The organism is Nonomuraea phyllanthi, from assembly GCF_006334985.2.
GTDB lineage: Bacteria > Actinomycetota > Actinomycetes > Streptosporangiales > Streptosporangiaceae > Nonomuraea > Nonomuraea phyllanthi.
This window is the reverse complement of sequence record NZ_VDLX02000010.1, coordinates 228,599-285,146: the sequence shown is the minus strand read 5'-3', so window position 1 is coordinate 285,146 and position 56,548 is coordinate 228,599. Positions and strand designations below refer to the sequence as shown.

General features: G+C 72.2%; 56 protein-coding genes (2 of these 56 cut by a window edge). 19 read left to right on the top strand and 37 right to left on the bottom strand.

Going from position 1 to position 56,548, the window contains the following annotated elements; translation table 11 throughout:
- Window positions 1-406, top strand: the 3' portion of a protein-coding gene (locus FH608_RS27070; protein WP_139633404.1) for an FUSC family protein. The gene continues 692 nt to the left of window position 1, outside the view; 406 of the gene's 1,098 nt are visible here — the last part of the coding sequence; its start codon lies beyond the left edge, outside the window; the stop codon is at window positions 404-406.
- Between the two features lie 6 nt (window positions 407-412).
- Here FH608_RS27070 and FH608_RS27065 read toward each other — a convergent pair whose 3' ends face one another.
- The 3 genes from FH608_RS27065 to FH608_RS27055 form a co-directional block, all read right to left on the bottom strand.
- On the bottom strand, window positions 413-793 hold the full coding sequence (locus FH608_RS27065; RefSeq protein WP_139633403.1) for a type II toxin-antitoxin system death-on-curing family toxin: 381 nt from the start codon (window positions 791-793) through the stop codon (window positions 413-415).
- Window positions 790-993 carry a type II toxin -antitoxin system TacA 1-like antitoxin gene (locus FH608_RS27060; protein ID WP_139633402.1) on the bottom strand — a complete coding sequence of 68 codons (204 nt, stop codon included), beginning with the start codon at window positions 991-993 and terminating at the stop codon, window positions 790-792. Before FH608_RS27060 ends, FH608_RS27065 begins: the two co-directional genes overlap by 4 nt.
- A gap of 89 nt (window positions 994-1,082) precedes the next feature.
- Entirely contained in the window at window positions 1,083-2,117 is a 1,035-nt protein-coding gene (locus tag FH608_RS27055; RefSeq protein ID WP_139633401.1) for an aldo/keto reductase, read from the bottom strand.
- A 102-nt stretch (window positions 2,118-2,219) separates the two neighbouring features.
- Here FH608_RS27055 and FH608_RS27050 point away from each other — a divergent pair, with 102 nt between their 5' ends.
- A complete protein-coding gene (locus FH608_RS27050; protein WP_139633518.1) occupies window positions 2,220-2,753 on the top strand; it encodes a TetR/AcrR family transcriptional regulator in 534 nt (177 codons plus the stop codon).
- A 48-nt stretch (window positions 2,754-2,801) separates the two neighbouring features.
- Here the strand turns inward: FH608_RS27050 and FH608_RS27045 are convergent, their stop codons facing one another.
- Complete coding sequence (locus FH608_RS27045) at window positions 2,802-3,968, bottom strand: pyridoxal phosphate-dependent aminotransferase (protein ID WP_139633400.1); 1,167 nt, start codon at window positions 3,966-3,968, stop codon at window positions 2,802-2,804.
- A gap of 25 nt (window positions 3,969-3,993) precedes the next feature.
- Here FH608_RS27045 and FH608_RS27040 point away from each other — a divergent pair, with 25 nt between their 5' ends.
- Genes FH608_RS27040 through FH608_RS27020 form a run of 5 tightly spaced genes read left to right on the top strand, consistent with a single transcriptional unit; the run spans window position 3,994 to window position 8,272 of the window.
- The gene (locus FH608_RS27040; RefSeq protein ID WP_139633399.1) at window positions 3,994-5,697 is read left to right on the top strand and encodes an alpha/beta fold hydrolase; all 1,704 of its coding nucleotides are present in this window, start codon (window positions 3,994-3,996) and stop codon (window positions 5,695-5,697) included.
- Window positions 5,694-6,641, top strand: coding sequence for a DUF418 domain-containing protein (locus FH608_RS27035; RefSeq protein ID WP_193318634.1), 948 nt, complete (start codon window positions 5,694-5,696; stop codon window positions 6,639-6,641). Before FH608_RS27040 ends, FH608_RS27035 begins: the two co-directional genes overlap by 4 nt.
- Window positions 6,601-7,377, top strand: coding sequence for a carbon-nitrogen hydrolase family protein (locus FH608_RS27030; RefSeq protein ID WP_139633397.1), 777 nt, complete (start codon window positions 6,601-6,603; stop codon window positions 7,375-7,377). The genes FH608_RS27035 and FH608_RS27030 overlap by 41 nt, the downstream gene beginning before the upstream one ends.
- Before the next feature lie 26 nt (window positions 7,378-7,403).
- Window positions 7,404-7,850 carry a hypothetical protein gene (locus FH608_RS27025; RefSeq protein WP_226899942.1) on the top strand — a complete coding sequence of 149 codons (447 nt, stop codon included), beginning with the start codon at window positions 7,404-7,406 and terminating at the stop codon, window positions 7,848-7,850.
- Window positions 7,851-7,870: 20 nt separating this feature from the next.
- Window positions 7,871-8,272 (top strand): hypothetical protein, encoded by a 402-nt coding sequence (locus tag FH608_RS27020; RefSeq protein ID WP_139633396.1) that lies wholly within the window; start codon window positions 7,871-7,873, stop codon window positions 8,270-8,272.
- Between the two features lie 49 nt (window positions 8,273-8,321).
- Here FH608_RS27020 and FH608_RS27015 read toward each other — a convergent pair whose 3' ends face one another.
- Together FH608_RS27015 and FH608_RS27010 are read right to left on the bottom strand one after the other, a co-directional pair.
- The gene (locus FH608_RS27015; RefSeq protein ID WP_139633395.1) at window positions 8,322-9,836 is read right to left on the bottom strand and encodes a carboxyl transferase domain-containing protein; all 1,515 of its coding nucleotides are present in this window, start codon (window positions 9,834-9,836) and stop codon (window positions 8,322-8,324) included.
- A gap of 94 nt (window positions 9,837-9,930) precedes the next feature.
- Complete coding sequence (locus FH608_RS27010; protein ID WP_139633394.1) at window positions 9,931-11,088, bottom strand: CaiB/BaiF CoA transferase family protein; 1,158 nt, start codon at window positions 11,086-11,088, stop codon at window positions 9,931-9,933.
- 76 nt (window positions 11,089-11,164) lie between these two features.
- On the opposite strand from FH608_RS27010, the gene FH608_RS27005 reads away from it, so the two are divergent.
- The gene (locus FH608_RS27005; RefSeq protein ID WP_139633393.1) at window positions 11,165-11,698 is read left to right on the top strand and encodes a uridine kinase family protein; all 534 of its coding nucleotides are present in this window, start codon (window positions 11,165-11,167) and stop codon (window positions 11,696-11,698) included.
- A 10-nt stretch (window positions 11,699-11,708) separates the two neighbouring features.
- Here the strand turns inward: FH608_RS27005 and FH608_RS27000 are convergent, their stop codons facing one another.
- Window positions 11,709-12,344, bottom strand: a complete 636-nt coding sequence (locus FH608_RS27000; RefSeq protein WP_193318632.1) for a histidine phosphatase family protein — start codon at window positions 12,342-12,344, stop codon at window positions 11,709-11,711.
- A gap of 95 nt (window positions 12,345-12,439) precedes the next feature.
- On the opposite strand from FH608_RS27000, the gene FH608_RS26995 reads away from it, so the two are divergent.
- Window positions 12,440-14,404, top strand: coding sequence for a ligand-binding sensor domain-containing protein (locus FH608_RS26995; protein ID WP_139633391.1), 1,965 nt, complete (start codon window positions 12,440-12,442; stop codon window positions 14,402-14,404).
- On the opposite strand, the gene FH608_RS26990 is transcribed toward FH608_RS26995, so the two are convergent.
- From FH608_RS26990 to FH608_RS26970, 5 genes are read right to left on the bottom strand one after another with little or no spacing between them, the layout of a single operon-like run.
- Window positions 14,389-16,407, bottom strand: a complete 2,019-nt coding sequence (locus FH608_RS26990) for an outer membrane protein assembly factor BamB family protein (protein WP_139633390.1) — start codon at window positions 16,405-16,407, stop codon at window positions 14,389-14,391. The two genes, FH608_RS26995 and FH608_RS26990, sit on opposite strands and share 16 nt — an antisense overlap.
- Before the next feature lie 57 nt (window positions 16,408-16,464).
- Complete coding sequence (locus FH608_RS26985; protein ID WP_139633389.1) at window positions 16,465-17,625, bottom strand: DegT/DnrJ/EryC1/StrS family aminotransferase; 1,161 nt, start codon at window positions 17,623-17,625, stop codon at window positions 16,465-16,467.
- Between the two features lie 56 nt (window positions 17,626-17,681).
- On the bottom strand, window positions 17,682-18,410 hold the full coding sequence (locus FH608_RS26980) for an amidohydrolase family protein (RefSeq protein ID WP_139633388.1): 729 nt from the start codon (window positions 18,408-18,410) through the stop codon (window positions 17,682-17,684).
- Window positions 18,407-19,078 carry an amidohydrolase family protein gene (locus FH608_RS26975; protein ID WP_139633387.1) on the bottom strand — a complete coding sequence of 224 codons (672 nt, stop codon included), beginning with the start codon at window positions 19,076-19,078 and terminating at the stop codon, window positions 18,407-18,409. The genes FH608_RS26980 and FH608_RS26975 overlap by 4 nt, the downstream gene beginning before the upstream one ends.
- A gap of 19 nt (window positions 19,079-19,097) precedes the next feature.
- Window positions 19,098-21,065: an outer membrane protein assembly factor BamB family protein gene (locus FH608_RS26970; RefSeq protein WP_139633386.1), complete on the bottom strand. Its 1,968-nt coding sequence runs from the start codon at window positions 21,063-21,065 to the stop codon at window positions 19,098-19,100.
- Window positions 21,066-21,150: 85 nt separating this feature from the next.
- On the opposite strand from FH608_RS26970, the gene FH608_RS26965 reads away from it, so the two are divergent.
- From FH608_RS26965 to FH608_RS26955, 3 genes are read left to right on the top strand one after another with little or no spacing between them, the layout of a single operon-like run.
- Window positions 21,151-21,921, top strand: a complete 771-nt coding sequence (locus tag FH608_RS26965; protein WP_226899940.1) for an amidohydrolase family protein — start codon at window positions 21,151-21,153, stop codon at window positions 21,919-21,921.
- Complete coding sequence (locus FH608_RS26960) at window positions 21,918-22,649, top strand: amidohydrolase family protein (protein WP_193318631.1); 732 nt, start codon at window positions 21,918-21,920, stop codon at window positions 22,647-22,649. Before FH608_RS26965 ends, FH608_RS26960 begins: the two co-directional genes overlap by 4 nt.
- Window positions 22,650-22,692: 43 nt before the next feature.
- A complete protein-coding gene (locus FH608_RS26955) occupies window positions 22,693-24,693 on the top strand; it encodes a PQQ-binding-like beta-propeller repeat protein (protein WP_139633385.1) in 2,001 nt (666 codons plus the stop codon).
- Between the two features lie 356 nt (window positions 24,694-25,049).
- On the opposite strand, the gene FH608_RS26945 is transcribed toward FH608_RS26955, so the two are convergent.
- From FH608_RS26945 to FH608_RS26925, 5 genes are all read right to left on the bottom strand, one after another.
- Window positions 25,050-25,925, bottom strand: a complete 876-nt coding sequence (locus tag FH608_RS26945) for a dihydrodipicolinate synthase family protein (RefSeq protein ID WP_226899939.1) — start codon at window positions 25,923-25,925, stop codon at window positions 25,050-25,052.
- A gap of 10 nt (window positions 25,926-25,935) precedes the next feature.
- Complete coding sequence (locus FH608_RS26940) at window positions 25,936-26,802, bottom strand: carbohydrate ABC transporter permease (protein WP_139633384.1); 867 nt, start codon at window positions 26,800-26,802, stop codon at window positions 25,936-25,938.
- Window positions 26,799-27,665, bottom strand: coding sequence for a carbohydrate ABC transporter permease (locus FH608_RS26935; RefSeq protein ID WP_139633383.1), 867 nt, complete (start codon window positions 27,663-27,665; stop codon window positions 26,799-26,801). The genes FH608_RS26940 and FH608_RS26935 overlap by 4 nt, the downstream gene beginning before the upstream one ends.
- Before the next feature lie 33 nt (window positions 27,666-27,698).
- Window positions 27,699-28,940, bottom strand: a complete 1,242-nt coding sequence (locus tag FH608_RS26930; RefSeq protein WP_139633382.1) for an ABC transporter substrate-binding protein — start codon at window positions 28,938-28,940, stop codon at window positions 27,699-27,701.
- 87 nt (window positions 28,941-29,027) lie between these two features.
- A complete protein-coding gene (locus FH608_RS26925; RefSeq protein ID WP_139633381.1) occupies window positions 29,028-30,179 on the bottom strand; it encodes a DegT/DnrJ/EryC1/StrS family aminotransferase in 1,152 nt (383 codons plus the stop codon).
- 61 nt (window positions 30,180-30,240) lie between these two features.
- Here FH608_RS26925 and FH608_RS26920 point away from each other — a divergent pair, with 61 nt between their 5' ends.
- A complete protein-coding gene (locus FH608_RS26920) occupies window positions 30,241-31,446 on the top strand; it encodes a response regulator (protein ID WP_226899938.1) in 1,206 nt (401 codons plus the stop codon).
- Window positions 31,447-31,723: 277 nt separating this feature from the next.
- Here the strand turns inward: FH608_RS26920 and FH608_RS26915 are convergent, their stop codons facing one another.
- From FH608_RS26915 to FH608_RS26895, 5 genes are all read right to left on the bottom strand, one after another.
- On the bottom strand, window positions 31,724-32,779 hold the full coding sequence (locus tag FH608_RS26915) for a dihydrodipicolinate synthase family protein (RefSeq protein ID WP_226899937.1): 1,056 nt from the start codon (window positions 32,777-32,779) through the stop codon (window positions 31,724-31,726).
- A gap of 35 nt (window positions 32,780-32,814) precedes the next feature.
- Entirely contained in the window at window positions 32,815-33,822 is a 1,008-nt protein-coding gene (locus tag FH608_RS26910) for an NAD-dependent epimerase/dehydratase family protein (protein ID WP_139633380.1), read from the bottom strand.
- Window positions 33,823-33,905: 83 nt separating this feature from the next.
- Window positions 33,906-34,790: a Gfo/Idh/MocA family protein gene (locus tag FH608_RS26905; RefSeq protein ID WP_139633379.1), complete on the bottom strand. Its 885-nt coding sequence runs from the start codon at window positions 34,788-34,790 to the stop codon at window positions 33,906-33,908.
- A 12-nt stretch (window positions 34,791-34,802) separates the two neighbouring features.
- Window positions 34,803-36,611: a hydantoinase B/oxoprolinase family protein gene (locus tag FH608_RS26900; protein ID WP_139633378.1), complete on the bottom strand. Its 1,809-nt coding sequence runs from the start codon at window positions 36,609-36,611 to the stop codon at window positions 34,803-34,805.
- Window positions 36,604-38,604: a hydantoinase/oxoprolinase family protein gene (locus tag FH608_RS26895; protein WP_139633377.1), complete on the bottom strand. Its 2,001-nt coding sequence runs from the start codon at window positions 38,602-38,604 to the stop codon at window positions 36,604-36,606. The genes FH608_RS26900 and FH608_RS26895 overlap by 8 nt, the downstream gene beginning before the upstream one ends.
- Before the next feature lie 101 nt (window positions 38,605-38,705).
- Between FH608_RS26895 and FH608_RS26890 the strand changes: the two genes are divergently transcribed.
- Window positions 38,706-39,383: a thymidine kinase gene (locus FH608_RS26890; RefSeq protein ID WP_226899936.1), complete on the top strand. Its 678-nt coding sequence runs from the start codon at window positions 38,706-38,708 to the stop codon at window positions 39,381-39,383.
- Here FH608_RS26890 and FH608_RS26885 read toward each other — a convergent pair.
- From FH608_RS26885 to FH608_RS26870, 4 genes are all read right to left on the bottom strand, one after another.
- The gene (locus FH608_RS26885; RefSeq protein WP_226899935.1) at window positions 39,366-39,770 is read right to left on the bottom strand and encodes a MarR family winged helix-turn-helix transcriptional regulator; all 405 of its coding nucleotides are present in this window, start codon (window positions 39,768-39,770) and stop codon (window positions 39,366-39,368) included. The genes FH608_RS26890 and FH608_RS26885 overlap by 18 nt on opposite strands.
- A 95-nt stretch (window positions 39,771-39,865) precedes the next feature.
- Complete coding sequence (locus tag FH608_RS26880) at window positions 39,866-40,543, bottom strand: DsbA family oxidoreductase (protein ID WP_139633376.1); 678 nt, start codon at window positions 40,541-40,543, stop codon at window positions 39,866-39,868.
- A 30-nt stretch (window positions 40,544-40,573) separates the two neighbouring features.
- Complete coding sequence (locus FH608_RS26875; RefSeq protein WP_139633375.1) at window positions 40,574-41,470, bottom strand: hypothetical protein; 897 nt, start codon at window positions 41,468-41,470, stop codon at window positions 40,574-40,576.
- Between the two features lie 244 nt (window positions 41,471-41,714).
- Window positions 41,715-42,479, bottom strand: coding sequence for an SRPBCC family protein (locus FH608_RS26870; protein WP_139633374.1), 765 nt, complete (start codon window positions 42,477-42,479; stop codon window positions 41,715-41,717).
- A gap of 148 nt (window positions 42,480-42,627) precedes the next feature.
- Here FH608_RS26870 and FH608_RS26865 point away from each other — a divergent pair, with 148 nt between their 5' ends.
- Both FH608_RS26865 and cydB read left to right on the top strand, forming a co-directional pair.
- On the top strand, window positions 42,628-43,971 hold the full coding sequence (locus FH608_RS26865; protein WP_139633373.1) for a cytochrome ubiquinol oxidase subunit I: 1,344 nt from the start codon (window positions 42,628-42,630) through the stop codon (window positions 43,969-43,971).
- A 24-nt stretch (window positions 43,972-43,995) separates the two neighbouring features.
- Entirely contained in the window at window positions 43,996-44,874 is an 879-nt protein-coding gene (gene cydB, locus FH608_RS26860; RefSeq protein ID WP_139633372.1) for a cytochrome d ubiquinol oxidase subunit II, read from the top strand.
- Here the strand turns inward: cydB and FH608_RS26855 are convergent.
- Complete coding sequence (locus FH608_RS26855) at window positions 44,868-45,902, bottom strand: LacI family DNA-binding transcriptional regulator (RefSeq protein ID WP_226899934.1); 1,035 nt, start codon at window positions 45,900-45,902, stop codon at window positions 44,868-44,870. The genes cydB and FH608_RS26855 overlap by 7 nt on opposite strands.
- A 135-nt stretch (window positions 45,903-46,037) precedes the next feature.
- Here FH608_RS26855 and FH608_RS26850 point away from each other — a divergent pair, with 135 nt between their 5' ends.
- Genes FH608_RS26850 through FH608_RS26840 form a run of 3 tightly spaced genes read left to right on the top strand, consistent with a single transcriptional unit; the run spans window position 46,038 to window position 48,682 of the window.
- A complete protein-coding gene (locus FH608_RS26850) occupies window positions 46,038-46,871 on the top strand; it encodes an ABC transporter permease (protein WP_226899933.1) in 834 nt (277 codons plus the stop codon).
- A 9-nt stretch (window positions 46,872-46,880) separates the two neighbouring features.
- Complete coding sequence (locus tag FH608_RS26845) at window positions 46,881-47,897, top strand: ABC transporter substrate-binding protein (protein ID WP_139633370.1); 1,017 nt, start codon at window positions 46,881-46,883, stop codon at window positions 47,895-47,897.
- A 2-nt stretch (window positions 47,898-47,899) separates the two neighbouring features.
- Entirely contained in the window at window positions 47,900-48,682 is a 783-nt protein-coding gene (locus tag FH608_RS26840; protein WP_226899932.1) for an ABC transporter ATP-binding protein, read from the top strand.
- A 17-nt stretch (window positions 48,683-48,699) separates the two neighbouring features.
- On the opposite strand, the gene FH608_RS26835 is transcribed toward FH608_RS26840, so the two are convergent.
- From FH608_RS26835 to FH608_RS26790, 10 genes are all read right to left on the bottom strand, one after another.
- Complete coding sequence (locus FH608_RS26835) at window positions 48,700-49,134, bottom strand: hypothetical protein (RefSeq protein WP_139633368.1); 435 nt, start codon at window positions 49,132-49,134, stop codon at window positions 48,700-48,702.
- Between the two features lie 32 nt (window positions 49,135-49,166).
- The gene (locus FH608_RS26830; protein WP_139633367.1) at window positions 49,167-49,586 is read right to left on the bottom strand and encodes a hypothetical protein; all 420 of its coding nucleotides are present in this window, start codon (window positions 49,584-49,586) and stop codon (window positions 49,167-49,169) included.
- Window positions 49,587-49,653: 67 nt separating this feature from the next.
- A complete protein-coding gene (locus FH608_RS26825) occupies window positions 49,654-50,661 on the bottom strand; it encodes a leucine-rich repeat domain-containing protein (protein ID WP_139633366.1) in 1,008 nt (335 codons plus the stop codon).
- A gap of 7 nt (window positions 50,662-50,668) precedes the next feature.
- A complete protein-coding gene (gene cutA, locus FH608_RS26820) occupies window positions 50,669-53,026 on the bottom strand; it encodes an aerobic carbon-monoxide dehydrogenase large subunit (protein WP_139633365.1) in 2,358 nt (785 codons plus the stop codon).
- Window positions 53,023-53,499 carry a (2Fe-2S)-binding protein gene (locus FH608_RS26815; RefSeq protein WP_139633364.1) on the bottom strand — a complete coding sequence of 159 codons (477 nt, stop codon included), beginning with the start codon at window positions 53,497-53,499 and terminating at the stop codon, window positions 53,023-53,025. Before FH608_RS26815 ends, cutA begins: the two co-directional genes overlap by 4 nt.
- Window positions 53,489-54,319 carry an FAD binding domain-containing protein gene (locus FH608_RS26810; RefSeq protein ID WP_139633363.1) on the bottom strand — a complete coding sequence of 277 codons (831 nt, stop codon included), beginning with the start codon at window positions 54,317-54,319 and terminating at the stop codon, window positions 53,489-53,491. The genes FH608_RS26815 and FH608_RS26810 overlap by 11 nt, the downstream gene beginning before the upstream one ends.
- Window positions 54,316-55,737, bottom strand: coding sequence for a uracil-xanthine permease family protein (locus FH608_RS26805; RefSeq protein WP_139633362.1), 1,422 nt, complete (start codon window positions 55,735-55,737; stop codon window positions 54,316-54,318). The genes FH608_RS26810 and FH608_RS26805 overlap by 4 nt, the downstream gene beginning before the upstream one ends.
- Window positions 55,738-55,817: 80 nt before the next feature.
- Complete coding sequence (locus tag FH608_RS26800) at window positions 55,818-56,141, bottom strand: PIN domain-containing protein (protein WP_139633361.1); 324 nt, start codon at window positions 56,139-56,141, stop codon at window positions 55,818-55,820.
- A 191-nt stretch (window positions 56,142-56,332) separates the two neighbouring features.
- Window positions 56,333-56,536 (bottom strand): RNA-binding S4 domain-containing protein, encoded by a 204-nt coding sequence (locus FH608_RS26795; protein ID WP_139633360.1) that lies wholly within the window; start codon window positions 56,534-56,536, stop codon window positions 56,333-56,335.
- An 11-nt stretch (window positions 56,537-56,547) separates the two neighbouring features.
- Window position 56,548, bottom strand: a 1-nt sliver of a protein-coding gene (locus FH608_RS26790; RefSeq protein ID WP_139633359.1) for a PucR family transcriptional regulator. Its footprint extends 1,601 nt past the window's final position; just 1 of its 1,602 coding nucleotides falls inside the window; its start codon lies beyond the right edge, outside the window — the gene reads right to left on this strand; the stop codon is cut by the window's right edge — 1 of its three bases falls inside, at window position 56,548.

Here is a 56,548-nt window from a genome sequence, read left to right as displayed (position 1 = left end):
CTGGCACCGCAAGGCGAACCTGGCGCGCTACGAGACGGCGGCCGTTCCGGTCGACCTGGCGCTGCGGAACGCGCGGGTGCTGGCCAGGCGCACGCTCGCCGCGCTCGGCGAGGCCAGCCCGCCGCCGCCCGCCCTGGCCGAGGCGCTGCGCGAGGTCTCGGAGGCGGCGCTGCTGCTGCAACTGGAGCTCGGGGCCGGCCGCGAGCCGACGCTGGCCCGTCAGGCGCTGCTCGCCGTCGCGGCCCGGGAACGCCCCGACGGGCTCGGCTTCTCGGCACACGTGATCATCGCGCAGCTGCGTTCCGTCGTCGTCGACCTGCTGCAGGCCACCGGGATGGAGCACGAGGCCGCCACGGGCACGCTGACGCCACTCGACGAGCCGCGCGATGAGAGCGCCCGAAGCTGAGCACTTTCAGGACGGTGTCGCGAAGCCGCGCAGGACGTCGGCGATCTCGTGGACGTCGGTGAGCTTGCCGGCCGCGACGGCGACGACGAGGTCATAGGCGGAGTCGTCGTCGGTGTCGAGCTCGATCCCGTTGAACCGCAGGGAGACGTCCGTCACCAGCCAGCACAGGCGTTTGTTGCCGTCGATGAGCGGATGATTGACCGCCAGCGACTGCAGGAGAGCGGCGGCTTTCGTGATCAGGTCGGGATAGGCTTCCTGGCCGAACATGGCGGAGCCCGGCCGGTGGACGGCTGAGTCCAGCAGCCCCAGGTCCCGGACCGCCAGGACGTCGCCGAGCTCTGCCTCCGCGAGCTGGAGGACGTGCTCCAGCGTGAGGTAGCGGGTCATTCGCCGAGCCGATCAAGAACGTTTCGCCAGCGCTCCCTCGACTTGGCGCCGAGCCGGAGCACCTCTTCCTCCGCGGCGTGCCGCGCGAGGTATTCATCGACGGCGGCAAGGACGATCTGCTGCATGCTGCGCCCCTCGAACTCGGCGCGCTGCCGTAGGGCCTCGGTCTGGTCGTCGGTCAAGCGAAGGGTCATGGCCATGCCCCCATCGTAAGTCCAAGATGGTATCACCGCGATACCAAACCCTGAATTCACCTTCTGTCGCTCCGCATCGGCATGGGAACGCATGATCAGCGGTGGGCCAGGTTTCCCCGTGGGGCGAGGTGGAAGAACGAGCCGTCCATCGGGCCGAGGTCGAGGCGGGACACCTCGTCCAGCCTGGCCGCCGCCTCCTCCGGGAGGTCCAGGTCGAAGGCCGCCAGGTTGCTCCGCAACTGCTCCACCGAGCGCGGCCCGAGCAGCACCGAGGTCACCCCCGGGCGGCGAGCCACCCAGGCGAGGGCGACCTGGGACGGGTCGGCGCCCAGTCCGGCGGCGACCTTGACCAGTTCCTCGGCGATGCCCAGGTTGCGGTCGTTGAGCAGGGAGGTGGCCCAGCCGCGCGCGCCCGGCATGGACCGGCCGAGCAGGCGGCCCATGCGGCTGTCCGGGTCGGGAGCCTCACCCCGCCGGTAGCGGCCGGTCAGGACGCCGCCGCCGAGCGTTCCGTACACGACCGTGCCGAGCCCGTGCCGCTCGCACGCCGGCAGGACCTCCGCCTCGATCACCCGCTGGACCAGGGAGTACTGCGGCTGGAGGCTCACGAACGGGGTGCCGCCCGCCTGGGCGGCCGCCCACTGGGACTCCACGATCTGAGTGGCGGTGAAGTTGGAGCAGCCGAGGTAGCGGACCTTGCCCTGCCTGACGAACCCGTCCAGCGTGGCCATCGTCTCCTCGATCGGCGTCGCCGGGTCCCACTGGTGGCATTGGTAGAGGTCGATGTGGTCGGTACCGAGCCGGCGCAGGCTGGCGTCGAGTGCCCTGGTGAGGTGGCGCCGCGACAGGCCGCGCCCTTCGGCGCCCACCGGCATGGCGCCCTTGGTGGCCAGGACGACGTGCTCGCGCCTGCCCTTCAGCGCGCGGCCGACGATCTCCTCGGTCTCGCCCCGGTGGTAGAGGTCGGCGGTGTCGATGAAGGTGCCGCCCGTTTCGAGGAAGGCGTCGATGACCCGGCCGGCCGTCGCCTCGTCGCTCGCGGCCAGGCCGTGCCCGGTGCCGAAGTTCATGGTGCCCAGGCAGGCCCTAAAAACGCGCAGGCCGGAACGGCCCAGGTTCAGATAGTCCATGGGAGTCCCCTAGGATCGGAATGCTTGTTCCGGATAATCGACAGCGACCATACGGAACAATTGTTCCGGTTGTCAACGGAAGACGGGAAGGGAATCTCCGTGATGCGTGCGGACGCGCGGCGCAACCGTGCCCGGGTGCTGGAGGCCGCCGAGGTGGTGCTGGCCAGGGACGGCCTGTCCGCGTCGATGCGCGAGATCGCCGCGCTGGCCGGGGTGGGCGTCGGTACGATCTACCGCCAGTTCCCCGCCAAGGAGGACCTCTACCGGGCGATCGTCGTCGACCGGATGCGGCGGCTGGCCGAGCGGGCCGACGAGCTGGCGTCCGCCTCGGATCCCGGTGCGGCCTTCTTCGAGTACTTCACGACGATCGTGGAGGATTCGACCGTCAAGAAGGTGTTCGTGGACGCCCTGACGGCCGCGGGCATCGACGCCAAGGCCGGGACGCCGGACATCCGGGGGTCCATCGAGACCCTGCTGGTGCGGGCGCAGGAGGCGGGAGCGGTACGGCGGGACGTGGGGATGGCGGAGCTGCTGGCGCTGCTGAGCGCCACCTGTCTGGCGGCGCAGCACAACGGATGGGACGAGGGCCTGCGTACCAGGACCCTCGCCATCGTCTTCGACGGCCTCCGCCCCTGATTCACGGACCCCATCCCCGATCCGCCGGCGGGAGCCCGCGGGGAACGATCAGGTGGACAGGCGCTTGAGGCGGGTCACGGCCTCGTCGATGACCTCGTCCTTCTTGCAGAAGGCGAACCGTACGAAGTGCCGCCCGCGCTCGGCGTGGTCGTAGAAGACCTGGGTCGGGATGGCCACCACCCCGGCGAGTTCCGGCAGGCGGCGCGTGAGCTCCAGGCCGTCCGTGAAGCCCAGCGGGCGGATGTCCGTCTGGACGAAGTAGGTGCCGGAGGGCCGCAGCACGGAGAAGCCGGCGGCGGCGAGGCCCTCCATGAGCCGGTCGCGCTTGTCCTGGAGGCCGGCGCGCAGGGCGGACACCCACTCCAGTTCGTTGCGCAGCCCGTACGCCACCGCCAGCTGCCACGGCGCGCTCGCCGTGAAGGTGAGGAACTGCTTGACCGTCTGCACCGCCGTGATCAGCTCGGCCGGGGCGCAGATCCAGCCGGTCTTCCAGCCGGTGACCGAGAACGTCTTGCCGGCGGAGGAGATCATCACCGTGCGCTCGCGCATGCCGGGCAGCGTGGCGAGCGGGACGTGCTCCACGCCGTCGAACGTCAAGTGCTCGTACACCTCGTCCGTCACCGCGATCAGCCCGCGCTCCTGGCAGAGCTCGGCGATGACGGTGAGCTCGGCGCGGTCGAACACGGTCCCGGTCGGGTTGTGCGGGGAGTTGACGAGGACGGCGCGGGTGCGCGGCGTGACGGCGGCGCGCAGTTCGTCGGGGTCGAACGTGAAGCGCCCCTCGACGGGCCGCAGGGTCACGGGCACGAGCCGGGCCTGGGCGAGGGCGATCGAGGCGGCGTAGGAGTCGTAGTACGGCTCGAAGGCGATGACCTCGTCGCCCGGCTCGCACAGCGCCAGCACGGTCGCCGCGACGGCCTCCGTGGCACCCACCGTGACCATGATCTCGCCGGCCGGGTCGTAGGACAGGTCGTAGTGGGCCGACCGGTGCTCGGAGACGGCGCGGCGCAGCTCCGGCATGCCCGGCCCCGGCGGGTACTGGTTGGCGCCGGAGCTGATCGCCTGGATCGCGCGGTCGAGCATCGCGGCGGGCCCGTCGGTGTCGGGGAAGCCCTGGCCGAGGTTGATCGATCCGGTCTCGACGGCGAGCGCGCTCATCTCCGCGAAAATCGTCGTGCCGAAGGCGCGCATCCTGGCAACAAGTGGTTCGGTCACGGCCCCAGACTATTAGTCTCGTGCCGTGATCATACGGGTCGTGCTCGCGCTTGCCCTGACCGCTCCCCCCGTCACGCCCCCCGCCGACGCCGGGACCGGCCCGTGCCCGGTGGCCGTCCCGGCACGCACGACCTGCGGGTTCCTCGAGGTTCCCGAGCGCAGGGACGCGCCCGAGCGGAAGATCAAGGTGGGGTACGCGGTCCACGTGTCGACCGCCCGGGACCGCCGGCCGGACCCGGTCGTCTACATGGGCGGCGGTCCGGCGTCGGCGTCCATGCAGCTCATCGGGTTCCTGAGCCAGATGTTCCCCGACCGCGACGTGGTGACGGTCGAGCAGCGCGGCAGCAGGTACTCCCAGCCGGTCCTGGGCTGCCCGGAGACGGCCGAGGCGCTGCTCGGGCAGCTCAGGCGCCCGCCCGCCGACCTCGGCGCGGCGGCCGCGCGCTGCCGCGAACGGCTCCAGGGGCAGGGCGTCGACCTGCGGGGCTACAACACGAAGGAGATCGTGGCCGACGTCGTCGCGTTACGGGAGAAGCTGGGATACACGTCCTGGAACCTGTTCGGCGTCAGCTACTCCACCAGGGTCATGGTCGACGTGGCCGCGGCCGACCCGGAGGGCGTGCGGTCGGTGGTGCTGGACTCGTACCTGCCGGAGAGCGTCGGCTGGTACGACGACGCCGAGCGGAACCTGGCCGACACGGCGGCCCGGCTGGGCGTCAAGGACGCGCTGGACAGGGCGACGGCCAGGCTGAACGCGAGCCCCGCCCGGGTGACCGCGGTCGACCCGCTGCTCGGCCGGGAGTTCGAGGCGCGGATCAGCGGCGACGACCTGGCCACGATCATGGCGGAGGCGCTGCACGAGGCCGGCGTGGTGGCGGTCGCGCCCGCGATGATCCGTGCGCTGGCCGAGGGCCGTGACGAGCTGCTGCGGCCGCTGGCCGACGCGGTGGGCGACGGGCTGGTGTCGCACGAGTTCGGGCTGTATCACGCGGTGCAGTGCCAGGACGAGGTCCCGTTCAACACCTTCACCCCAAGATCCCGACTTTTCACCATAAATGGGGACAAGGCGGTGTGTGATGCGTGGCGGCTCCCCAAGTCCGAGCCGGTCAACGCCTCCACCAGGGCCCCCGTGTACGTCGTGGGCGGCCGGTACGACCCGACCACCCCCACCAGGACCAGCAGGCCCGCCGCCGAGTCCCTGCCCGGCGCCCGCTTCGAGGAGTTCTCCCGCGCCTCCCACGCCGTCTTCCTGACCAGCGCCTGCGCCCGCCGCAAGATCTACGACTTCGTGGCGGACCCGGCGACGCGGAAGACGGACCCCTGCCAGGACGCCGCCTCCGCGGGGCCGGGCGACCTGCACGTGACCGCCGCGCCGTACCGGATCTCGAAGGCGCCCTGGCTGGCCGCGCCCTTCGCCCTGTTCGCCCTCGTCTCGCTGGTCCAGCTGGTCGCCGCCGCGCTGAAGGGCCGGGCGACGGCGGCCTTCGGCGGGCTGGCGGGCGTGGCGTTCGCGGGGCTGGTCGTCCAGTCGGTCTACGACCTGGCGAAGGAGAACGAGGTCGCGCTCGCCGTCGGCGTCCCCGGCACGGTCGTGGCCTACGGCTGGATCGCCGCCGCCTCGGTCGTGCTCACCGGCGCCACGCTGGCGCGCGACCGCGCGTGGCCGCGCATCGTGGCGGCCGTCGTCGGCGCCGGATTCCTCGTATGGTGGTTCACCTGGTTCCTGTGACGCGCATCCGTGAGCTCGACGCCCTCCGCGGCTTCGCGGTGGGCGGGATCATGCTGGTCAACAGCTGGCAGCACACCGTCAAGAAGACCGCCACCGGGCTCGACTGGACCATCGAGGCCCTGTTCCAGAGCCGGTTCTACCCGATCTTCTCGCTGCTGTTCGGGATCAGCTTCATGCTGTTCCTGCGCGGCAACAGCCGGTGGGCGCTGCTGAGCAGGCTGTTCTGGCTGTTCTGCTTCGGGGTGGTCCAGCACATGTTCTACGAGGGCGAGGTGCTGACCGACTACGCCGTCTACGGGGCCGTGGTGCTGCTGCCGGCCTCGTTCCTGTCGGGCGCGCTGCCGGTGCTCGTGCTGGGGCTGGCGGTGACGACCTGGGAGCTCCTGGCGGGCGGCGGCGGGGCACACCTGATCCCCGGCCTGTTCCTGCTGGGCATGGGCCTTTACCGGCTGGGCCCGCCCCGGTGGCTGCTGCTGCCCTCGTTCGCGGTCGCGGCGCTGGCCGGCGCGCTGCTGACGGCCGCCTGGACCGTCGGGGAGACCGGTTCCTCGGCGATCGCGGACGACTGGACCGTCTACAGCGTGGCCGCGCTGGCCGGGGCGGCGGCGTACTCGCTGGGGCTGCTGCTCATCCTCCGGCCGTGGTCGTCGGCGGTGCTGGAGCCCCTGGGCAGGATGGCGCTGACCAACTACGTCTCGGGCACCGCGGTGATCGTCCTGGCCGCCCCGCTGCTGAACGCCGACCCGACCCGCTGGTCGGTCGTGGCGCTGGCGGCGGTGACGGTGGCGGTCCAGGTGCTGGTGAGCAGGTGGTGGCTGAGCAGGTTCAGGTACGGGCCGCTTGAGTGGATCTGGCGGTGCCTGACCTGGTTTCGATGGGTGCCCAACCGGTTAGAGTCGGGCCGTGACCACAATCGCCCTCTGTCAGATCCCGGTGTCCCCTGACCCGACCACCAACCTGAAACGGGCGAAAGAGGCGCTCGCCCGGGCCGAGGGCGCCGACCTCGCGATCTTCCCCGAGGCCACGCTCACCCGCTACGGCAGGCGCATCACGAGCCTGGCCGAGCCGCTGGACGGCCCGTTCGTGTCGGGCCTGGCGGAGGCGGCCCAGGAGCACGGGCTGTCGGTGATCGCCGGGGTGTTCGAGCCGGGCGGCGACCGCGTGCACAACACGGCGGTGGCGATCGACGAGCGGGGCGCGGTGCGGGCCGCGTACCGGAAGATCCACCTGTTCGACTCGTTCGGCGCGAAGGAGTCCGACCTGGTCGCGCCCGGCGCGGAGCCGGCGGTGGTGGAGCTGGCCGGGCTGAGGGTGGGCCTGATCACCTGCTACGACGTGCGCTTCCCCGAGCTGGCCAGGGCGCTGGTCGACAAGGGGGCCGAGCTGTTCGCGGTGATCGCGGCCTGGGGGTCCGGGCCGCTCAAGGAGGACCACTGGGTCACCCTGGTCAGGGCGCGGGCGCTGGAGAACACCATGTGGACGGCGGCCGTCGGCCAGGCGCCCAACCCGGCCGAGTCGTCCGACGGCTACGGCGTGGGGCGCAGCATGCTGGTCGACCCGCTGGGCGTGGTCCGCGCCGACCTCGGCACCGCGCCGGGCGTGCAGGTCGTGCGGATGGACCACGAATGGACGGCCGCGGCCAGGGCGACGCTGCCCTGCCTCGATCATCGGGTTCTCTGACCTTCAAGCGATCGTAAAGTAGTACCGTGAGCGGAACGCAGATGCAGAAGGTTGTCCCGCCGCGTCTGCTCGTGCCATACCTGTCGGGCAAGCGCACGGTCATCTCGGGTTACGTCTACCGCGTCCAGGACTGCGTCAGGCTGACCACGCCCGAGACGCTCTACCACGGGCTCGACTTGTCGTTCGACGGATCGGAGCTGTTCGCCGAGGTGCCCGAGCTCTACGTCATGCGCTGGTACGCCCGCGACGTCGACACCTACGCGGTGCCGTACGGCCCGCACATGGGCGGCGACTGGAGCGACGCGCCACCGTTCGCCGGCAACGGGTTCACCACGTCGCCGGACCACGTGGTGCCGCAGTTCCACACCGTGCCGATGCCGATCCCGGCCGGGGCGGAGATCGTCCACGTCACCGCCGACGGCGAGCGGCCCTTCGCCGAGTACGACGGACTGACCTGGCGGCCCGCCGCATGAGCGAGCCGAGCGAGCGCCCCATGGACACGACCGAGGACATCACGCCGGTCGCCTCCGGTTTCGTCGCCCGCTTCGGCGAGCGCACGCTGCCCGCGGCTCTCGGCCCCGAGAGCGACCAGGTGGTGCTGCTCAGTGAGAGCGAGCTGGAGGGGTTCGAGCCCGCGTCGGGCTACTGGCGGCGGGTGGTGGCCAGGACCGAGGTGGAGTGGCTGGTGCTGATCCGCACGGTCGGCGCGTTCGGCGGCGAGCCGTGCATCGTGCTCGACGAGGACGACGACGGGCTGCACATCGCCTACACCGGTCACAGCGGCATGAAGGCGGAGGCGCTGGGCTACTGGATGGTCGACCACGGAGCCTACGAGGTCGTGGTGCCCCGCGAGGAGGTCTTCTCGATCCGCGTCGAACGCATCCCCGTGCCGTGAGGCCCGCGGTGGCCTGTCGCCCCGCCCGGCCACGGCCGACGCGTGGCTCTCAGGGCCTCCCGCCCTCGTACGCGGGGCCGGTGCCCAGGTTGCGGTAGCGGGCCTGGCGGGCGGCGAAGCGGTCGGCCGGGCCGACCCGCAGCAGGCCGGCGATCTCGTATTCCAGCGCCCGCCCCACCCGCTCGCAGAACTGCCGGGGCTCGTACGCGGCGTCGGGCACCTCGGGCACGACCCGGTCGACGATGCCGTCGCGGCGCAGGTCGGTGGCGCGGATGCGCTGCGCCTGGGCGATCTCGGGCGCGAAGTCGACCGAGCGGTAGAGGATGGCCGAGGCGCCCTCCGGCGGCAGCGGCGACAGCCAGGCGTGCTGCGCGCAGAGCACCCGGTCGGCGGGGAGCATCGCCAGGGCCGCGCCGCCGGCGCCCTCGCCGAGCAGCAGGCAGACGGTCGGCGCGTCGAGCATGACGAGCTCGGCCAGGCAGCGGGAGATCTCGGCGGCCAGCCCGCCCTCCTCGGCGGCCTTGGACAGGTCGGCGCCCGCCGTGTCGATCACCGTGATCAGCGGGAGCCCCAGCTCGGCCGCCAGTCGCATGCCGCGCCGGGCCACCCGCAGCCCGGCCGGGCCGAGCGGCGAGGTGGCCCGCTGGACGCGCCGGTCCTGGCCGAGCACCACCGCCGGCGCGCTGCCGAACCTGGCCAGCGCCAGCAGCAGCCCCGGGTCGTTCTCGCCCTCGCCGGTGCCGCTGAGCGGGGTCACGTCGGTGGCGGCGAGCTTGAGCAGCGCGCGCACGCCGGGCCGGTCGTCGCGGCGCGAGCGGGTGATCGCCTCCCACGCCTCGACGGGCCGCAGGTCCTCCTCCGGCGGCTCGCCCGCCACGACGCCCGACCGGTCGTCGGCCAGCACGCTGAGCGCCCTGATCGCGATCTCGCGCGCCTCCTCGGGCGGCACCACGGCGTCGAGCAGCCCCTTGCGGTGCAGGTTCTCGGAGACCTGGACGCCTTCGGGAAAGGGGTAGCCGTGCAGCGACTCGAACACCCTCGGCCCCAGGAACCCGATCAGCGCGCCCGGCTCGGCCGCGGTGACGTGCCCGAGCGAGCCCCACGACGCGAACACCCCGCCCGTCGTCGGGTGGCGCAGGTAGACCACGTACGGCAGGCCCTCGGCCCGGTGCGCCTGGATCGCCGCGCTGATCTTGACCATCTGGACGAACGCGAGCGCGCCCTCCTGCATGCGCGTCCCGCCCGAGGCGGGCGCGGCCAGCAGCGGCAGCCGCTCGCGGGTGGCCCGCTCGACCGCGGCGGTGAACCGCTCGGCCGACGCCACCCCGATCGAGCCGGCCATGAAGGAGAACTCGCAGGCCACGACCGCCACCCTGCGCCCGCCGAGCAGCCCCTCACCCGTGACGACCGCCTCGTCGTAGCCCGACTTGGCGCGGGCGGCGGCGAGCTCCTCGGCGTAGGAGGAGCCCGGCTGGGCGGGGTCGGCGGGCGGCACGTCCCACGACCTCCACGACCCCGGGTCGAGGATCGTTTCGATCAGTGTGCGCGCGTCCGGACGGCTCACTATCGCTCCCTAGAGGTCAGCCGGCACCGCGGTGATTCGTCCGGCACTGCAATCTTGACGCACCAGGACGCCGTTCGGTGCCGCGAAATGTCGATCAACGTTCGCGCTCCTCCAGCCAGGCCAGCACCGCGTCGCCGTCCTGGCCGAGTGCGGGGGGCGCGGTGTGCTCGACCCCGGTCAGCCCGTCGAAGCGCAGCGGCGGCCCCGGCAGCTCGATCGTGCCGAGCACCGGGTGCTCCACCTCGACGACCAGCCCCTGCGAGCGGGTCTGGTCCCAGGCGTAGACCTCGTCGAGCGACCTGATCGCCCCCGCAGGGACGCCCGCCTCGGCCAGCCTGGCCAGCCAGTGGTCGCGGTCGTGGGCGGCCAGGGCCTTCTCCATGTCGGCGATCAGCTCGTCGCGGTGCGCGAACCTGTCGCGGTTGGTGGCGTAGCGGGGCGTGGCGGGGTCGATGCCGAGCAGGGCGGCGACCTTCCTCCACTGGCCGTCGTTGGCCGCGGCGATCTGCAGCATGCCGTCGGCGCAGCGGAACGCGCCGTAGGGGGCGATGGAGGCGTGGTGGTTGCCGCCGGCGGCCGGCACCGTGCCGCCGACCGTCCAGGCGGTGCCGTGGTACGAATGCACGCCGGTGACGGCGGCCAGCAGCGAGGTGCGGACGACGCGGCCCCTGCCGGTGCGCTCGCGCTCGTAGAGGGCGCCGGCCACGCCGTAGGCGCCGTGGATGCCGGCGAGCAGGTCGGCGATGGAGGCCCCGACGCGGTACGGCTCGCCGGGCGAGGGGCCGGTCAGCGACATCAGGCCGGCCTCGCCCTGCGCGATCTGGTCGTAGCCGGGCCGCCCGCCTTCGGGGCCGTCGTGGCCGAACCCGGTGATCGACAGGATGACCAGACGCGGGTTGAGCTCGTGCAGGCGCTCGACGGAGAAGCCGAGGCGGTCGAGCACGCCGGTGCGGAAGTTCTCGATGAGGACGTCGCTCTGGCGCACGAGGCGCTCGATGAGCCGCTTGCCGTCGCCGGACTTGAGGTCGACGGCGATGGACTGCTTGTTGCGGTTGGCCGCCAGGAAATAGGTCGAAATATCGTGATCAGGTCCGACGAACGGCGGCCCCCAGCCGCGCGACTCGTCACCCCCGTCAGGATGCTCCACCTTGATCACCCGTGCGCCCAGGTCACCCAGCATCTGCGCGGCGTGCGGCCCGGCCAGGGCCCTGGACAGGTCGAGCACGACGATGTCGCCGAGGGGTCCGAGCAAGATCAACCTCCCACTTGCCTTCGGGGCGAAAGAACATTCTCTCAGTAGCACGTACCCGCTCATCTACCCTGGTCCGGTGATTCACCTGGCAAAGCGCATCAAGTGCCTGCCCCCGTCGTGCGGCCCCGTACGCCTGGTGGCGGTGGACGGGCCGGCGGGGGCGGGCAAGACGACGTTCGCCGGGCGGCTGGCCGGGGTTCTGGGGTGCCAGGTGGTCCACAGCGACGACTTCCCCGTGCCGTGGGAGGACGGCCCGGCCGGCTGGTTCCACGCGCTCGAATCGCAGGTGCTGCGACCTCTCCAGGACGGCCGCCCCGGGCGTTTCCGCAGGTACGACTGGATACGCGGGGAGTACGCCGGAGACGTGACCGTGCCGCCCGCGCCGGTCCTCATCGTCGAGGGCGTCTCCACGGCGCGCGCCTCGGTGGCCCGCCTGCTGGCGTTCGCCGTCTGGGTGGAGGCGCCCTGGGAGCTGCGCTTCGCGCGCGTGATCGAGCGGGACGGGGCCGAGCTGGAGCCGCGGTGGCGGGCGTGGTTCGCGGCGGAGGAGGAGTGGTTCGCCCAGGACCGGACCAGGGACCGGGCGGACCTGATCGTCCCCACCGGCTAGGGCCCGGAGGTCAGAGGTGTGTCACGTCGTTGAAGCGGACGAGCCGCGTGCGGTCCCAGACGGACACCGACCCGTTCAGCACCGGCGCGAACTCCAGGACGGCCCCCAGGTCGGCGTCCGGGCCGCCCGCGAGGACGTGACGCAGCCCCAGCACCACCGAGTCGTGGGCGACGATCAGCACCCGCCGCCCGGCCGCGCGCTCGCGCAGGTCGGCGAGAAGGTCGCGGAGCCGGACCACGACGTCGGCCAGGGACTCGCCGCCGGGCGGCCGGAAGGCGTAGGGGCCCTCGGCCTCGCGCCGCGCCAGCTCCTCAGGGAACCTCTCCCTGATCGCCGCCAGGTTGAACGGGGCGAACGCGCCCGCCTCCTGGTCCCTGAGCCGCTCGTCCACGGTGACGGGGAGCGGGCGGGAGCCCCACTCCCCCTGCGCGACCCGCCACGTGTCGATCGCGCGCAGGTAGGGCGAGCACCACACGGCCTCGGGCGCCTCGCCGGCGGGCAGCGCCGCCAGCATCCGCCCGAGCGCGGCGGCCTGGGTTCTGCCCAGGCCGGTCAGCGTGACCTCGTGGTCGCCCGGCGCGTAGTGCAGCGGCCGGTCACCGGCCTCCTGATGCGCGAGGTTGGCCTGGCTCTGCCCGTGTCGCACCGCGAAAATCCGCGCCGGTCCCATCCCGCCATCTTGCCATGGACCGTCAATCGATTTACGGTCAAGGCCGTTATATAGAGATCGGGAGGCCATACGTGCGCACCATCCTGGCAGCACTCCTCGTTGCCTTATCCCTCCAAACTCCGGTCCAGGCCGAATCAACAGCAGCCCCGCCGACGGGCTGTGGCTTCCACACCCTCGGCACGCTCCCGCTGACGGGCGCCACCACGGCCGGCACGGCGCTGGACGCCGGTTACCCGCAGGGCCCGCGCGTCTACTCCGTGACCTCCAGCGCCTCGGGCCCGGCGCTGCTCGGGATCAGGGACGCCCGCGACGGCCGCCTGATCGGCGAGCGGCCGCTCCCGCTCGCGCTCGGCTCGTGGGCCGTCACGGTCGCCCCGGACCACTCGGTGTACGTGGGCAGCTACAACGCCACCGCCGGGGCGATGGGCCGGCTGTTCCGCTACACCCCGTCCACCGACCAGGTGAGCGAGCTCGGCATCCCCATCGCGACCGAGACGTTCGTCTGGACCGTCGCCGCCAGCCCCGACGGCACGGCGGTCTACGGCGGCACCTCGCCCACGGGCAAGCTCTTCCGCTACGACACCGCGACGGGCGCGTACACCGACCTGGGCAGCCCGGTCCCGGGCGACCAGTTCGTCAGAGACCTGGCCGTGGGCGAGGACGGCACCCTCTACGCCGGCGTCGGCGCGGGCAGCATGAAGGTCGCGGTGCTCTCCCCCGGCGGCACGGTCGAGCGGACGATCGACCCGCCCGCCGCCGTCGAGGGCACCGGCTACGCCTACGACGTGGACGTGGCCGGCCACTACCTGCTGGTCCGCTTCTCCACCTCCACCGGCGAAAGCCCCATGGGCGTGTACGACCTGAGCAGGCGCAGGTGGAAGGAGGTCGTCGCGGACGTCGGCAGCCTCACCGTCGGCGGCGGGCGGCACGGCCACGACCTCTACCTCTTCCAGCACGGCGAGCTCGTCTCCTACGACCTCAGGACCGGGAAGATCACCGAGCTGGGCTTCACCGAGTACGGCGGCGGCGCCGCCCGCACGCTCGGCTGGCTCGGGAACACGCTCGTCGGCACCAGCTCCACCGGCCGCATCTGGCACTTCGACCGCGGGACCGGGCAGGGCACCCTGCTCGACGGCACGCTGACCGGCCAGCCCGTCAGCATCCGCTCGCTCGGCACGGGCCCCGACGGCCGCATCTACGCGGGCGGCTTCTTCACCGGCGGCCTGGCCGCGTACGACCCGGCCACCGGCGAGACCGAGAACTGGCCGAACGTCGGCCAGAGCGAGGGCATGGTCACCCACAACGGCAAGCTCTACCTCGGCGTCTACCCCGGCGCCCGCATCTACGAGTTCGACGGGACCGCGCCCAGGCTCCTGCTCGACCTCGGCGACCAGGAGCAGGACCGGCCCTTCGCGATGATCTCGGCGGGCGAGCTGCTGGCGTTCGGCACGGTGCCCAAGGCCGGTACCCACGGCGGCGCGCTCGGCCTGCTCGACCCCGCCACCGGGCGCGCCGTGATCAAGCGGGACATCATCCCCGGGCACAGCATCATCGGCCTGGCCTACCGTGACGGGGTCGTCTACGGCGCCACCTCCGCCTTCGGCGGCACCAGCACGCCGCGGGGCGAGGCCGTGGCGTTCGCGTACGACATCGCCACGGACTCGCTCAAATGGCAGACGAATCCCGTCCCCGGTGACCTGGCACTCGGCTCCATCGCCTTCGACGACGCCGGGCGGCTGTGGGGGCTGACCCCCGACAGCCTGTTCGAGCTGGACCCGGCCACCGGGCGGACCGTCAGGGCCGTCCAGCACCAGACCTACCCGTGGTCCAGCGCCACGCAGGTCTGGCTGGACACCAACCTCGTCTTCCACAAGGGCTTCCTGTGGGGCAAGGTGCAGGGCAAGGTGTACCGGATCGATCCGGGGACGATGACGTTCGCGCGCATCGCCCGCCCGATCTCGAACCTGGTCCTCGGCCCCGACGGCCACCTCTACCTGTCGCGCTTCGAGAACTTCTCCACCTACCGGATCTGCTGACGGGTCAGCCGGAACAGGCGTGGCCCTTCCGCGAAGTAGACGTCCCCTGACCCGTGCACCGCGAGGTGGTGCACGGGTCCCTGCCGCAGCTCGGCGTGCCGGCCGGTGCGCGGGTCGAGCGAGAAGACGCCCTGGCCGGCGTGCGCGCCGTACAGGGTGTGGTCGTGCCGGTTGTAGACGAGCTGCCCGCTGGAGCTGGTGCTGTCCGACAGGGTGACGCGCGTGGTCACCTTGCGGGCGGCGGTGTTGACGGCGAACACCTCGCCGCCCGCGATGCCCCACAGCCGCCCCCGGTCGTCGAACGTCAGCGCCGGGATCGCCGGCTTGCCGGGAGCCGGGACGATCTCCCACAGCAGCCGGTTCTCCTTCACCGACCAGGCGAACAGCTTGGCCTCCGGCTGCGTCGGCGGCGTGGCGGACTGGCCGCTGTAGATGGACGTGCCGCCGTAGAGCACGCCGCGCCGGTAGGCGAGCGAGACGATGCTCTGGTCCTTGACCACGTTGCGCTCGGCGTGCTTGAGCGCCCCGGTCTCGGGGTCCCACACGGCCAGCACGCCGCCCAGCTCGCCCAGGTCGGGCATGGTGCCCGCCGCGAGGTAGCGGCCCGCCGACACCAGCGCCCGCGGCCTGATCTGCTTCTCGGCGGCGAAGTCGAAGAGCCGGGCCGGGTTCGGCTCGTGGCCGGGCTCGGGGCTGGGCGAGTACTCGGTGCTGTTCCACGGCAGCTCAGGGTCGTAAGCGTAGACCCTGGCCTCGGGATAGGCGCCGATGTAGAGCTTGCCGTCGTGGGCGGTCATGCCCTCGCTCTGCGAGAACGTGTGGAACTCCTCGCGCTCGCCGGTCTTCGGGTCCAGCGCGGCGAAGCCGCCGTTGAGGAAGCCTCCGGCGTACATGCGGCCGTCCGGGCCCTCCGCGAGCGTGGTGACGTCGATGGGCTCGCCCTTGACCGCCGTCTGGACGAACGACTTCGCCTTGGTCTGCGGATTGTAGCGGAACATCAGGCCGCGCCAGAGCAGCCCGACGACGCTCTTGCCCGGGTAGTCCGGCAGGCCCAGCTCGGCCCAGCCGATGCCGCGCGTGTTGGCCACCCGGCCGGTGAAGGGCATCCCGGTCGGCGTCACGGCCTTGGTACGCGGGTCGTAGCGGACCAGCTCGCCGCTCTTGACCAGGTAGACGCCGCCCTCGTCGTCCGGCGGCGAGACGTCCAGGCCGTGCGCGGTGTCGATCGTGCCGGTCCAGCTCCCGGCGGCGATGTCCCAGACGTACATCGGCCCGGGGCTCGCGCCGCCGTAGCGGACGTAGACGAAGCCGCCCTCGGCGTTCACGTCGTAGGCCCACTTGCCCTCCGGGTCGAGGCCGTCGGGCGTGGGGAGCTGCTTGACGGCGCCCGACGCGGCGTCGATCTCGAAGACGGCGGCGGGGCCCTCGGTGCCGGCGTAGATCTTGCCGCCGGCGTACGAGACGCTGCGGACGTAGGAGTGGTCGGGCGAGAGCCTGCCGTAGTCGCGCACGCCGGTCGCGGGGTCGTAGGCGAACAGCCGGCCACCCGGGTAGGTGCCGCCGTAGACGGTGGCGCCCTCGCCCGCGGCCACGGACCAGATGAAGTTCTCCGAGGCCAGGGGCCTGCCGAGGTCCTGGACGCCGCCCTGGTCGGTCCAGCGGAAGAGGTGGCCGTCGCCGTACGTGCCGACGTACACGCTGCCGTCCGGGGTGGCGTCCACCGCCCAGGAGCCGCCCGCGGTCGGCAGGTCGTACCTGCCGACCTCCTCGCCGGTGACGGGGTCGACGGCGTTGAGGTGGGCGGGGCTGCCCGAGGAGGCGCCCCACAGCACGGTCCGGCCGCCGGGGCCCGGCGCGACCGTGCCGCCGATCAGCAGCACGTCCTCCAGGGGGACGCCGAGATCCTCGACGTGGGGCGCCGATGCGGCCGCGGGTGCGGCGGAGCCGAGCGCGGCGAGTGCAGCCACCAGGCCGCCGGCCAGTAAGCGCTTAATTAAGGTCATGACCGAAACCTAGAACGAGGCTTGTGAGGCGGTCAATACCGAATTATGGCTAAGGCCCTAATCCTTGGAGAGCACTTTGGCGAGGGCCTCGGCGATGTCGGACGCCGCCTCCGGGGCCTCCATGAGCATCGACTGGCGTACCCACACGACGGTCTCCGCGGCCTCCTCGGCGGCCGGGCAGGGCTCGGCGCGGGTGCCCCCGGCGGTGAGCGCGGCCATCGAGCCGAGCGGCGGGTAGCCGGCGTCCAGCGGAACGCCCTCGGCGGCCATGGCGGCGAGCAGGAACTCCCGGTCCACGTCCCTGTCGAGGCGGAGCATGAGCAGGTGGCGCGAGTCGCGCGTCGTGCCCTCCGGCCGCGGCACCACGCTCACCTGGGGGACGGCGGCCAGCTCGCGCTCGAACGCGGCGCAGAAGGCGTTCCTGCGGTCGACCTCCTCGTCGAGGCGGTCGAGCCAGGGCAGCAGGAGCGCCGCCTGGATCTCGGTGAGGCGCAGGTTCCAGCCGACGGACGGGTGGCCGTACCAGCGCCCGCCGGGCTCGCGCCCGAGGTTGCAGGTGGACCAGACGCGGTCGTGCACCGCCTGCTCGCGGCAGACGATCAGGCCGCCCTCGCCCGCGGTCATCGCCTTGCTGGCCTGGAAGCTGTAGACGCCGGCGTCGCCGAGCCCGCCGACCGGACGGTCGCGGTACGTGGCGCCGTGCGCCTGGGCGGCGTCCTCGACGACCGCGAGCCCGTGGCGGGCGGCCACCTCGTTCAGCGGGTCCATGGCGGCGGGGCTGCCCGCGAGGTGCACCGGCATGATCGCCGCCGTCCGGCCGGTCACGGCGTCCTCCACGGCCCGCGGCGACAGGTGCAGGTCGGCCGGGTCGACGTCGGCGACGACCGGGACGGCCCCGGCCAGCAGCACCGCGGTGGCCGAGGCCACGAACGTGTACGCCGGGACGATCACCTCGTCGCCCCTGCCCACGCCGAGACCGCGCAGCGCGGCGAACAGGCCCAGCGTGGCGTTGCCGACGGCGACGCCGTACGGGACGCCGCTGCGCCGGGCGAACGCGGCGGTCAGGTCGGCGACCACGGAGCCGCCCTGGGTGGCTCCCCAGAGGCCGCTCTCCAGCACCTCGGTGACGAGCGCGCGCTGCGCGGGGTCGATCGGCGGCGGCCAGGAGGGCCAGGGGCGCGTGCGGACAGGGGCGCCGCCGTGGATGGCGAGGGTCACGAGAACCGTCCCTTCGTGGGCTGGGCGGGGAGAAGGAGGGTCACGAGAACGTGCGGTCAGGCGTGCGGTCCGGCGGGCAGCCCGAGCAGGCGGGCCAGGTTGGCGCCCCGGACGAGGGCGCGGTCGGCGTCGGAGAGCGGGGCCAGGGCGACGCGGCCGTAGCCCGTGCGCAGGTCGAGGAAGCAGGCGTCGGAGCCGAACAGCACCCGCTCGGCGCCGGCGAGCTCCACCAGCCGGGCGATCCAGCGGCCGGTCATCTTCGAGCCGCACGTGTCCAGGTAGACGTTCGGGTGATCGGCCACGAGCCGGGCCGCCCGGCCGAACCCGTACGGCCAGAGCCCGGTGTGCCCCATGATCAGCGGCACCCGCGGATGGCGGGCGGCGACGGCGGCGAACTGGGCGGGGTCGCTCCACGGGGAGTCGGTCTGGCCGTGCGCGAGGACCGGCAGCCCGAGGCGCCAGACCGGCTCGTACAGGGGGTCGTCGAGGCGGCACTGGTGCACGTCGGGATGGAGCTTGACCCCCCACACGCCCTCGCGGGCGAGCGGCGTGCGGTGGTGCGGGTTGTAGACCTGCCAGACCCCGAACCTGCCGGGGAACCGCTCGGCGATCTCCATGGCCAGTTCGTTGCCGCGCACCGCGTCGGGGCCGACGGCGAGCAGGTGGCTGATGCCCATCGCGTCGACGCCGATCCGGTCCATCGTGGCCACGAGGTGCTCGGCGGTGGGGTTCGGGATGAGGAAGTCGGGCCAGGTCCCGACGTGGCCGTGGGCGTCGAGGATCACAGCAGTGCCTCCAGGGTCCCGGCGGCGATCCGTTCGACGTCCTCGGCGGGCAGGTCGAGGTGGTCGAGCAGGAAGCGCGGCCCGCAGTCGTCGGACACGGGCGCCCCGGTGCCGAACACCAGCCGGCGCGCCCCGAACCGCGCGGCCAGCCACTCGACGCCGCCCTGGGTGTTGACGGTGCCGATCTCGGCCCACACGTTCGGCGCCTCCTCCATCAGCTCGGCCAGCGCGCGCAGCCTGCGGTAGCCGGGGTTGAGCACGAGGAGGCGCTGGCCGGGCAGGCGCTCGGCCAGGTGGCGGAGCTGCGCGGGCGAGGTCTCGTCGAGGTCGATCGCGGCGGGCAGGCCGAGCGCCTCCAGGCTGCGCAGCGCACGCGGTCCGGTGAGGTCGAAACGGTGGCGCTCGGGACAGAGCCTGATCATCCGCACGCCCTCCCAGTCGTCCCGCGTCTCGCCCGGCACCACCACGGGCACCGGGACGAGGCGGGGGTCGCCGAGCGCGAGCAGCGCCTCGTTGCCCGCCTGCGGGTCGGAGTGGAGGCTGAGCGTGTGGGTGACGCAGGCACGGTCGATGCCCAGCCGGTCCATCTCGCCCCGGGGGTCGCTCGGCAGGTCGTCGAACGGCACGGGGCCAACGAGCCGGTGGGCATCGAACACATATTTCGGCACAGACCGAAACCTAGCGACGTTACGGTGTGACGGTCAAGGGCGGGCAGCGCGGGTCGAGCCTGATCCTGGCCAGGTCACGGCCCACCAGCGCCCACGCCCGCCAGGAGCCGGGCTCGAAGTGCAGCTGCGGATTGGTGTACCACTCGTCGCCGAGCCCGGTGGCGAGCAGCTTGGCCTCCTCCCCCAGCTCGTACGCGTTGCCGCCGCCGAAGAACGTGGACACGAACACCCTGCCCCGGTGCACGGTCAGCTCGCCGTACCCGGAGAGCTTGCCCTGCCGCACCACCGTCTTCGTCGCCAGGTCCATGGCGATCCAGGAGCCCGAGTCACGCTTGTAGACGCCGTACAGCAGCCCGTCGTGCACCTTGATGTCCTGGAACGTACGGAATCCCGGCACCGGGTCCACCTGCCAGAGCACCGTGCGGGCGCGCAGGTCGAAGGCGGCGACGGACGCCGACGCCGCGACCGGCGGGGTCCCGCCGCCGCCGAGCACGTCGCCGCCCAGGTAGACGACGCCGCCGCGCGGATCGAGCGACAGGCTCATCAGGCTCTGGTGCGGGATGACGCCCTCGTAGACGTCGATCCGGCCGGTGTCGGGGTCGACCACGGACAGCGCGCCCTCCAGCGCGGCCCCCAGCGGGGCGCTGGCGACCACGAGCTTGTCGGTGACGCGGTCGTACTCGATGTCCCAGGGCCGCTGCTGGCCGTGCCCCAGGGTGCCGACGCCGCGCACCTCGTCCGTGCGCAGGTCCACGGAGACGATCTGGCCGCTGGGGTAGATGGCGGCGTAGATCTTGTCGCCCCGCCGTACGAGGTCCTTCGGCTCGCCGGGCATGTGGAAGCGGCGCCGCTCGCCCGTCCGCAGGTCACGCACCTCCATGGAGAAGTGGCCGCCGACGTAGACGGCGCGGTTGTTCACGAGCAGCATGCTCTGCGGCCGCTCGGGCCCGCCCGGCAGGCCGGCCTCGATCAGGTCGGTGAACGTGGAGCGCCCGGTGCCCAGGTCCAGCGACCACACGCCGCCGCTGCCCGCGAAGCCGAGCAGGGTGTGGTCGTCGGCCAAGTGCAGCCGCCTGGTCTCGTCGGCCGGGGAGGGCGGGTCGGCGATCTTCGTGAACGCGGTGTCGCCGGTGCGGTAGCGGTGCACGGCGCCGTCGGGGCGGGAGGTGGCGTAGACGGTGCCGTCGCCGGCCACGGTCAGCATGTCGATGCTGCCGGAGGCGAGGCTGACGCGGTGCTCGTCCGTGCCGTCCTTGCGCATGTCGATCAGCGCGCCGCCACTGGCCGCCAGCACGCGGTCGCCGTGCTCGGCGATCGCGCCGATGCCGGTCGCGGCGCTCGCCAGTTCCTTGACGGTGCCGTCGGCGCGGGTGATGCGGACGAGCTTGGCCTTGTCGAGCAGGCCCGCGTACACGTAGGTGTCGTCGGCGGCGACCGCCCGGACGTAGCGCTCGCCCTGGGCGAGGACGCCGAAGTCGCGCACCTCGCCGGTGGCGGGCACGTACTCGCGGACGCGGCCGTCGGGGTAGGTGCCCGCGTAGAGGGTGCCGTCGGGCGCGGCGGCCAGGCTCCAGACGAACCCGCCGTTCTTCCCGAACGACCGCAGGTGCTCCACCGCGCCCGTGGCCGGGTCGAAGCTGTACAGGTCGGGCACCGGGTACGTGCCGACGTAGACCTTGCCGCCGGACACGGCCGTGGCCCATCCGCCCTCCGGCTCGCCGGCGGCCGGGCCGTCCGGCAGCGTGACGCTCCTGACCACCTCGCGGGTGGCGAGGTCGATGTCGGCGAGCACGGGCGGCTTGAGCCCCCGGGTGACGACGTAGGCGTGCCCGTCGAGCACCGCCGCGCCCACGATGGCGCCGGTGACCGACGCCGGGCCGAACCGCTCCACGGCCGGCGCGTCGCACGCCGTCGCCGCGCGGGCCGCCGGACCGGTGAGGAGCGCGGGTAAGAGCGCCGCCAGGACGACCAGGAGTGTGCGGAGCATGCGGGCACCTCGCGTTCATTACTGAGCGATTTTGGCCCAGACCGTAACCTTATGCGCGCTGTTCGTCAATGGCATGATGTGCGGCATGGCGATTAAGGATGAGACCGGTATGCCGTTCGACGCCGGTCGGCTGATAGGCGGGCTGGAGGTCTCGCTCGACGTGGACGTGCTGTTCGGGGCGTACCCGGACCGTGACGGGCCACCGGGCACGCCCGGCTCGGTGCTCGCGCTCCTGGAGCGGCACCGGATCAGGTCGGCGGCGGTGGCGAGCCTGCGGGCCGCGCTGTTCGACGTGCGCTCGGGCAACGACGAGCTGCTCGCCCAGGCGGCCCCCGAGGTCGTGCCGGTCGGTGCGGTGGACCTGCGCGACCCGGTCGGCGCGGCGCGGGAGCTGGAGCGGCTGGCGGCGGCGGGGGTGCGGGCCGTGCGGTTGTTCCCCGAGGAGCAGGGCGTCGAGGCCGGCTTCCCGTCGGTCCGGCACGTCGCCCGGCGGGCGGCCCGGCTCGGGCTCGTGGTGCTCACCGGCGGCGACGTGCGGAGGTTCTGGCAGCCGTTCGCCGGGATCGAGGCCCGCGTGGTCTTCCTGGACACGCACTTCTACCACCTGGGCGACTTCCTGGTCGCCGCCGCGGACGAGCCGGGCTTCCACACCTCCACCCGCCTGCTCAACTCCCCCGACGCGCTGGAACTGGCCGCCGCCGAGCTCGGCGCCGGCCGCCTGCTGTACGGCTCGCGCACCCCGCACTACGAACCCGTCGTGCCCCTCCTGCGGCTGGCCACCAGCGGCCTGAAGCCGGACGAGGTCGCGGCCGTGGCGGGCGGCAACGCGAGGCGGCTGCTCGGAGGTGAGTCGTGATCATCGACGTGCACGCCCACTGGGGCCCGTGGTTCTTCACCATGGACGTGGCCGAGGCCAACCTCGCCACCATGAACCGCTACGGCATCGACCGGGCGATCGTCTCGGCCACCGAGGCCGTCATCTACGACGCCCAGGCCGGCAACCGCGCCCTCGCCGCCCACCTGGAGACGCAGGAGCGGCTGCTCGGCTACGTCACGGTCAACCCGCGGCGGCTGCGCGAGGCGGAGGAGGACCTGGCGGCCTACCTGCCGGGCGGCCGGTTCGCGGGCGTCAAGATCCACACCGACTACACGGGCTCGCCGGTCGGCTCGCGCCGCCTGCGCGACGCGCTGACGCTGGTGGCGGAGACCGGCCGGCCCGCGCTCGTGCACACCTGGGGCACCTCGGTGCTGGACCTGGCGCAGGTCTGCCTGGACATCCCGGGCCTGCGGGTGATCGCCGGGCACATGGGCGCCGACGGGTTCCGGCACGCCATCGAGGCCGCGAACGCCTGCGACCGCCTCTACCTGGAGCCCTGCTGGTCGCACGCCCCCGCCGGCCGCATCGCCGAGGTGGTGGCGGGCGTGGACCCGGCCCAGCTGCTGTTCGGGACCGACGCCACGCTGATCGACCCGTCGTCGGCGTTCGGGGCGGTCGCGGCGGCGGGGCTCACCGCCGAGGTCGCCGAGCGGGTCGCCTGGCGCAACGCCGCCGCTCTCTTTCCGGATCTAGACATTACGGCCTAGCCCGTTATAGCGTGCGGCGAAACTTGACCAAGGGAGCAAGCGCATGATCCCCCGCCGCCGTTTCCTCCAGGCGGCCGCCGTGACCACGGCGGCCGCCACCGTCCCGGCCCTGCCCGCCCATGCCTCCACCCGGGCGGCCGAACGCGAAGCCGCCTACGGAACCGCCCAGGAAGCCGCCCAGGACGCCGTTCGCCGCGAGAAGGAGGGCACCCTCACCGACCTGGGCCCGGCGAGCGTCGCCAGCCCGCTCGGCAACGGCGAGTTCGTCGGCGGCGTGCTCTACGCCGGCTCGCGCGGCCTGTCGCCCAACGTGGTCGGCGCGTACGACCTCGCGCAGGATTCGGTCACGGCCCATTTCGACATCCCGACGGGTGTCGGCATCTGGGCGATGTGCAAGGTCGGCACCGACGTCTACGTCGGCACCCACGCCAAGTCCGCCCTCTACAAGATCGACACAGTCGCCGGCCAGGTCACCAAGGTCGCCGACTATCCCGACCACTACATCTGGACCATGGCCTCCTCCCCCGACGGCAAGGTCTACATGGGCACGTCGGAGCCCGGCCGCGTCTGGGAGTACGACCCGGCCACGGGCCAGAGCCGCGACCTGGGCCAGCCCGCCCCCGGCGAGGCGTACGTCCGCAGCATCCAGGCCGACGACACCCACGTCTACGCCGGGATCGGCGCGCACGCCCACCTGATCGCGATCGACCGCGCGACGGGAGAGAAGCGCGACCTGCTGCCGTCCGCCGTGGCCGACCGCGACTGGGTCTCCAGCATGGCCATGTCGGACACCCACCTGGCCGGCGGCATGAACTCGCTGGGCGAGCTGCTCGTGCTGGAGAAGGCGGCGCCGGAGAACTACAAGGTCGTCAAGGCCACCGCCCCCGGCGAGAAGTACGTCGTCTCCGTCCTGATCCACGACGGCTACGTCTACTTCGCCGGCCGCCCCTCCGGCACGTTCTACCGCTACCACCTGGCCACGGAAGAGCTGGAGGTGCTCGGCGTCCCCTACTTCGAGGCCGCCACCTGCCGCATCCTGGAGCACGAGGGCCGCATCTACGGCGTCCAGGACAACGCGGTCTTCGGCTACGACCCGGCCACCGGCTCGCTCGACTACGTCAACCTCGTGCAGCGCGGCTTCAAGGCCGCCCCCGAGGAGCCGATGTCCGTGCACTCCGACGGCCGGCGGGTCTACGTCGGCGGCAAGGGCGGCGCCGACCTGCACGACCTCGCCACCGGCAAGGTGACCAGGCTCGCCATCGCGGGCGAGCCGAAGACGCTGCTCACAGTCGGCGACACCACCTACCTCGGCGTCTACACCCAGGCCGCCCTGTACGCGCACCGCCCCGGCGCCGCCGAGGCCGAGCTGATCGCGCGCACCGGCAACCAGCAGGACCGACCGCGCGACCTGGCCTACGACACCAGGACCGGCCTGGTCATCATGCCCAGCCAGCCGGAGCCCGGCCACATGAACGGCGCGCTGTCCCTCTACTCGCCCCGCACCGGCTCGTACGAGACCTACCGGCCGGCGGTGGAGCGCCAGACCGTCTACTCGGTCGCCGCCCGGCGCGGCATCGCCTACCTCGGCACCCTCATCCAGGAGGGCCTGGGCCTGCCGCCGGTCACGACGACCGCCCGGCTGGCCGCGTTCGACCTGGTCAAGCGGAAGCTGCTCTGGCAGGTGGAGCCGGTGCCCGGCGCCCGCCAGATCTCCTCCCTGTCGTTCGGCAGGACGACCCTGTACGGCATGGCCAGCACGGGCGAGGTCTTCGAGTTCGACCTGCACCGGAGGAAGGTCACCAAGACGATCAAGGTCGGGGCCAAGGGCGGGGAGCTGTTCGTCACCGGGCGGGTGGCGTACTGCACCGACGGCGAGAAGATCTACAAGATCGACCTGCGCTCGTTCACGGCGGAGGCGATCGTGGAGGGGCTGGCCGGCGAATGGTTCGGCGGCGAGCCCAAGCTGGCGCTCGACCCCTCGCGCCGGGCCCTGTACGCGGTGCGCGGCCGCGATCTCGTCCGGGTCGCCATCGACGGCCGGTAGCCGTATCCCGGAAACGGGGCAGGACTACCGCCATGGGCTCCCCCATGGCCCGCCACCTCCTCGCCGCGGGCCCCGGCCTGCGCGAGGGGCAGGTGTGGGCGCAGATGAGCGCGGCCGGCGTGGCGGCGGTCGCCCCGCTCGCCGCGCTGGCCGCCGGGCCGCCGGCCGCCCGGCAGGTGCTCGACCCGGTCTTCGATGTGCTGGGGCAGCGCACGCTCTGGCTCGCCGACGACGGCGCGAGCGGCGCGGCGAGCGAACTCAAGATGGCCATGTGGCCGCGGCGGGCGAGCGGATGCGCAGGGCCGAGGCGCAGGGCCACGGCGGCGAGGGCATGGCCGCCAACTACCACGCCGGTTTCAGCGAGTGAGAGCCACCAGCGCGGCCCGCTCCTCCTCCGGCAGGGGCGGGCCGTACGGGTCGTGCGCGTGCGTCTCCGGCACCCGGCCCTCGGCGGCGGCGAGCCAGAGCATGCGCTGCACGTAGCCCTCCATGGGCTCGGTGAACGTGACCCGCGCCAGCCGGTCCAGCCGCCCCGACGCCTCCTCGAACGCGCGCAGGTCCGCCCCCTCGTACGCCTCCAGGACGGCGGCGGTCACGCCGACGCTCGCCGCCGCGATGCCGACCAGGGCCGCCTGCGCGCCCCAGAGCAGGGACGGGCCGAACATGCGGTCCTCCCCCGTGATCGCCAGCCGGCCGGCCTGCCGGGCGAGCGCGATGGCGCGCTGGCAGCCCATCGCGTCCGACAGCAGCGCGGTCTTGAGCCCGGCCACGCCCGGGTGGGCCAGGAGCTCGCGCAGCGTCCCCTCAGGGCAGGGGCGCGTGTAGAGGTCGAAGGCGATCATCGGCAGCCGGGCCGCCCGCCACACGTCCTCGTGCAGCGCCACCCGGTCGCCCTCCGACGGGAACACGAGCACGCCGTCCGCGCCCAGCCCGGCCGCCGCCCGCGCCTGCGCAGCCGGGTCCTCGTCCCCGCCGCCCACGCCGACGAGCACGGGCACGCCGAGCGCGACCGCGCGCTCGACGACGGCGGCGCGCACGTCAGGGGCGAGGTACGGGCCGCGGCCCGTGTGCGCGAGCACGGCCAGCCCGGTGGCGCCGTCGGCCACCAGGCCGGCGAGGTAGCGCGCGACGACGTCGAGATCGACCTCGCCGGAGGCCGTCATGGGGGTGGCCGCGGCGGCGATCAGCGCGCCGCGGAGCCGGTCCCGAAGGTTTCGTACCGCGATGTCCACCCGACAGACCCTATTTCAGGCCGGTCATCGCGATGCTGTTGACCAGGTACCTCTGCAGCAGGAAGAACACCAGCAGGCACGGCAGCACCGACACCGCCGCCGACGCCATGAGCACCGACAGCTGCAGCTCCTCCGTCCGCAGCGTGGTCAGCCCCACGGTGAGCGTGCGGGTGGCGTCGCTCTGCCCGACGACCAGCGGCCACAGGAAGTCGTTCCAGTGCCACAGGAACACGAACACGCCGAGCGTCGCCAGGATCGGCTTGGTCAGCGGCACCACGATCGTCCAGTAGACCCGCCACTCCGAGGCCCCGTCGACCTTGGCGGCGTCGAACAGCTCGTCCGGCAGGCCGAGGATGAACTGCCGCATCAGGAAGACGGCCTGCGAGTTGGCCAGCGTCGGGACGATGAGTCCCCAGAACGTGTCCACCCCGCTCAGGCTGTTGACCAGCACGAACGTCGGGATGAGGGTGGCCTGGAAGGGCACCATCATGGTGGCGAGGAACGTCCAGAACATCGCCTCGCGGCCGGGGAAGCGCTTCTTGGCGAACGCGTACCCGGCCATGGACGACGTGAGCAGGATGATCACCACGGAGACCAGGGCGTAGACCAGCGAGTTGACCGTCCACGTGGCGAAGCCCGACGACGACAGCACCCGCGTGATGTTGTCCAGCGTGAGCGAGTCCGGCCACTGGCGCGGCACGGTCGGCTCGCCCTCCGGCGACAGCGCCACGATGAACATCGCCGCGAACGGGCTGACGGTCAGCAGCGACAGCAGCGCCAGCAGGGCCGCCAGCGGCCCCTTGGTGCGCCAGCGCCGCCGGCGGGCCGCCTGGGCCGTGCTCAGTTCCGTGGCGGGACGGGAGGCGGTGATCGTCATGTGTTCCCCCGGTCCAGGAAGCGGCGCTGGATCAGCGACACGATCAGCACGATGGCGAACAGCACCATGCCCCACGTGGCGGCGTAGCCGAAGTCGAACGATCGGAAGCCGTGGTCGTAGATGCCGAAGATGAGGGTGTAGGTGGCCCTGACCGGGCCGCCGCCGGTCATCACGTACACGGTGTCGAAGGTCTGGAACGCGCTGATCGTCTCGATCACCACGACGAAGAAGATCGTCGGCTTCAGCAGCGGCAGCGTGATGCGGCGGAAGCGCTGCCACGGGTTCGCCCCGTCCACCGTGGCAGCCTCCAGGTAGGAGGACGGGATCGACTTCAGCCCGGCCAGCAGGATCAGCATGGAGTAGCCGAAGCCCTTCCACACCGAAACCACGGCCAGCGCGGGCAGGACCAGGGCCGTCTGCTCCAGGAACGCGACCGGCCCGAGGTCCGCCTTGGCCAGCAGGCCGTTGATCAGCCCGTCGAACTCGTAGATCCAGCGCCAGATGATGCCTGCCAGCACGAAGCTCGTCACGTACGGCAGGAACAGCATGCCGCGGAAGAACCCGCGCATGAAGACCACCTGGTTGAGCAGCAACGCCGTGCCGAGCGCCACCAGCAGGGTGAGCGGCACGTAGATCGCCACGTACACGAGCGTGACCCGCAGGCTCAGCCAGAAGTTCACGTCGTCGAGCAGCCGGGCGTAGTTGTCCGCGCCGATGACGTCCCACTCGCCGCCGATGTTCCAGTTCGTCAGGCTCATGCCCGCCGCGCCCAGCGACGGGAAGATCCGGAAGATCAGGAACAGCACGAGCACGGGCAGCACGAACAGCAGTCCGGTGACCGGGTCACGCAGGCGTTGACGCACCAGGTGATTCCTTTCTGGCGGGTGTCCGGTGGCTCAGCCGCCGCTGGAGAGCAGCTGGGTGGCCTCCTTGGCGGCCGCGTCGAGCGCGGTCTTGGCGTCCTCCTTGCCGAGCAGCGCCGCCTGGATGTGCGGGGCGAGCACGCCCATGACCTGGCGGGCCTTGGGGTGGGTGTCACCGGGGAAGGCGAACTCCAGGGACTTGGCGAACGCCTTGGACGACTCCGACTGTCCCGGCACGGTGACGTCCGTGCGCGCCGGGAAGAAGCCCGACTCCTTCGACAGCTGGGCCGTCACCTCCGGCGAGGCCAGATAGGTGGCGAACTTCTTGGCGGCGTCCTTGTTCTCGGAGTGCTTGGCCAGCACCAGGCCACCGGGGATGCCGAACGCCACCCGCTTCGTCCCTTCGAGCGGCAGGCCGATGCCGACGTTCTCGGCGCCGATGGCGGCGGCGAGCTGGTCGGCCTGGCCCGCGGTGGCCGCGTGGTACATGGCGGTCTTGCCGCCCGCGAGCGGGCCGCCCTCGATGTCGTTGCCCTTGCTGGCCGTGTTCTCCGGCAGGCCGCCCACAGCCTTCAGGTCGAGCAGCAGCTGCAGGCTGGCCACGCCCTCGGGGCCGTTGAACGCCACGCTCTTGCCGTCGGCGGAGAACACCGTGCCGCCGTTGGCCCACAGGAACGGGTAGAAGCTCTGGTTCAGGCTGACGTCGGGCTTGCCCGGGTAGTCGAGGATGGCCACCTTCTTGGCGGCCAGCTTGGGCGCGGCCTCCTTGAGCTCCGTCAGCGTCTCCGGCACCTTCTCCACGCCCGCCTCGGCGAACAGCTTCTTGTTGTAGATGGGCGCGGTGATGGTCTGGTAGATGGGGACGCCGTACAGCTTCCCGTCGACCGTGAGGGCCGACAGGGAGGCCGGCAGGTACGAGGCCTTCGCCGGGGCGACGATGTCGTCCACGGCCTCGATGGTGCCCTGCTGGGCGTACTGGGGGATCTGGTCGGGGCCGAGCACCACCAGGTCGAAGCCCTTCTTCGAGACCAGGGCGGTGGTGACCTTCTCCTGGCGGCCCTCCCAGGGCTGCAGGTCGATCTTGACGTCGATCTTCGGATTGGCGGCCTCGAAGTCCTTCTCGACCTTGCCCCAGAACGCCTGGCTCTTGGCCTGGTCCCCGATCACGGGATACATCCACAGGGTCACGGCGCTCTTGTCCGAACCGCTGGATCCGCATCCGGCGACCGCGAGGCTCAAAGCGGCCACCACGCCGACTGCCGCTGTCTTCTTCATCGGCGGCTTCCTTTCGACTAATACCGGTCCTGACCGAAACCTAGTGAGCGCTTCTTGGCCCGGTCAATGCCTGATACCTGAACGTAACTACGGTCGAGCCCGAAAATTCGTCATTTCCTGCGCTATCAGCTCGACGTGCTCGGAGGTGTAGTTCTCGTTCCAGTCGATGACCAGCAGCGTACGCTCCACCATGCGCTCAGCCCGGGGGCAGGGGTGGGGCGTGTAGCCATCGAGCGGGAACCTGGACGTGCCGTAGATCGGGGCGTCCCACACGGGCGCCCTGTTCAGCGGCTCGGCGAGATAGCCGGCCCGCGCGGGGATCCCGGCCGCCGCCAGGTGCGCGGCCAGCTCGGGCGCGTCGCCGTCCGGGCACACGACCGGGAAGAGCCACCAGGCGTGGCCGTCCGGGCGCGGCAACCGTACCCCAGGGAGGCCCTTCAGCGCCTCCAGCAGCTGTACGGCGGTCCGGCGGCGGGCGGCGACCACGCCGGGCAGCTTGGCGAGCTGGGCGCGCGCCACGGCGGCCTGGAGCTCGGTCATGCGGTAGTTGAGCCCGAAGGCGGCGTGCGACCGGCCGGCCGCGCGGTCCCAGCCCTTGTCCGCGAACAGCCGCATCCGCCTGGCGAGCTCGTCGTCGTCGGTGACCGTCACGCCGCCGTCGCCGCAGGTGATGTGCTTCCACTGCTGCAGGCTGAGGGAGCCGACCTGGCCCGTCGTGCCCGCGAGCCGGCCGTCCGGCAGCTCGGTCAGCCACGCCTGCGCGCAGTCCTCGATCAGCGTCAGGCCGTGCTCGTCGGCCAGGGCGCGCAGTTCGCCGACCCTGGCCGGCGCACCGAACAGGTGAACCGCCATGATCGCCTTCGTACGCGGCCCGATGAGCCGGGCCACCGCGTCAGGATCGAGATTGCCGTCGGAGGGATCCACATCGGCGAAGACAGGAACGGCGTTCTGCGCCAAGATGGGGGCCACGGTCCCGAAGTCCGTGATCGGCGTCGTGATGATCTCGTCGCCGGGGTCCGGCGCGGCCGCGACGACCGACAGATGGAGGGCGGCCGTGCCGGAGCTGCAGGTGATCGCGTGGCGGGCGCCGTACACTCGGGCGATCTCGGCTTCCAGGGCTCGCGCCTCGGTCCCCCAGACGGAGTTGAGCATGCCGGAACGGATCACCCGTTCGACGGCGGCCACCTCCTCGTCGCCGAGCGTACGGCCGTCCGCTTCCGCCATGGACGGGAACTTCACCGGGCACCTCACTTGGATATGATTGCGGTCTTGACCGAAATGAACGAGAGGGAGGCGTGGGGTGGGAATCGTCATCGGGGTCGTCGGCCCGCACGACCTGGTCGACGACGTCGCGGCCGTCTGCGAGGAGCAGCCAGGCGTCAGCACGCTGCGCCTCGACTACGACCACGAGTCGCAGGCGCCCGCGATCGTCGAGGCGCACGCCACCTCCGTCGAGGGGTGGCTGTTCACCGGCATCGTGCCCTACATGCTCTCCCGTGACGCCGACGCGCTGACCCGCCCGGCCGCGTTCGTCGACTACTCGGGCGCGACGCTGCTCACCGCCCTGGTGCGGCTGCAACGCCAGGGCGAGGACGTCACCCGGCTGTCCATCGACACGCTGTCGACGGCCGACGTCAACGCCACCTTCACCGAGGCGGGGCTGCCGACCGCGGAGCTGCGCACGCTGCCGTACCGGCCCGAGATGACGTCCAAGAAGGCGACCGCCTTCCACCGCAAGGGGTCCGCACACGCGGTGATCACCTGCCTGAGCTCCGTGCACGAGGCCCTGCGCGACGAGCTGCACGTGCTGCGCCTCGTGCCCTCCGTCCATTCGGTACGGGTGGCGCTGCGCCAGCTCATGCTGACCGCCGAGGGGCAGGCGCAGGAGGACGCCCAGATCGCGCTCGGGCTCATCGAGGTGGCCAACGAGGAGGGCCTGCTGCGCGAGGCCACCGCGCTCGGCGGCACCCTGGCCGCCTTCCGCGGCGGCACCCACCTGCTGGTGACGACCCGCGGGCCGCTGCACGACGCCACGGGCGGCTTCACGGGGCTGCCCATGCTGGCGCGGCTGGCCGCGCAGAACGACGTCGTCCACGTCGGTTTCGGCCTGGGCCGCAGCGCGGCGGAGGCCGAGAGCCTGGCCCGCCGCGCCCTGGCCAGGGCCCGCCGGATCGGCGAGGTGGCCGCCGTGCTGTCGCTGCGGGCCGACACCGACATCGTCCTGGAGTCGGTCACCTCCGCCCCGGCGGGCACGCAGGCCCTGTCGGTCATCGCCCGCCGCGTCGGGCTGTCGGTGTCCACCCTGGAGAAGCTCCTGGAGGCGCGGGCGGCGGCCGGGGACGAGCCGCTGACGACCCGCGAGATCGCCGACCGGCTCGCCGTCCAGCAGCGCACGGCCCGGCGCATGCTGCACCGGCTGGAGCTCGCGGGGCTGGCCGAACGCACGGGCAACCTGACCAGCGGCTCCAGCGGGCGTCCCCTGACTCTCTACCGCCTCACCCTCTGACCCGGCATCCGGCAGGGCTCCTTGAGGTGCGGGCGCGACGGCGAGCGCCTGCCACTCCACCCCGCACCGCGCCGTCACGCACCGTGTCGCCACACACCGTGTCGCCACAGACGGTGCCGTCGCGGACCGGCAACGCGCGCACCGGGCGAGCGCATCCGGGACGAGCGCGCACCGAGCAGGCGCACACCGGAAGCGCGCGCACCGGGTGGGCACGCACCAGGTGGAGGCGCAGCCGGTGGGCGCGCTCGGGGTGGCGGCGTGGGCAGGCATGGGAGGGTCAGGAGAGCCAGCGGTCGAGACCCGACATGACGAACTCGTCGTCCCGGAGCCACGGGTAGGCGTCCCAGATCCGATCGATCTCGGCGAGCTGCCCCGGCGAAAGCTCCTCCTCGGGGTCGAGGCACCACCGCCCCTCCAGCAGCCCCTGGCGGCGCAGCACCTCGTGGATCCCCGGGATGCACCCGTGGAACCCGTTCGCCGAGTCGAAGATGGCCGCGTTGGCGTCCGTGAGGTGCCCGTCCAGGGTGAGCAGCCGGCGTACCGCGGCGTCGTCGCCGCCCCGGGCGAGCTCGGCCTCCGCCAGGAGCTCGACGGCCCGCCGCACCCACACCGCCCACTGGCCGAGCAGCCCGCCGACGAACTCGACGTCCACCTCGCGCCCGTCCACCACCACCCGGTGCGTGGTGATGAGGTCGGCGAGGATGTGGTCGTCGTTGCCCGTGTAGAGGGCCACCTCGCCGGCCCGCCCCGCGCGTACGACGCCGTGCAGGACGTCCAGCGTGCGGTAGCGGTCGAAGGGGGCGACCTTGACCCCCACCACGGACTCCACCGAAGCCAAGCTTGTCCAGAAATTTCGGGACAAGGGGCGTCCGCCTACCGCGGGCTGCAGGTAGAAGCCGATCACCGGCAGCACCTCGCCCACCGCCCTGGCCCGCTCGATGAGTCCCTGCTCGTCCAGGTCGCGGTACGGGCTGAGCAGCACCATGTGGTAGCCGAGCGACTTGGCCAGCTCGGCCTCCGCCACCGCCTGGGCGGTGGGCCCGGTCGCGCCGGCGACCAGCACCACCTCGCGCTCGAACTCCCCGGCGGTGTGCGCCGCCAGTTCGAGCACCGGCGCGAGCAGGCCGGTGCCGTGGATGGCGAACTGCGTCGTGTGCACGCCCACCGCCAGCCCGCCGGCGCCGGCCTCGACGTAGTAGCGGGTCAGGGCGCGCTGGCGGCGTTCGTCCAGCTTCCTGTCCTCGGTGAGCGCGAGCGGGTGCGCCGGGATCACCATGCCGCGCCTGAACAGGTCGCGCACGGACGTCTGCGCCTCTGGAACCGTGCTGAGCACGTGAGATCCCCCTTTTTCCGGAAATGGCACGCTGGTCAGAAGCGCCCGTCGCGGCGCTCGAACTTGGTGGGCTTGTCCAGCAGCGGCCCGCCCTCCGCCACCCACCGGGCGGTGTGCTCGATGAGCTCGGCGGGCGTGAGCTCGGGATAGCCGAACAGCCGGTGGCAGCGCGAGGCGTTCGACAGCAGCGCGGTCGGCGCCTCCTCGCCGGTGAAGACCGGCTCCTTGCCCAGGGCCGCGCCGAGGTCCAGCGCGGCCTGGCGTACCGAGATCGTCTCGGGCCCCGTCACGTTCAGGACGTACGGGGGCGTGCCGGCCAGCGCCAGCGACCGGAGCGTGACCTCGTTGGCGTATCCCTGCCAGACCACGTTCACCTGCCCCGTCGCCAGGTCGACGGGCTCCCCGGCGAGGATCTTGCGCGCCAGGTCGACGAGCACGCCGTAGCGCAGCTCGACCGCGTAGTTGAGCCTGATCAGCGACATCGGCGTGCCGTGCAGCTCCGAGAAGTGCGCCAGCACCCGCTCGCGGCCCAGGCAGCTCATGGCGTACTCGCCCACGGGCCCGGCCGGCGAGTCCTCGGTGCTGCCGCCGGCGGTGACCGGGACCAGCGGGTAGACGTTGCCGGTGGACAGGGCGGCGATCCTGCTGCCCCTGAACCGGTCGGCCACCCGGCCCGGCAGGTAGGCGTTGGTGAACCAGGTGGCGTGCTCGCGCCCCTGCGTGCCGAACTTGGCCCCCACCAGGAAGACCACGTTGGGGGCGTCGGGCAGGTCGCGCAGCGCCCGCTCGTCTGCCACGTCGGCCGCCACCACCGTCGCGCCGTCCCCGGCCAGCGACTCGGCGAGCCCCGGCTCGGAGAAGCGCGAGACGGCGATGATCCGCCGGTTTCCTTGGGTGGCGTTGAGCGCCAGCCGGACCAGGCTCGGCCCGAGCTTGCCGCCGGCGCCCAGGATCAGGATGTCGCCGTCGAGCCGGCTCAGATCGTCCACGAGCCCGGCGCTCGGCCGCGCCAGCCGCTCCTCGAGTTCCGCTGTCGTGCGCACGCGGGTATCTCCTCCGTCCGTCATTTACGGTCCAGACCGTAACTGTGACAGACTTCGGCTGTCAACGGGTACGCACAACCAGGTCAGGTGATCTCGCGCGCGGTGACCAGCACATCGAGGATGGCCCGGGTCTGTTCCCAGGGCACCGGGCTCGGCGCGCCGCGCACCATGGACAGGAACGCCTCGATGGTTCCCTCGTATCCGAGGCCCTTGACCGGATCGTCGCCGCCCTCGATGACGATCGTGTCCGAGCCGCCGCGCCGGTGCACGGTGACGGAGTAGGACTCGTCGTCGGAGACGCCGATGATCTCGACCGTGCCCGTGACGCCGCTCCCCCACCGCAGCGCCATCACGCCGGTGTCCTCGGAGCGCAGGCCCTCGTAGTGCCGCTTGGCCCCGGCGGCGCCCACCAGCCGCACGTCCGGCCCCAGGAGGGCGACCAGCAGCTCCACGCCGTGGACGCCCATGGTCACCATGGTCCCGCCGCCCTCGCCCGGCGTGTCCTGCCAGGCGTTGTAGCCGCCCGCCCACATCCCCACGTCATGCCGTACGGTGGCCCGCACGGCCAGCACCTCGCCGGGGTCGACCGTGGTCCCCGCGAACGCGGGCGCGAAGCGCAGCACCGAGCCCGACAGCACCCGGTCGTGGACGTCCAGCCGGTCGAGCGCGTCGAGCTGGGCCCGGCTCGCGACGGCCGGCTTGTTCACGAAACACGGCACGCCGGTCTCCAGCACCCGCGCCAGCGCCTCGGGCACCCCCGGGTTCGGCACGGTCAGCACCACGCCGTCGGGCCCCGTGGCCAGCGCCTCGCCGAGGCTGCCGGTCACCTTGGCCGCCGGGTGCTCGTCGGTGAAGCGCCGCAGCCGCTCCGGGTCCGGCTCCCAGACCACCAGCTCGGCGTGGCGGGTCAGGGTACGGGCGTCGGTGTACGGGTGGCTGGTGGCCAGCCCGGCGAGGACGATGCGCACGATGTGGCTCCCCTACAGCTCGTCCACCTCGGCGAACGTGCGTCCGTCCGAGAGCTTGGCGTATCCGGGACCGCGGTCGAAGAAGCGGTCGGCGGGCGGCCTGAGCCGCGCCCGCAGCTCGGCCGTGCCCTGCTCGTCGATGCGGTCGCCGTCCAGCACCACACCGTAGTCGCCCAGCGCGCCCGCGATCGACACCTTCCCGTCCCGCACGTCGGCCGCCACGGCGCGCGGGTCCCGGTCGTACGGGGAGCCCCAGCCGCCGCCCCCGGTCGTGCGGATGCGGATCAGCTCGCCCGCCTGCACCGGGTGGTCGTCGACCAGCCCCTCCATCTCCTTGCCCGCGATCTCCACGCGGAACGGCCGCCCGGCCAGGCCGCCGTTGACGCCCCAGCAGGACAGGATCGAGCGGTCGGCGATCGACATGTACGAGGCGTCCCTGAGCATCCTGATGTGCTTGTCGTAGCCCAGCCCGCCCCTGAACATCCCGGGACCGCCCGAGTCGCAGGCCAGCGCCAGCCGCTCCACCCGGAACGGCCAGCGCGCCTCGGCGAACTCCACCGGGATGTTGCGCGAGTCGGGCACCACGTGGATGGTGTCCTCGCCGTCGGCGTACCAGCGCCCGCCCGAGCCGCCGCCCAGCACCTCGCGCATCAGGTACGGCTGCCCGTCGGCGTCCGTGCCGTGCACGCCGGTGTAGCGGATGGTCTCCTGGTCGGCCGGCATGCGCCCGCCGGTGGCCTTGGCCAGCACGCCCGCGAGCACGCCGAGCAGGCGCAGGATGACGAACGTGCGGGCGTTGGTGGGGGCCGGGAAGACCGGGGTGAGCAGGGTGCCCTTCTCCGGGAAGATCATCGTGATGAGCGGCACGACGCCCTCGTTGACGTCCAGCTCCGCCATCCGCTCGGGCGTGTCGGCCAGGTTGCGCAGCACCGGGGCCAGCCACTTCTTCAGGAAGACGCCGTCCGCGTAGTCGCCCGCGTGGTTGATCGGGCCCTTGGCCTGCGGCGACGTGCCGGTGAAGTCGATGACGAGCGGCGAGTGGGCGGCGTGGTCGACGGTGAGCGTGATGCGCTGGGCGTGCAGCCGGGGCTCGTCCACGCCGTCGTGCTCGGCGTAGTCCTCCCACACGTACGTCCCCTCGGGGATCTTGCTCAGCAGCTCGCGGCGGAACGTCTCGGTGGTCTTGTCGATGATCGCGTCGAAGCACTCCTCGACGGCCTGCCGGCCGTACCGCTCGAACAGCTCGCCCAGGCGCCGCGCCCCCATCAGGCAGGCCGAGCACTCGGCGTCGAGGTCGCCCGCCAGCGAGTCGGGCATGCGGGAGTTGCGGGTCATGATGCGCAGCGCGGCCTCGTTCGGGACGCCCTGGTCCCACAGCTTGATCGGCGGCACCATCAGGCCCTCCTCGAACACCGAGCGGGCGTGCGAGGGCATGGAGCCGGGCACGGACCCGCCGATGTCGTCGTGGTGGCCGAACGCCTGCACGAAGGCCACGACCGCGTCCTCGTGGAAGACGGGCACGGTCACGCAGAGGTCGGGCAGGTGGCCGATGCCGCCCTCGGAGAGGTAGACGTCGTTGTGGAAGTAGACGTCGCCTGGGCGCATCGACTCGACGGGGAAGTCGCGCACGACCGGCTGGACGAGCGCGCTGTAGGAGCGGCCGGTCAGCTTGCGCAGCCGTGCGTCGTGGATGCCGGCGCGGAAGTCGTGCGCGTCGCGGATCATCGGCGAGCGGGCCGTGCGGGCGATGGCCGTCTCGACCTCCTTCTCGACGGACGCCAGCGTGCCCTCGACGATCTCCACCAGGATCGGATCAGTCACGCTTTACCTCCACATTTCCGTACTCGTCCACTTTCGCGGTGAAGCCTGGGTGGATGGGGATCGTCGAGCCGTACTCCTCGATCACCGCCGGGCCCTTCACCAGCGCGCCGGGGCCGAGCGCGGAGCGCTGGTGGATCGGGGTGTCGCGGGTCTCGTCGAAATGCACCTGACGCACCGACGTGGCGCCCTCGCCGGGCTTGTCCAGGCGGCGGATGGCCGGGCGGGTGATGGGGCCGACGCCGGAGACGCGCAGGTTGACCCATTCGACGCCGTGGCGGGGATCGTCGCGGTACGCGTACCCGTACAGCTTCTCGTGGGCCTGGTGGAACCGGTCGATCACCTCGGCCTGCCAGTCCTCGTCGATCTCGCCCGCCGGTGCGGGCACGCGCACCTCGTAGGCCTGGCCGTAGTACCTCAGGTCGGCGCTGCGCAGGTAGACCGGGTCGTCGAAGCCCTCGCGGTCGAGCGCCTCGCCGGCCTGATGCTCCAGGTCGTGGAAGATCTCGACCGCCTTGCCCAGCGAGAGGTCGCGGGTGACGTACGTGCGGACGTAGTCGTTCTTGACGTCCACCGTGAGCAGCCCGAACGCCGAGACGTTGCCGGGGTCGCGCGGGACGATCACGGCCGGCAGGCCGAGGATGTCGATCAGCCGGCACGCCAGCAGCGGACCCGACCCGCCGAACGTCACCAGCGGGAAGTCCCGCACGTCCAGCCCGCGCTTGACGGTGAGCTGCCTGATCGCGTTGCTCTGGTTGAACGCGCTGATCTCCAGGATGCCGGTCGCCGTGCGCTCGGGGGTGAGACCCAGCTTGTCCGCCAGCGCCTCGATGCCGCCGCGCGCCGCGTCGGCGTCGAGCGGGATCTCGCCGCCCAGAAGGTGGGGCGGGATGCGGCCGAGGAACACGTGCGCGTCGGTCACCGTGACCTCCGTGCCGCCCCTGCCGTAACAGATGGGGCCGGGGTCGGCGCCGGCCGATCTGGGGCCGACCTTGAGCGTGCCCTCGGGCGAGATCCACGCGATCGAGCCGCCGCCCGCGCCGACCGTGATGATGTCGATCATCGGGATCTTGCAGGGGTAGCGGCCCACGGAGCCCTCGGTGGTGATGGACGGCTCGCCGTCGACCACCACGGCCACGTCGGTCGAGGTGCCGCCGCCGTCCAGCGTGATCACCGACTCGTGCCCCGCCGTCGAGGCGATGAGCGCCGCGCCGAGCGCCCCCGCCGCCGGGCCGGACAGGACGGTGCTGATCGGCTGGTTGACGACCTCGCGGGCCGACAGGATGCCGCCGTTGGACTTCATGACCGAGAACGGCTTGCCGAGGCGGTTGGACAGGCTCGCGATGTAGCCGCGCATGGCGGGCTTGACGGCGGCGTCCACGAGGGTGGTGACCGAGCGCTCGTACTCGCGGTATTCGCGCAGCACGTCGCTCGACAGCGAGATCACCGCCTCCGGGTGCTCGCGCCAGAGCACCTCGCGCATGCGGCGCTCGTGCTCGGGGTTGGCGTAGGAGTGCAGGAAGCAGACCCCGATCGCCCTGACGCCCTTCGACCTGAACCAGCGGGCCACCTCGACGGCCTGCTCCTCGGAGAACGGCCGCACCTCCTCGCCCCGGTGGTCGAGCCGCCCCCCGACGGTCTTGACCAGGTGCACGGGAACGATCCTGGGCGGTTTGACCCAGAAGTAGGAGTTGCCGTAGCCGTCCGGCACGCTCTGCCGGCCGATCTCCAGGACGTACTCGAAGCCCTCGGTGGTGATGAACCCGAGGTCCGCGATCTTGTCCTCGAGCAGCCGGTTGGTGGCCACCGTGGTGCCGTGGACGATCGACCCGACGTCCAGTTCGCCCAGCTTGGCGATGCCCGCGACGAAACCGTCCGCCGGGTCGGCGGGCGTGGATGGGGTCTTGGTGGTGAGGATCTCACCGGTCTCCTCGTCCACCGCTACGACGTCGGTGAACGTTCCCCCGGTGTCCACTCCGATACGGACGCTACGCATGGCTCCTCGGTTGGCCGGTGACCATTGTTCTCCCTGCTGACTCCAGAGGAGAAATGTCCCACGAGGTCATGGAACTAGCCAACCCACTAAGCTGGCGGCCCGTGACTGAAGTGTCTGCCTTGTCTGCCGTGCCGTCGGGCGCCAGGGATGCCGTGCTCAAGTTCTACTTCGGCCCCATGGACTGCGGGAAGTCCACCCTGGCGCTCCAGATGAACTACAACCACGGGCGGCAGGGCAGGCGGGGCCTGGTGCTGACCAAGCACGACCGTTCGGGCGGCCCGAAGGTCACCAGCCGGATCGGGCTCGGCCTGGACGCGATCGAGGTGGTGGACTCCCTCGACCTCGTGCGGCTGGTCACCTCACACGACCGGATCGACTACCTGATCTGCGACGAGGCGTGCTTCTACACCGTCGCGCAGATCGAGCAGCTCGCCGACCTGGTGGACGAGCACGGCGTGGACGTCTACGCGTTCGGTCTGGCCTCCGACTTCAGGTCGGTGATGTTCCCGGCGGCGCAGCGGCTGTTCGAGCTGGCGGACGAGGTCTGCCGGTTGCAGGTCGAGGTGCTGTGCTGGTGCGGGCGGCCGGGGCAGCTCAACGCCCGGGTGGTGGGCGGGGCGATGGCGCGCACCGGGGAGCAGGTCGTGATCGGCGACACCGACGCCTCGCCCGTGCGCTACCAGGTGCTCTGCCGCCGCCACCACCGCTCCGGCCGCCTCGGCGAGGGCTCCTTCAGCGACGCCGTGGGAGACGCCGTGGGATCAGACCAGGCGGTCTAGGAGGTCTCTGAGCGCGCGGGCGTCGTCGCCCGGCAGAGGGGCGAGGAACGCCTCCTCCGCCGCCTCGACGGCCCGCGTGGCGCTCTCCAGGACCTCGCGGCCGTGGCCGGTCAGCTCCACCGCGTTCTTGCGCCGGTCGTCGGGGTGCGGCCGGCGCGCGACCAGCCGCTTGCGCTCCAGGCCGTCGAGCAGGGCGACCATCGTCGTCCTGTCGATGCCCAGCCGCTGGGCCGCCGCCAGCTGGGACAGCGGCTCGCGCGTGCGCAGCACCGACAGCACCGCGAACTCGCGCCCGTCGATCGCGTACGGCTCGAGCGCCGGCCCCGTCAGCTCCCCGAGGCGCAGGCCGGCGTGCTTGAGCAGGTAACCGAGACGACGTGGCGACACGCCCTCGATTCTCACACGGCCCTCGCATGGCGCGTCTCACACGGCTCTCGCATGGCGCGTCTCACACGGCTCTCGCATGGCGCGGGAACGGCACGTCACACGGCGCAGTAGCCGTCGTCGTCGCAGCCGTCGGCCGGGGCCGCGAGCTGCGTGATCGGCGTCTGCCCCGTGCGCTCGGCCACCTCGTCGATCGCCGCCACGAACGCCTCCTCCGGCTGCGCCCCCGACACCGCGTACTTGCCCTCGAACAGGAACAGCGGCACCCCGCTGATCCCCAGCGCCCGCGCCCTGCCGAGCTGCTCGCGCACCTCCTCGGCGCCCTCGCCGCCGTCCTCGACCCCCACCTCGGCGGCCAGCCCGGCCAGCACGCCGGCGTCGGCGACGTTCAGCCCCTCGCTGAAGTAGGCGCGGAACAGCCGATCGGTCATCTCCTTGCCGAGCCCCTGCCGCCCGGCGACCTCGATCAGGCGGTGCGCCTCGAACGTGGCCGCGTTCACCGCGTTCTCATAGTCCATGTCGAGGCCCTCGCCGGCGGCGGCGTCGGTGACCCGCTGGACCATCTGGCGCGCGTTCGGCCCGAACTTCCGCTCCAGCGCGGGGATCAGCGGCTCGCCCTCGACGGGGGCGTCGGGATTGAGCTGGTACGGGCGCATCGTCACGTCGATCGTGCCGCCCTTGGCGCGGAACCGTTCGGCGGCCTTGGCGAACCTGGCGTGCCCGATGTAGCACCAGGGGCACACGACGTCGGAGAAAATCTCAACCTTCACGTCCATGGGCAACCGCCCGCCGCCCCCGGTGATTCCTCAGCCGGCGGCCAGCTCCTCCAGCCGGTAGGGGAGGTAGGCCGAGTCGTCCACGAGCGCCGACGCGCCGCGCCACCACCCGAACCACTCGCCGCTGCGCCACATCCAGTCGACCCGCTCGATGGCGGCCACGACGTCGCCCGCCGTCCGCCACCGCTCGCCCAGCTGCTCGCGGGTGGCGCCGTGCCGCAGCGCCCAGGCGCGCAGCACCCCCACGGCGGCGTCGGGCACCTCGCGCGCGTAGGGGTCGGGCACCTCGCCGGGCAGCGGGTGCGGCCCGAGCCCGGCCGCCACGCCCCACGCCCACTGGGCCTCGGCGGGGCGGGAGTAGCGCAGGGAGTGGAAGTCGAGGTTGGACCCGAGGTCGTCGTCCGCACGCCGGGCCACGACCGCGTCCAGCCGCCCGCCGGCGTCGAAGTGCACGACCAGCCGCTGCCCCGGCCTGGCACCCGGCGGCAGCTCGAAGCGGTCCTCGGCCTGCCACGAGTTGAGGTCGACCTCGGCGACGGGCCGGCCCCACACCGCGTCGGCGGCGTCGTCGGCGATCCAGGCGGCGAGCATCTCCAGCGCGGTCAGATCGGTCCACGGCTCGATTGCGACCGCCGTGCGCACCACCTCGTCGGGCGAGGGCAGCTTGCCGCCCCTGGGCCGGCCCCACCACTGCTCGCCCAGCTCGCGGGTGCCCACGAGCAGCGCGGCGATGGCGGCCAGCTCGGCCGAGCGCCGGGTGAGCGAGGCGCCCAGGGCCAGGTCAAGGGTGCGCGCGGTCCGCTCCTCGCCGAGCGCCGGGCCCAGGTCGGCGATCAGGGTGCCGGCCGTGGGGCGCTCGTCGCCCAGCAGGTCGCGTACGACCCGCCTGGCCTCGGTCCGTGCGTCTTCCGCGTGTGCCTGCCGCATACCGCCACGCTACGCCTGGAGATCCTTTTCCGCGAGAGCCCCGAACCCGTGCCTGACATGCGGCCCCGGCCCCTGGCGTCAGGGGCTGGGACCGGGCGCCGGGGGTATGCCGCCGGGCACCGGGGATCAGACGCCGGGCGTCGAGGCCGGGACGTCGGAGACCGGACGTCGGCCGTCAGACGCCGGGCGCCGGGGACTGGGCGCCGGGCGCCGGAGGCCGGGCGCCGGAGGCGGCGGTCGAGGGTCAGGCGCGGCGGGGGCGCGAGCCGCGGCCGATGAGCCAGCCCACCGCGACGCCCGTGAGCGCGATGCCCGCCCCCATGCCGAACGACGCGAGCATCACCCACGGCCGGGTCCGCGTGTGCCGCCCGGCGGGCCGCTCGTAGACGGCGCCTCCCACGGGGCTCACCGCCCGACCGGCGGCCCCCACCGGGCTCGCCGCCCCGCCGGCGGCCCCCGCGAGCTCCGGCACGCCGCCACCGGCCTCCGCTCCCACCTGCCCGGCGCCTACCAGCCCGGCACCCGCAGGTCCGGCACCCGCAGGTCCGGCGTCCGGGATCGCGCAGGCGTCGGCCGCACGCAGGTGCTCGTCGACGGCGGCGAAGAACTCGCCCGCCGTCCGCCTGGCCACCGACCCGAGCATCCGCTGCCCGACCCCGCCGATCATCCCGCCGATGACCGCGTCGGCGTCGTAGTCGACCCGGGTCCCGCCGTCGACCTCGCTGAGCCGTACGAGCACGGTGGCGTCCACCGTCCCGGGCGCGCCCTGCCCCCGCGCCCTGAGCGTGAAGCACTCCGGCGCGAGCGGCTCCGCCAGCGCCACCTCCCCCTGGTAGACGCCCTTGACGGACGCGACGCCCGCGTTGACCGTCATCCGGTACGTGTCCGGCCCGGTCTCCTCCAGGCGCTCGCACCCCGGAATGGTGCGCACCAGCACCGCGGGGTCCTGGAGCGCGGCCCACACCCGATCCCTCTGAACGCCGATCACGGCACTACCCGCCACTTTCATGTGGCCACTGTAAACACCAGGGCCAGGCCGCAGTAGCGGTCGGCGCGAGGTGATGTGACCAAGGTCGCATCGCATTGCTCTACGACTTGTAGTACTACTGCAAGTAGATGTACTACAGCTTGTAGAGCTCAGGGAGTCGACGGGGACGATGGACGCACTTGACCTGGCGCGGTGGCAGTTCGGGGTCACCACCGTGTACCACTTTCTGTTCGTGCCCCTGACCATCGGTCTGGGCATCTTCGTGGCCGGCCTGCAGACGGCCTGGCACCGCACGGGGAAGGCCCACTACCTCAAGCTCACGAAGTTCTTCGGGAAGCTGTTCCTGATCAACTTCGCCATGGGCGTGGTCACCGGCATCGTGCAGGAGTTCCAGTTCGGGATGAACTGGAGTGAATACTCCACGTTCGTGGGTGACGTCTTCGGCGCCCCGCTGGCCTTGGAGGCGTTGCTGGCCTTCTTCATGGAGTCCACGTTCCTGGGGCTGTGGATCTTCGGGTGGGAGCGGTTGCCGAAGCGGGTGCACCTGGCGTGCATCTGGGCGGCGGCCATCGGGTCCAACGTGTCGGCGTACTTCATCCTCGCGGCCAACGCCTGGATGAAGCACCCCGTCGGCTACGAGGTCGTGGACGGCAAGGCCAGGATGACCGACCTGTGGGCGGTGCTCACCAACTCCACGGCGCTCGCCCAGGTGCCCCACGTGATCGGGGCGGCGTTCGTCGTGGCGGGCGGTTTCGTGCTGGCGGTGAGCGGTTACTGGCTGCTCAGGACCCGCGCGCCGATGTGGCGCAGCGCCGCGCGGGCGGCGCTGGTCATGACGGCGATCGCGGGAGCGGTCGTCGCGGGCACCGGCGACCACTCCGCCAGGCTGATGTACGAGCAGCAGCCCATGAAGCTGGCCTCGGCCGAGGGCCTGGAGCACGACACGGCGGGCGCGGCGTTCTCCGTGGTGCCCGGCCTGGAGATCCCCCGCCTCCTGAGCTTCCTGTCCACCCACGAGCCCGACGCCGTCGTCCAGGGCACCGAGGACCTGCAGAGCCGCTTCGAGCAGCAGTTCGGCCCCGGCGACTACCGGCCGGACCAGCAGGTCGTGTTCTGGTCGTTCCGCGTGATGATCGTGTTCGGGCTGGCCACGGTGGGCCTGTCGCTGCTGGGGCTCTGGCTGACCCGGCGCAGGCGGGACTTCCCGAGATGGCTGTCGCGGGCCATGCTGCTGGCCCTGCCGCTGCCGCTCCTCGCGGTGACCGCCGGGTGGCTGCTGAGCGAGGTCGGGCGCCAGCCGTGGACGGTCGCGGGCGAGCTGCTCACCGCCTCCAGCGTCTCGCCCGGCGTGAGCCTCGCCGCGGTCGCCACCACGCTGACGGTCTTCACCCTTCTGTACGGCTCGCTCGCCGTGACCGAGGTCGTGCTGCTGGCCCGGCACGTCCGCAAGGGCGTCGAGGAGCGGGCGCCCGAGCCCGCGGCCGAGCGGCTCGAACCGTCGCTGATGTACTGAGCGGATGCACTGAGAGGCACGACCATGATCGATCTCTGGTTCGTCATCATCGCCTTCCTCTGGACCGGCTACTTCGTGCTGGAGGGCTTCGACTTCGGCGTCGGCCTGCTGGCGCCGCTCGTGAGCCGGAGCCCCGCGGAGCGGCGGCAGAGCCTGCAGACCATCGGCCCGGTGTGGGACGGCAACGAGGTGTGGCTGATCACCGCGGTCGGCGCCATGTTCGCCGCGTTCCCCGCCTGGTACGCGGGCGTGTTCAGCTCCTTCTACCTGCCGGTGGCACTCGTCCTGGTGGGGCTGATCGTGCGCGGCGTCGGCCTGGAGTGGCGCGGCAAGGTGGCCGACCCGCGCTGGTGCGACGCCGGCATCGTGGCGGGCAGCGCGATCCCCGCGTTCCTGTGGGGCGCGATCTTCGCGGGCCTCCTCTACGACGGCCTGCCCGCCGCCCTGCTCGGGGGCGCGTTCACGCTGGCGGTGTGCGTGCTGCACGGCGCCGTCTTCCTGGCGCTCAAGACCACCGGCCCGGTACGCCGCCGCGCCCGCGTCGCCGCCCTGGCCGCGGCCGGGGTGGCGCTCCCGGTGGCGGTGGCCGCCCTGTCGGCCCTGGGCTCGATCCCGGCACTGGCCGCCACGGCCGCCCTGGCCGCGGCCACGGCCCTGATCTGGCGCCGCCGCGAGGGCTGGGCCTTCGCCGCCACGGCGGGCGCCGTCGTCCTGACCGCGCTGTCCGTCTTCATGGAGCTGCGCCTGCGGCCGCTGCCCGGCCTGACCCTGGCCGAGGCGGCCTCCGGCCCGTACACGCTGACGATGCTGAGCTGGATCGGGCTGATCGCGCTGCCGTTCGTGCTGGCGTACCAGGGATGGACGTACTGGGTGTTCCGCAGGCGCGTCGCGGTGGCTCACTGAGGAGCGGGCAGCCGCGCCGTGCTGGCGCGGAGGACCACCGTGCCGGCCATCCGCTCGATGCGGCGCCGGCCGCGGGAATGGTCGCGCAGGGCGAGCGCGACGACGCGCTCGCCCATCTCCTCCAGGGGGAGCGCCACCGTCGTCAGGGGCGGGGTCAGGTCGCGGACCACGGAGATGTCGTCGAAACCGGCCAGCGAGACGTCCTCGGGCACGCGGACGCCGTGCTCGCGGAGGGCGGCGAGGGCGCCCACGGCCATGACGTCGGTGGTGGCGAACAGGCAGGTGGAGTCCAGGCCGCGGGACAGCAGCGCGGTGGTGGCCCGGTGGCCGCCCTCCCGGCTGAAGGGGGCCTCGACCACCTCGGCGGCCGGGACGCCCGCCTCGGCCAGCGCCCGCTGGAAGCCGCCCACCCGGTCGACGACGGTGCTGAGCCTGGCCGGGCCCGACAGGACGGCGAAACGGCGGTGCCCCAGCGACAGCAGGGACCGGGCCAGGGCGGCGGCGCCCTGGCGGTTCTGCGGCAGCACCGTGTCCACGCGCAGGCTCCGGTGCCTGCTGACGACGGCGACCCGGCCGCCGGCGCTGAGGTACGGGCCGAGCTCGGCGTCCATGGCGCGCTCCCAGCGCCGGTCCTCGAAGCCGGAGCCGATGAGCAGGATGGCGCGGGCGCGCTGGGCGCGCAGCATGGAGATGTAGGCGATCTCGCGTTCCGGGTCGCGGAAGGTGCTGGCCATCATGACGGGCAGGTCGCGCTCGGCGGCCGCGCGCATGGCGCCGCGGGCGATGCCGGAGAAGTAGGGGTCGCTGACGTCGTGGCTGATGATGCCGACGGTCTGCCACGACGCCCTGACCAGGGCCTGGGCGTGGGCGTTGGGGGTGTAGGCGAGCTCGGACGCGGCGGCCTCGACCCGGTCGCGAAGCTCGGGGCGCACGCGGGCGCTGCCGTTGAGCACGCGGGAGGCGGTGGCGAGCGAGACTCCGGCCGCGGTGGCGACCTGCTGGAGGGTCACGTGGGCACGATCGGTCACACGACCTCCGTAACAGGACGTTAACGACTATTGACCCCTCCGCTACGCGCCGTTAGCGTACCTCAGGAAAGCGCTTTCTGATAGCGCTTTCTCGTATATGGCCTGCTGGCGCGTGGTGGAAGGAGGCCTTCGATCGTGGTCGAGACCGCGGTGAGAACGGCCGCACGGCCCGTGGCGCGGGAGCGGCTGGTGGCGCTGGCCGAGCGTTCCTGGCGCCCGTTCGCCCTGCTGGCCGCCGGGTACGCCATCTGGTGGGCGGTGACCCAGTTCGGGCTGGTCGCCGCCTACAAGCTGCCCTCGCCCGGGGCGACATTCCAGGCGATCTGGAATGAGGTGGGGTACTTCGCGCACCACACCTGGGTGACGACGTTCGAGACCCTGCTCGGGTTCGCCGTGGCGCTCGTCCTCGGCGTGCTCGCGGCCGTGGTCATGGTGACCTCGGCCGAGATCGAGAAGACGCTGTACCCGTTGCTGCTGTTCGCGCAGGTCGTCCCGAAGGTCGCGATCGCTCCGCTGTTCGTGGTCTGGCTGGGCTTCGGGCTGACGCCGAGGGTCGTGGTCGCGGTGCTGATCGCGTTCTTCCCGGTCGTGGTGTCGATGGTCACCGGGCTGAAGTCCGTGGATCCCGAGATGCTGCAGCTCGCCTCCACCATGGGCGCGAGCAAGGTGAAGACGTTCGTCAAGATCCGGTTCCCCGCCTCGCTGCCGCACCTGTTCTCGGGCCTGAAGGTGGCCGTCACGCTCGCGGTCACCGGCGCGGTGGTCGGCGAGTTCGTCGGCGGCAACGAGGGGCTCGGATCGGTCATCCTGCAGGCCAACGGCAACCTCGACACCCCCATGCTGTTCGCGGGACTGGTCGTCCTGTCACTGCTCGGCGTCGTCCTCTTCGTCGCCGTCGAGTTCGCCGAGCAGCTGCTCATGCCCTGGCACGCCAGCCGTCGCGGTGAGACCGTCACCGTCACCTACTGAGAAGGCGCTATGAAGATTCGTATCGTGGGGGCCGGCCTGGCCCTCCTGCTCGCCGCCGCGTGCGGCGGCTCGGGCGGCGACGAGAAGACCACGAGCGCGTCGGGCAAGGAGCTCGGCAAGGTCACGCTCATGCTCAACTGGTACCCGTACGGCGAGCACGCCCCGTTCTACTACGGCAAGAAGCAGGGCATCTTCGAGAAGCACGGCATCGACCTGACGATCCAGGCCGGCCAGGGCTCCCAGAAGACGGTCCAGGCGACCGGCGCGGGCCAGACGGACTTCGGCTGGGCCGACACCCCGGCGCTGCTGAGCGGCGTGAGCCAGGGCGTGCCGGTGAAGAGCCTCGGGGTGTTCATGCAGACGACCCCGGCCTCCGTCCAGTTCTTCAAGGACGAGAACATCACCAAGCCGGCCGACCTCAAGGGCAAAATGATCGCCTCGACGGCCGGTGACGCCCTGACGAAGACCTTCCCGGTGTTCCTCAAGGCCAACGGCATGTCGGAGGCGGACGTCAAGCTCCAGAACACCGACCCGGCCGGCAAGATCGCGGCGGTCATCTCCGGGCAGACGGACGCCCTGCTCGGCTACGCCTCCGACCAGGGGCCGACGATGCAGGACAAGGCGAAGAAGCCGGTGGGCTACCTGCGCTACTCCGACTTCGGCCTGAACTACTACAGCAACGGCCTGCTCACCTCGACCGACTACCTGGCCGACCACGCCGACCTGGCCAAGCGCATGGTGGCGGCGTCGAGCGAGGCGTGGGCGGCGGCGGAGAAGGCTCCGCAGGAGGCGGTCGACGCCATGCAGGGCGCCTCGCCCCAGCTCCCGCCGGCGGCCGTGCTGCTGGACCAGTTCAAGACGACGGCCACGCTGCTGCACACGGACGCCACCGAGGGGCAGCCGCCCGGCGTCAACACCGAGGCGGACTGGCAGAAGACGATCGACACGTTCGCCCAGGCGGGCATGGTGACCAATCCGAAGGCGCCGTCCGAGTACTGGGACGCGAGCGTCGCACCGAAGGGATGACCGTGACGCAGCAGGCGCCCGCCGTCGAGATCGACAAGGTGGCGGTACGGTTCCGCGGCAAGAAGCGCGAGGTGCTCGCGCTGGAGGACGTCACGGTGGACGTGCGTCCCGGCGAGTTCGTCTCGATCGTGGGGCCGTCGGGGTGCGGCAAGTCGACCCTGCTCAAGCTGGTGTCGGGGCTGCTCAAGCCGTCGGCGGGCGCGGTGCGCCTGCTGGGCGGCTCCGTGGACGGGCCCCGGCACGACGTCGGCTTCGTGTTCCAGCGCGCGGCGCTGCTGGAGTGGCGTACGGCGCGCAGGAACATCCTGCTCCAGGCGGAGATGCGCGGGATGCCGGAGCGGGAGGCGGCGCAACGGGCCGGCGAGCTGATCGAGATGACCGGCCTGACCGGGTTCGAGGACGCCCTGCCGCACGAGCTGTCAGGCGGGATGCAGCAGCGCGTCGCGCTGTGCCGCGCGCTGCTCCACCGGCCGCCCGTGCTGCTGATGGACGAGCCGTTCGGCGCGCTCGACGCGCTGACCAGGGAGCAGATGAACGTCGAGCTGCACCGCATCTGGCGCGAGACGGGCACCACGGTGCTGCTGGTCACGCACTCGATCGCGGAGGCGGTGTACCTGAGCAACCGGGTCGTGGTCATGACCCCGCGGCCGGGCACGATCGCCGAGGTCATCGACGTGGACCTGGCCGACGAGCGCGACTACGCGGCGACCATGTCGCTGCCCGGCTTCGCCACCGCCACGGGACGCGTCCGCGAGCTGCTGGGGGCGGCCGGCGGGCACGAGTGAGCCCGTGCCCGCCGGCGCTACCCGACGGTGCGCATCCGCTTCGTCCGGTGGTCGGTGAGGTGGAGGTCGCCGCCGAGCCGCTCCCTGAGCAGGTCGAGCACCTTGCGGCTGGACAGCACCGTCCACAGGTGGCCGACCAGGTGCGGGTTGTACTCGGGGGCGGCGTCCATCCAGCGGTCCTTCTCCGCCTGGGTCCTGAACGTCGTGACGAAGAACTCGCCGTCGGCCGTCCTGCAGTAGCCGGTACGGAGGTCCGCCGCGTCGACCTGCATCCTCGGCGTGCAGCCGACCTTGGCGGACAGCTGCTCGACGGTCAGGGAGGCGCCCGCGGGCTGCCGCGCTCCCGCCGCGACCTGGCCGCCCGCTCCCGCGGACGCGCAGCCCGCGACCAGTCCGGCCAGCAGCGCGAGCGCCGGGAGCGCGAAGGCGGCCGGACGGGGAAATGTCGTCATGTGCGGAAGTACGCAGGCGTGCCCGACCCGGTTCACCGCGGTACGGGCGTCTGGGAGACCCGGTGGTCGGTGAGGTGCAGGTCGCCGTTGAGCGGCCCCTTCAGCTGCTCCAGCACCTCCAGCGGGCCGAGCACGGTCCAGCGCGGGCCGACGAGGTGGGGGTTGTACTCGGGGGCGCGGTCCATCCACTCGTCCTTCAGCTTCTCGCTGGCGAACGTGTTGACGAAGAACTGGCCGGCCTCGGTCTTGCAGTAGCCGGTGCGCAGGTCGTCGGCCTCCACCTGCATCTTGGGCGTGCAGCCGACCTTGGCGGACAGCTGCTCGACGGTCAGCGGCGCGGCGGGCTTCTGGCTGCCCTCTGCTGCGACGTAGTCGCCCCAGCCCCCTGAGGAGCAGCCGGCGACCAGTCCGGCCAGCAGCGCGAAAGCGGCCAGACGTGGAAATGTCGTCATGTGCGGAGGTACGCACTCCGGAGGACCGCGGTTCAGCGCGGCACCCGCGCGTCCCGATCGGGCGCGTTCAACGCAGGATGACGCAGCCGCGCTCGCGCAGCCCGCGCAGCACCTCGGGCTCCCCGTCGAGCTTGTTCCACCGCAGGTCGAGCTTGTCCAGCGGCGGCAGCACCGGCGGCAAAGAGCGCAGCCGGTTGTTGCGCAGGTCCAGATGGCGCAGCCCGGCCGGCAGCGCCTCCGGCAGCTCCCTGAGCCGGTTGTTCCGCAGGTCGAGCACGCGCAGCTCCTCCAGCCCCGCGATCGACGCGGGCAGCCGTTCCAGCCGGTTGCCCTGCAGGTGCAGCTCCCGCAGCCGGGCCAGCGCGCCGATGGAGCCGGGCAGCGACTCCAGCCGGTTGCCGTACACCCGCAGCTCCACGAGCCCGGCCATCCGCCCGATCGACTCGGGCAGCCGGGTGAGCCGGTTGTCGGTGAGGTTGAGGTACGCGAGCCGGTCCAGCCGCCCGAGCTCCTCCGGCACCTCGGCCAGCAGGTTGTCGCTCAGGTACAGGTAGTCGGTGAGGCCGAGGTCGCCGAGCTCGGGCGGCACCGAGGCGAGCCGGTTGTGCCCGAGGTCGAGCATGCGCAGCCGGGCCAGCCCGCCGATCGCGGCCGGGACCTCGGTGAGCGCGTTCTCGGCCAGGTTGAGCGACTCGAGGGCGGTCAGCTTCCAGAGGGAGCCGGGCACCTCGGTCAGGCCGTTCGCGCCGAGGGCGAGGTGGCGCAGGCCGGGGCTCAGCCGGTCGGGGACCGCCCCGACGCGGTTGCCGTACAGGAAGAGGACCTCCAGGTGCGGCGGGCAGCGCGGGAAGGAGGCCAGCTCGTTGCCGTCGAGGTGCAGGGCGCGCAGCGCCGTCAGCCCCGAGAGGTCGGGCAGCGAGCGCAGCCGGTTGCCGTCGAGCCGGAGCTCCTCCAGCGCGGCGAGCCCGGCCACCCAGCCGGGCACCTCGGCGATCTCGTTCCAGGCCAGGTCGATCAGGCGGACGTCGGGCGGGACGGCGGGAAAGGCGGTCAGGCCGGAGGCGGGGGCGCGCACGACGGGATCATCGCATACGGGAGCGCAGGTCGAAGAGCTCGGACGGCGAGATGGGCATGCGGTCGATCGGGAAGCCCTCGGCGTCCTCGATGGCCGAGGCGATGACCGCCGAGACGGGGATCACGCCGGCCTCCCCCGCGCCCTTGATGCCGAGCGGGTTGAGCGGCGAGGGCGTCTCCAGGTGGGCGGTCTCGACGCGGGGCACCTCGGTGGCGTACGGCATGAGGAAGTCCATGAAGGAGGCGTTCACGAGCTGGCCGTGCACGTCGTAGACCATGCGCTCGTAGAGGGCGCCGCCGATGCCCTGCGCCACGCCGCCGTGGATCTGCCCCTCCACGATCATGGGGTTGACCAGCCTGCCGCAGTCGTGCACCACGGCGTACCGGACGACGGTGATCTCGGCGGTGTCCGGATCGGTCTCGACGATCGCCGCGTGCATCCCGGAGGCGAACGTGGACCTGATCGGCGAGTAGTAGTCGCGCCCCTCCAGCCCCGGCTCCTCCCCCTCGGCCACCGGCGGCCGGTCGGGGGAGGAAGTGCCGGAGAACTGGGTCGCCTTCGCGGCCTCGTCGTCGAAGGCGTAGCGCAGCGGGTTGGCCAGCACCGCCACCGTGGACAGCGGGATGGACGCCGACGGCGCGCCCACCACGTGGACCATCCCGTCGGTGATCTCCAGGTCGGACGGGTCGGCCTCCAGCGCGCCCGCGGCGATGCGCAGCGCCTTGGCGCGCACCTTCCGGCAGGCCAGCGCGATGGCGTTGCCGCTGACGACGGCCGCCCGTGAGGCGAACGTGCCCACCGCGTACCCGAATCTGCGGGTGTCGCCGGTCACCACGCTGACCCGCTCGATCGGCACGCCCAGCTCGGTCGCGGCGATCTGCGCGAACGCGGTCTCGTGCCCCTGGCCCTGCGAGGTGAGCCCGGTGGAGACGTGCACCCGCCCGTCGGAGGTCACCTGCACGTGCCCGCCCTCGTACGGCCCCACGCCGGTGCCCTCGACGTAGCAGCCGATGCCGATGCCCCGGCCCGGGCGCCGCTCGAAGGAGTCCCAGCCGATCAGCTCCTTGACCATGCGGAGCATCTCCGGGTAGTTCCCGCTGTCGTAGATCAGCGGCCGGCCGTCCTGGAAGGTCATCCCCTGGTCGTACGGGAACTCGTCGGGCCCGATGAAGTTGGCCGCGCGCACCTCGGTGCGGTCCTTGCCGAGATAGCCGGCGATCTTGTCCATGGTGCGCTCCATGCAGAACACGCCCTGCGGCCTCCCGGCCCCCCGGTAGGGCGTGACCTGCACGGTGTTGGTGTACACGGCGCTGAACTCAACGCGGTAGGCGCCGATCCGGTAAGGGCCGAGGAGCTGCGTCGAGGTGACGATCGGCACGATGATGCCGTACGGCGTGTACGCGCCGTGGTCGTGCAGGATCGTCACGTCGAGCCCGAGCACGCGGCCGTCGTCGTCGAAGCCGGCCCGTACGTACTGCACCTGGCCGCGCTCGTGGGCCGAGGAGACGAAGTGCTCCCTGCGGTCCTCCGTCCACTTGATCTCGCGCCCGAGCGTCATGGCCGCCCACGGCACCAGGACCTCCTCGGGCCACGGGTGCACGATCTTGACGCCGAAGCCGCCGCCCACGTCCGGCGCGATCACCTCGACCTGCGGCAGCGGCAGCTCCAGCGCGGCGGCCACGGCCATGCGGACGCTGGTGGAGGTCTGGGTGCTGGAGTAGACGCGCAGGTCGCGGCCGTCCCATCGGGCGTAGACGCCGCGGCCCTCCAGCGGCATGCTGGCGCTGCGCTCGATGTCGAGCCGGAAGGCCAGCGTGTGCGGCGCGGTCTCGATCGCCTCCCGGGCACCGCGCCCGTCGGCGCCCGCGACCTCCTGGACGAGGTGCGCGCCCACGTTGCCCGGCACGTCCTCGTGCACGAGCTGGGCGCCCTGCACCGACTCCTCCAGGCCGACGACGGGCTTCAGCGGCTCGTAGTCGACCTCGATGAGCGCGCAGGCGTCCTCGGCGGCGTACCTGTCGGCCGCCACGACCATGACCACCGGCTCGCCGACGTGCCTGACGACGTCCCTGGCCAGCGGGTACGCGGTGCGCCCGTGGGTGAGCGCCGGGTGCGGGATGAGCAGCGGCAGCGGCCGGCCGACCCGCTCGGGCAGGTCCTCCCACGTGTAGACGGCGACCAGCCCCTCGACGTCGAGGGCGGGGCCGACGTCGATGTCGCGGATGCGGGCGTGCGCGTGCGGCGAGCGCACGAACGCGGCGGCCAGCGCGTCGCGGCCCAGGTCGTCGAGGTAGCGGCCCTGCCCGGTGAGCAGCCTCGGGTCCTCGCGCCGCTGCACGGGCTCGCCGAACAGCCTCGTCGTCATGCTTCCTCCGCCAGCAGCTCGGCGGCCCGGTGGACGGCCTTGACGATGTTCTGGTAGCCGGTGCACCGGCACAGGTTGCCGGAGATGCCCTCCAGCACCTCCTCCTCCGTCGGCGCCGGGTTCTCCTCCAGCAGGGCCGTCACCGTGCACAGGAAGCCCGGCGTGCAGAAGCCGCACTGCAGCCCGTGGCACTCGGCGAACGCCCGCTGCACCGGCGACAGCCGGCCGCCCGAGGACAGGCCCTCCACGGTGGTGAGCTCGGCGCCGTCCACGCTGACCGCGAACGTCAGGCACGAGCGCACCGGCCGCCCGTCGAGCAGCACCGTGCAGCAGCCGCAGACGCCGTGCTCGCAGCCGACGTGGGTGCCGGTCAGGCCGAGGTCGTGGCGCAGGCAGTCGGACAGCAGGCGGCGGGCGGGCACGGTGACCCGCCGCGCGGTGCCGTTCACGACGAGCGTGATCTCATGCTCCACGGGCCTGTGCCTCCCTGGTCGCGTTCCGCAGCGCCCGCTCGGCCAGCACGCCCACGAGGTGGCGGCGGTAGGCGGCCGAGGCGTGCACGTCGCCGTCGGGTTCGGTGCGCTCGCTGACGATCCGCGCCGCGTCGTCGGGGCTGCCCGTGACGTCCACGACGACCGGCACGGGGCCGACGCCGATGCAGGCCAGGCGGGCGGCCTCGATCGCGCCGTCCTCGCCGAGCGTGACGACGGCGCAGACGCCGGCCAGCGCGTAGTCGCCGTGCCGCCGGGTCACCTCCTCGAAGGCGCCTCCCGTACGCGGCCCCAATGCCGGGAAATATGCCGACACGGCCAGTTCGCCCTCCTGGACCGCCGACTCCATCGGCCCGACGAAGAACTCCGCCGCACCCACGTCCCGCTCCGGCGCGCCCGCCCGGGCCAGCCGTACGGAGCCGCCCAGGACGGCCAGCACCGCGGGCAGCTCGGCCGCCGGGTCGGCGTGCGCGAGGCTGCCCACCACGGTCCCCCGGTTCCTGATCACGGGGTGGGCGACGAGCTTGAGCGCCCGGACGAGCAGCGGATGGACGCCGGCCCGCTCCACCTCCGCGTGCCTGACCGCCGCGCCGATCCGGACCCCGTCAGGAGCCGCCTCCATGACGGCCAGCTCGGGGACGCGGTTGATGTCGACCAGGTGCTCGGGGGCGGCCAGCCGCATGTTGAGCATCGGGATGAGGCTCTGGCCCCCGGCCAGCACCTTCCCTCGCACCTCGGCGAGCGTACTGAGCGCCTGGCCGAGGTCGCGAGGGGCGTGGTACTCGAACGGCGGTGGCTTCACCCGGCCTCGCTCCCGACGGGGGCGGGCTCGCGCGTGCGGCCTCCGGCGATGGCCCGCAGCAGGTGGTAGCCGCCCAGCACCACGACGGTGCCGAGCGCGATCCCCTCCAGGGTGAAGTCGCCGCCGATGAAGTGGCTCACAGGTCCGATGGCCAGAATGATGCCCGCGCCCGTCGGAACCATGTTCACGGGATCGGCGAAATCCACCCTGTTCTCGATCCAGATCTTGGCGCCGAGCAGGCCGATCATCCCGTACAGGATGACCGTCACGCCGCCCAGCACGCCGCCCGGGGTAGCGGCGACGAGCGCGCCGAACTTGGGGCACAGGCCGAACAGGATGGCGATGATCCCGGCGATGTAGTAGGCGGCGGTCGAATAGACCTTGGTGGCCGCCATCACCCCGATGTTCTCGGCGTAGGTGGTGGTGGGCGACCCGCCGACCGCGCTCGTCACCACGGTCGCCACGCCGTCGGCCACCACGGCCCTGCCCACGTACGGGTCGACGTCCGTCCCGGTCATCTCGCCGACGGCCTTGACGTGGCCGACGTTCTCGGCGATGAGCGCGATGACGGCGGGCAGCACCAGCAGCACGGCCGAGGTCTTGAAGTCGGGGGCGTGGAAGTCCGGCAGCCCGAACCAGTCGGCCTTGGCCACGGACTCGAAGCTCACCCGGTCGTGCGGGGCGGCCGTCGCCACGCAGTACGTGCCCTCGACCGGGCAGGCCGCCCCGGCGGCGTCACGCAGGTTGATCCCCGGCAGCACGGACGTGATGGGCCCCGCGAGCCTGTCCAGCACCCACGACAGCAGGAACCCGGCCACCAGCCCGACCAGCACCGCGACCCGCCCGACGAACCCCTTGAACAGCACGATCACGAGGAACGTGATCACCATCGTGACGAGCGCCATCCAGTGGTCCTGCGGCCAGTAGACGTCCGCCACCACGTACGCCAGCCCGAACCCGATCAGCATCACGACCGCGCCCGTGACCACGGGAGGGAACACGCGATGGATGATCTGCACGCCCAGGAAGTGGATGGCCAGCCCGGCCAGCGCCAGCACGAACCCGGCGACCAGGATGGCGCCGGTCACGACCGCGTCCGCGCCCGCCGTGTCGCCGCCCGCGGCCGCCCTGATGGCGAACACCCCGCCGACGAACGACGCGCTGGTGCCGAGGTAGCTGGGCACCTTCCCTTTCACGATCAGCAGGAACAGGATCGTGGCGACGCCCGACATCATCACGGCGACGTTCGGGTCGAGCCCCATCACCAGGGGGAAGACGAAGGTCGCGCCGAACATCGCGATCACGTGCTGCGCCCCGAAGCCCACCATCCTGGGCCAGCTCAGCCGCTCGTCGGGTCTGACCACCTCTCCGGGGGCCAGATGCTTGCCGTCACCGTGTTTGGTCCATCCCAAAACCATGAGAGCCCCTCTTGTGCTGGGCGTTGCGCTGGGCCGGCGGCACGTTCCGTTGCGGGCACATTAGGCCCGCCGGCACGCTCCTACACGGGCATGATCTGCCAAATTCGCGGCCAGAGCCAGTGAAAGCCGCGCGCACCCGCGATCGACAGGGGCCGCGCGGTGATCACCCTGGTCTTCGTCCCACGTTCCTGATCGAGCTCTCTGATGGTGTGGATGGCCGCGCACAGGTCGGAGTCGGCCGACACGAGCATGGCGACATCCACCTTGCCGGTCGCCACATCCGCCACCATGGAGGTGCCGAGCGCCACGTCGGGCTGCTTCTCCGCGTAGGTCCGACGCGTGTCACCACAAGCACGGCAGCGGACCGTCTGCTCCTGATACTTGCCCATGACGACAGTCGACATAGACGCCCACCCGCTCGGTTCTCGGATTCGACTTGTCGCGCACCGCCATCACGCCCTAACATGGAGTCACCCGCCCGGGGGTACGTTCCCGGGTTCTACGGCCCTCGACTGGGGGCCGTTTCTTTTTGCCAGCGATCCGATGTTAGTAAACATCAGGTAATCAAGCCGTCACATTCCGTGAATACTCCCAGCTAGACCACCCTGATCGAGAAGCCCTCGCCGCTCACCACCTGCCCCGCGCGGATCTTGGCGCGCTTGCGCAGCTCCACCTCGCCGTCCACCAGCACCAGACCCTCGGCGACCATCTGCTTGGCCATCCCGCCCGTCTCTGTGATCCCGCAGTACTTCAGCAGGTCACACAGCGGGATGTAGTCGGAGCGCAGTTCGAAGTCCACGGCACCCCACCC

Coding starts and splice junctions, on each gene's coding strand:
- FH608_RS26800 (WP_139633361.1), bottom strand. CDS start 56,141: ATGTCGACTGTCGTCATGGGCAAGTATCAGGAGCAGACGGTCCGCTGC.
- FH608_RS26965 (WP_226899940.1), top strand. CDS start 21,151: ATGGCGATTAAGGATGAGACCGGTATGCCGTTCGACGCCGGTCGGCTG.
- FH608_RS26875 (WP_139633375.1), bottom strand. CDS start 41,470: ATGCGGCAGGCACACGCGGAAGACGCACGGACCGAGGCCAGGCGGGTC.
- FH608_RS26895 (WP_139633377.1), bottom strand. CDS start 38,604: ATGCGTAGCGTCCGTATCGGAGTGGACACCGGGGGAACGTTCACCGAC.
- cutA (WP_139633365.1), bottom strand. CDS start 53,026: ATGACGACGAGGCTGTTCGGCGAGCCCGTGCAGCGGCGCGAGGACCCG.
- FH608_RS26930 (WP_139633382.1), bottom strand. CDS start 28,940: ATGAAGAAGACAGCGGCAGTCGGCGTGGTGGCCGCTTTGAGCCTCGCG.
- cydB (WP_139633372.1), top strand. CDS start 43,996: ATGATCGATCTCTGGTTCGTCATCATCGCCTTCCTCTGGACCGGCTAC.
- FH608_RS26880 (WP_139633376.1), bottom strand. CDS start 40,543: ATGGACGTGAAGGTTGAGATTTTCTCCGACGTCGTGTGCCCCTGGTGC.
- FH608_RS26870 (WP_139633374.1), bottom strand. CDS start 42,479: ATGAAAGTGGCGGGTAGTGCCGTGATCGGCGTTCAGAGGGATCGGGTG.
- FH608_RS26970 (WP_139633386.1), bottom strand. CDS start 21,065: ATGCTCCGCACACTCCTGGTCGTCCTGGCGGCGCTCTTACCCGCGCTC.
- FH608_RS26845 (WP_139633370.1), top strand. CDS start 46,881: ATGAAGATTCGTATCGTGGGGGCCGGCCTGGCCCTCCTGCTCGCCGCC.
- FH608_RS26990 (WP_139633390.1), bottom strand. CDS start 16,407: ATGACCTTAATTAAGCGCTTACTGGCCGGCGGCCTGGTGGCTGCACTC.
- FH608_RS27065 (WP_139633403.1), bottom strand. CDS start 793: ATGACCCGCTACCTCACGCTGGAGCACGTCCTCCAGCTCGCGGAGGCA.
- FH608_RS26940 (WP_139633384.1), bottom strand. CDS start 26,802: ATGACGATCACCGCCTCCCGTCCCGCCACGGAACTGAGCACGGCCCAG.
- FH608_RS27060 (WP_139633402.1), bottom strand. CDS start 993: ATGGCCATGACCCTTCGCTTGACCGACGACCAGACCGAGGCCCTACGG.
- FH608_RS27055 (WP_139633401.1), bottom strand. CDS start 2,117: ATGGACTATCTGAACCTGGGCCGTTCCGGCCTGCGCGTTTTTAGGGCC.
- FH608_RS27050 (WP_139633518.1), top strand. CDS start 2,220: ATGCGTGCGGACGCGCGGCGCAACCGTGCCCGGGTGCTGGAGGCCGCC.
- FH608_RS26830 (WP_139633367.1), bottom strand. CDS start 49,586: ATGACGACATTTCCACGTCTGGCCGCTTTCGCGCTGCTGGCCGGACTG.
- FH608_RS26835 (WP_139633368.1), bottom strand. CDS start 49,134: ATGACGACATTTCCCCGTCCGGCCGCCTTCGCGCTCCCGGCGCTCGCG.
- FH608_RS26955 (WP_139633385.1), top strand. CDS start 22,693: ATGATCCCCCGCCGCCGTTTCCTCCAGGCGGCCGCCGTGACCACGGCG.
- FH608_RS26865 (WP_139633373.1), top strand. CDS start 42,628: ATGGACGCACTTGACCTGGCGCGGTGGCAGTTCGGGGTCACCACCGTG.
- FH608_RS26805 (WP_139633362.1), bottom strand. CDS start 55,737: ATGGTTTTGGGATGGACCAAACACGGTGACGGCAAGCATCTGGCCCCC.
- FH608_RS27020 (WP_139633396.1), top strand. CDS start 7,871: ATGGACACGACCGAGGACATCACGCCGGTCGCCTCCGGTTTCGTCGCC.